Here is a 57671-nt window from a genome sequence, read left to right as displayed (position 1 = left end):
CAGAATGCCGGGCTGATCAGCAGCCAGCCGTTCGACACCGCCTTCATGGGCACCTCGCTTGCGATCCATTTCCGCCAGAGCGACATCGATCGCGCGCTTCGTGTCCGCTCGCTCAAGCTGGCGATGACCGGCTCCAACTCGCGTCAGCAGGCCTTCGTGCTGGAGCAGGCGATCGACCGCGGCGCAAGGCGCGTGATCTGGGAAATGGACGATTTCATCTTCATCGATGCCGCTGATATCGAGACCGACCCTTATTTGTCCGTCGATCTTTATCGCCGAACCGCCAAGGGCATCGCCTCCTATCTGTTCAGCGCGGCGATGGCGAAGGAATCGGTGTTCGCGCTGCTGCGGTCCGTCCCGCTGCTGCGGGAGCCGCTGACCCGGGCGTCGCCTTATCTGCCGGTCAAGTTTGCGTTGTCAGACGTCGACGACATCTACGCCCTGCCGCGGGATTTCGACGTCGCGCGCGACTACAACGCAAAGAAGACGCTCGCCGCCTTTGCCTACATTACCAGCCCCGTACGCAGCCGCTTCCTCGGCGAAGGCTACAGCTACGAAGCCATGGTCCGGCATTTCGAGCAGGACGCCGTCGGCCTGATCGCGCGCCACCCCGACGTGACCTTCGACATCTACCTCCCGCCCTATTCGATCCTGCAATTCGTCGCGATTCGCGATGCCTCGCCCGAAACGCTGAAGGTCGTCACCGATCTCACGGCGCACATTGCGCGGCGATTGACGCAACTACCCAACGTCCGCCTGCACGATTTCCGCGCGATCAAGGCCGTCACGCACGATCTTAACAATTACAGCGACGTCATCCACCATTCGCCGGTGATCGATGCGAAGGTGCTGAGATGGCTTGCGAGCGGGGAGCACCGCGTCGACCCGAAAGCGCCGCTCGCGTCGCTGAATGAGCTGAAGGCGCAGGTGGAGGCGTATCGGGTGGAGCGCTGATCTTCCCCTCTCCCCTTGCGGGAGAGGGTGGCTCGCCGCATAGCGGCGAGACGGGTGAGGGGTTCTCTCCGCGAGTCCTGGCAGTCGGGAATCGCGGATAGAACCCCTCATCCGGCGCTTCGCGCCACCTTCTCCCACAAGGGGAGAAGGAAGAGGCGCGCGCGACTTACACCGCCACCTCTTCCCCGAGATACGCGACCGCCGCCTCCAGCCCGCCCTTGCCGTGCGGGATCTTCAGCGCGTTCAGCCCGACCTCAATCACCCCGAGCGTGCCGAGCAGCATCGGCGCATTGACATGGCCCATATGGGCGATGCGGAAGGCTTGGCCGGAGAGATCGCCGATGCCGGTGCCGAGCACAACGCCGCACTTGTCCTTGCAATAGCGTTGCAGCACCGCCGGATCGTGGCCGTTGCTCATCGTCACCGTGGTCACGGTGTTGGAGCGCTCGCTGGCTTCGGCCACGTTGAAGCCGAGCACCTGGCCTTCCGACCAGACCGAGACCGCGCGGCGGGCGGCTTCGCCGAGCAGGCTGTGGCGGCGGAAGGCGTTCTCCAGGCCTTCCTCGTGCAGCATGTCGATCGCTTTGCGCAACGCGAACAGCAGATGCACCGGCGCGGTGCCGGCATATTTGCGATAATTCTCGGTGCCCTCGCGCTCGCTCCAGCTCCAATAGGGCGTCGACATGTTGGCCTTCTTGTGCACCTCGAGCGCGCGCGCATTGGCGGCGACGAAGCCAAGGCCGGGCGGCGTCATCAGCCCCTTCTGCGAGCCGGACATCGCGACGTCGATACCCCATTTGTCCATCTCGAACGGCATGCAGCCGAGCGAGGCGACGGTATCGACCATGTAGAGCGCGGGATGGCCGCTCGCCTTGATCGCCTTGCCGATCGCCTCGATGTCGTTCTGCACGCCGGAGGCCGTGTCGACCTGGACCACGACGACGGCCTTGATGCTGTGCTCCTTGTCGCGGCGCAGGCGTTCCTCGACCTCGTGCGGCCGCACCGCGCGGCGCCAATCGCCCTTGAGCACCTCGACCTCGGCGCCCATCAGCGCCGCCGCGTTGCCCCAGCCGATCGCAAAACGTCCGCTCTCGAGCACCAGCACCTTGTCGCCGCGCGACAGCACGTTGCTCAGCGCCGCTTCCCAGGCCCCGTGACCGTTGGCGATGTAGATGTAGGACTTGCCCTTGGTCGCGAACAGCTTGGAGATGTCGCTGAGCAGGCTCTCGGTGAGATCCAGCATCTCCTGGGAGTAGATGTCGATCGCCGGACGGTGCATCGCCCGCAGCACCTCGTCGGGCATCGTGGTGGGCCCGGGGATGGCCAGAAACTCCCGGCCCGCGCGAACGGTCATTGCTGTCGGTCCTTATTGCCTGAGAACAGGATGGTGGGTCGCTGAATCATGCTTTTACGTGCCGGCGCGTCCCGAGAAAAGCGCGCAAAATGCAGGGCTGGGTTATCGCTTCGTCTCCCGGCAACCGGCCGCTTCGGCCTCCTCGACCGAGCAGAACCAGCGGGTGCCCTTGCTGATCTTCATCCTGATCTGCGTGTACCAGCGGCTGGTCGGCTGGTGAAAGATGCACTCCCCGGAGCTGTTGACGTTGCCCTTGATGGTGCAGTCCGGCGACGGCGCGACCGGCCCCGAGGCCGAAGCGAGCAGCACCGCGTGCGCGCCGTCAGGCGGCTTGGTCGCGCCGAGGATCGCGGTCTTCTTGTTGCGGACGCGCCAGTCCCACGGCGCGATGAAGGCGCCCTGCCACATCCCTGCCTTGGCCTCCCGCGCGGCCTTTTCATCGGCTTCATAGTCGCGGGACATGTGGGCGTAGGCCAGCGCCCAGCCGTTGCGCACCAGCCATTTCTGGATGTCCTCGCCGCCGACCTCGCAGCGCGCCACGGTGCGGCCGCGCCGGTCGACCGATCTCGGGCGGCAGACCCAAGTCTTGCCCTCGGTGTATCTGGCCAGCTCATCGCGGGCCGCGACGCCGCAAGTCCAGCGCTCGGACTTGGTGTTGAGGCAGAGCTGGTCGATTGCAGGCGCGTCGATGCCGCCGAGCCGGATCCGCGTGGTGCCGATCACCACCGCATCGCCAGCGCGGACCTTTGCCGTGCCGGTGATCTCGGCGGCATCCGCCAGCGAAGGGATGGCGAACAAAGACAGCGCAATCAGGACCTTTCGCAACATGCCCGTCCAGTTGTGATGAAAATCTCGATAGACGGCGCAATTGTGGTCGGCTTTTGGCCGCGCGGCCAGCGCATGCCGAACAGATAGGCTTTCAACTTCCTGTCATTTTGCGACGGTCTCGTAGGGTGGGTTAGCCGAAGGCGTAACCCACCACTGTTCGTATCCGCGGAGGTCAGATGGTGGATTACGCTTCGCTAATCCACCCTACGAGACCCCTCACCCTCGCGCCATCGCCCGCTTCGCCACCGCCAGCCCCATCAGCACGAACGCCGAGGTCACCTCCGGGCCACCGACCAGGATCCGCGTCGGCGTCTTCATCTTGTTCCATTCATAGGCGCGGAACGGGCCGCGGCGGCCGCCTTCACCGAGCCCGGCGACGATCACGTTCAGCGCCGGCGCGAAGGCGCGCGGGTCGGCGCCGAGATGGCCGAGCGCGATCAGTGCCAGTGCGGCGTCGAACACGTTCATCTCGGCCGCCATCAGCTCGCCCTTGACGTAGGACAGCACGCGGTGGCGGATGAAATCGAAATCGCCGGCGGGATCGATCGCGGCCTGCGCCGCCAGCGGCAGCGCCAGGAAGGCGGCATAGCAGCGGCCGAAATAGGCGCTGTAGAGCTCCGGCAGATAATAGATGTGCGAGCGCGGATTGGCGAAGGCGCCGCCGGCGGCCAGCCGCTTCTGAAAGCCGATGATCCGGTGCAATGTTGCAAGCCGCGACGGCGTCTCCAGCACCTTCCAGCGCTCAAGGTTGCGGAAGCTTACCTCGAGAATGTCGAGATTGAGCGTCGGATCGAGATCGTTGCCGTAAGGGCGCTCGCCCTTGAGATTGTCGATCCAGGTCGCAACCCCGCCCTCATAGTCGATATTGTCGTTGAGCGGCACGGTCACGCGCGGTTCGTTGACGCCGGCGCGCACCTGATAGCCCGCATAGAAGTCCAGGAGCGGCTGGTCGATGATCGCGTCGGTACAGCCGGCCTGCGTCGCCGCGGAGATCGAGCAGGCCGTGGTGTCGCAATCCGGCACGTAGATGCCGAAACCGAGGTCCTGCTTGATCTGCGCGAAGTAACGGGAGAAGCGCGGATGCGGCGCCGGCGCCAGTGCGGTGACGACGTTGAAGCGCGCGCCGCCCAAGCCCTCGACCTCCTCGCGACTGATGTTGACGCAGAAATCGACCATGTCGGCGATCGCGCGCTCCGCCGCGACCTTGTCGGCCGGCGAGGCGAGCCCGGTCTCGACGAAGCCGAGCAGGGCCTCGATGAAGAACGCGTCGTAATAGGCCGAGCGGTGGCGGATCTGCACCGGCTCCCACATCGGCTCGGCAATGCCTTTCCAGGGCGGATTGACCACGGCGCGCGCGGGCGAGCGCGCGATGAAGACGCGGGCGAGGTTGAACAGCAGCGAGGAATTCTTGTAGCCGCGCGCGTTGAGGCCCGTGAGCGCCATGATCAGCTCGCGGCCGCGGACATCAGGATCGCCGATCAGGTTGAAGGCGGCGTAGGTCGCCAGGAAGCCGTTGCGGCGGTACGAGCCGAGCAGATGCTGCGCGCAATCGCGGATCACGCCGTCGATCTCAGCGCTCTGCGGCATGGTGGCGGTGAACGGCACCGGCGGCGGCTTGGGGTGGTCGAGCGCGATGCTGTCGACGAGACCGGCGATCGGCTGCCCGACCGCCGCCCAGTCGGGCTCGGCCTCGTCGCGGGCCTGGGCGAGGGCCGCGCGCAGCCGCGTCAGCATCCCCTCGTCGCGCAGCTCGGGCAGGCCGGCGCGGCGGAGCAGGATCCGCAGCGCGGGATTGCCGAGGGCGGTCCTGTAGAATTTGGCGAGATGCGGATCGCCGCTGGCCGTATCCGACAATACGGGATCGCAGACGTCGTAAAGCGAGGGGCCGTCCTTCCGCGCCGTCAGCGCCCGGCAGGCGGCGCCGGCAAAATAATGAAAGCTCATGAAATACCTGGTCGCGGGGGCCTTGGTCGGGGACATCAGGCACGCTGCCATCTGCGCGCCACCCCCTGCAAGTCGTTGAAAAAGCTACCCGGATTCGCGGGAAAAACAAATGTGATGGAAGTCACGGAAAAGCCGGCACGAAGGCTGCATGATCGCTCTCCGGAAGGCTACGGGGAAGCCGTAAAGGCGGCAATTTGGATCGGAGAATTATCAAGTATATTCAGACGCTTAGTTCAAATTTTGAGCAATCTATTGCCCCAGGGCCTATATCCGGTTAAGGGTTTGTTTGGTGCGGCGCCGCAAATTGCGCGCAATTCGGGGTCACATCCCCGGCCAATCCCTCAAACCTAAAGCCGCTATCGCGCTACTCAAACAGTGTGCGCGCGCTTGGTAGGTCTTTGGCACAGGAAACGAAGCGAGATGAATCTAAAGCAGCTCGACCTTTCCAGACGTACGATCGCCCTCGCCGCGGCCCTCATCGGCACGGTGTCGCTGGTGATCGGCGCCCATGCTGCTCTCAACATGCGTGCGATCGATGCCGCCAAGGCGGTCTCGACCGATCAGATCACCGGTTCGATCGGCCAGAGCTCGCGCCTGGCGCTCGTCATCGGCAATGGACATTACCCCGACGCCAGCGCGCCGCTGACGCAGTCGATCAACGACGCCCGTGCGCTGTCCTCGTCCCTGCGCAAGAACGGCTTCGACGTCGACATGGTGGAAGATGCGACCCGCGACGACATGGTCCGCGCCGTGAGCCGCCTGAAGTCGCGGATCACCCGCGACAGCGTCGTCATGCTGTTCTTCGGCGGCTACGGCGTGCAGGCCGGCCGCGAGAGCTACATGCTGCCGGTCGATGCCGTGATCTGGAAGGAAAAGGACGTCCGCCGCCAAGGCGTGTCGATCGAGGGCGTGCTCGAGATGATGAAGGAGCAGGGCGCCAAGGCCAAGCTCGTCGTGGTCGACGCCTCCCGCCGCAATCCCTACGAGCGCCGCTTCCGCTCCTACAGCCACGGTCTCGCGCCGATCAGCGCGTCCGACAATGCGCTCATCCTCACCTCCGCCTCGCCCGGCAAGGTCGTCGACGACGGGAAGGGCGAGCACAGCGTGCTGGTCAGCGAGTTCCTCAACAACCTCAGCAAGCCCGGCAGCGCCGAGAGCGTCTTCAACAAGACCCGCCTCGCCATCTCCCGCGCCAGCGAAGGCGACCAGGTCCCGACCGTATCGTCGTCGCTGCTCGAAGACGTCCGTTTCGGCGAAGCCGGCGGTTAGTTCGCGGCTCTTGTAGGGTGGATTAGCCGAAGGCGCAATCCACCGCTTCTCTCGCGTCAGCTTGGAGAGCAAAGAGGTGGGTTACGCCTTCGGCTAACCCACCCTACGACGTTGCTCCTACTTCGCCGCTTCCGCGCTCGCCATCACGGGACGCACCGGATCGCCTTCGCGCAGCAAGGCACCGGCGCGGGCGACGACGACGTCGCCCTCGCTGAGGCCGTCGCGGACCTCGATATTGCCGCCGGACATCAAGCCGACCTCGACACGCTTGGTCTCGACGCGGTTGCGGCGGATCACCTGCACCACGGTGCCGGCGGACGAATATTGCACGGCAGTCAGCGGCACCGCCACGTTGCAGCTCTGCCCGGTCTTGATCAGCGCGCGCCCGCTCCCATTCAGCAGCAGCCGCTTCTGCGAGGAGATGCCGATGTAGACCATGCCCTGCTGGATGTTCGGCTCGACGGTCGGTCCGATGCGGCGCACCTTGCCGCTGATGTCGCCGCCACCTGGGATCCGCACGGTGGCCTGCTGATTGACCGCGAGCTTGCGCACATCGGTGGTGGCCACGAGGCCGACGAGGTCGTACTCGCTGCGCGCCACGATCGTGAACAGCGCCTCGCCCTTGGCCGAGGCGAAGTTGCCGATCTGCGCGGTCGAGGTCGCGATCACCCCCGCCACGGGCGCGGTGACCTGAAGCGTGCCGCCTTCGGGCAGCGCCAGCCGGGCCAGCACCTGGCCGGCGGTGGTGGTGTCGCCGGCTTCCGCCAGCACGTCCGTGACCTTCAGGCCGGGCCGCTCGGGCCGCACCGAGGTTTCCTCACGCGCGATGATCGTGCCGGTGGCTTCGACGACGTCGGAGAAGCAGGATTTCGCGACCTTCAGCACCGTGACCGCCGGCCCCTTCGGCGCGTCGTCATCGGCGGCGCCGGCCGGATGGGGGCTGAGGACGAGCAGGCCGGCGACGGCTGCGGGGCACAGGTTTCGAACAACGGCGCGGGGCAAATGACGCATCGGAAATTCCAATTGGGTAAATTCCACTTGGGCTATGCCTCCAATCGATAGCAGATGGCCGCCGCCCGCACTACGGCCGCGTCGTCCCGAATCAGGACGCCGTGCCGCCGCCGGCAGTCGCGGCAAGCAAGTCTTTGACAAGCAAGTCTTTGATGAGTCGCGGGATTGGAGAACAGGTTCGCTCCGAAGAGCTCGAGTCGCGCGCGGCGGGCGTCAGCGGCGCCGCTCACCCACCGGCTTGCCGCTGGCCCGCTCGATCAGATGCAGCCGCGTGCAGGCCGGACACGACACCGACACGTGCGTGCGATCGCTCGGCTCGTCGGTAAGCCGATGCTGCACGTTCAGGCCCGTCTGGGGGCATTTGAAGACAATCTGCCGGTCCATGACCGAGATATGGCGCCAAGCCGGGCCTCGCGAAATTACGGATGTTTACGTAGGTCGGCGATGGCTCCTCACGGCAGTTTCAGGAACTCGACCCAGTTCGGTTTCTTGCCGGTGGGGTAGGATTTCAGCTTGGTCAGCGCGCCGCTGCCCTGGTCGATGGCATGAACCGTCATGCTGTCGGAGAGCTCGCCGACCGCGGCGAGATAGCGGCCGCTTGGATCGACCTGAAAGCCGCGCGGTTGCTTCTCGGTCGGCACGCTGCCGATCGTGGTCAGCTTGCCGCTCGAGCCATCGACCCTGTAGGCGGTGAGCGTGCTGGTGGTGCGCTCGGAAGCGTAGAGGAAGCGGCCGTCCGGCGTGATGTGGATGTCGGCCGCCCAAGGTTTTCCCGAAAACCCTTCCGGCAGCGCGGTGGTGCGCTGGATCTCGTCCCACGCGCCGCTCCTGGCTTCATAAGTGAAGGCCGCGACATCGCCGTTCAGCTCGTGGAGGAGATAGACGAACTTGCCGCCGGGATGAAACACGAAGTGCCGCGGCCCCGATTTCTCCGGCACCTTGCGCCCCGGCGGGTCGTTCGGCGTCAGCGTGCCGGTCGTGGCATCGAATGCGAAGGCCAGCACCTGATCGGAGCCGAGATTGGTCGCAAATGCGAAGCGGTTGTCGGGCGAAGGCAGGAAGGCGTGCGCGTTCAGCCCGGTCGGGATCACCTGCTTGGGCTCGCCGGCAACCCCGTTGCCAAGCAGCGGATTCAGCGCGACCTTGTTGCCGCCATAGGAGGCGCTGAACAGGTACTTGCCGCTGCGGTCGATGGCGATATGGGCCATGCTGTCCGCGAGCGGTCCGTTGCCGAGATGGCTGAGCTCGCCCGTCCTGGGATCGATCGCAAAGCTCACCGCGAGAGTGGGCTGCGAGCGGATTCCGGCAATCAGCGTACGGTGGTCGGGCGTGATCGCGAGCGGTGTCGAGGAGCCCGGCTTTTCGACGCCCTTGAAGGCGGCCGTCTGCACGAGCGTCATCTCGCCGCTCTCGCTCATCTTGAACACGCTGATGTCGTTGCTGTCGGCATTGCCGACATAGGCGAAGGTTTCGGCCATACCGGCACGGACTCCAGAAATGAGGGTAAGCGAAGCGAACAGGGCGGCGGCGATCGCAGCGCGTGGCGCGCGCGATGCGATGCGTCGGATCGGTCTCGACATCGGTCTCGACATAGACCTCGGCATGGGCTCCTCCTGAAAGCTGGCTCGCGGTATTATCGTTTTTGCCGCGAGCATAGCGGGCGGAGCGACGCCGCACCAAAATCCAATGGGGATCGATCGATGCCGAAATCGCATCGGTCGCGGGATGCCGGGTCAGCGCGCCGCTGCGGTTCGGGAGGGCAGACGCAACCCGGACGGCTGGTCCGGCGGCCCGAGCATGGTCCACACGGTGATCGCGACCAGGGCGGAGGTCATGAGGGTCCAGAGGATGAGTCGTTTTCGCATCAGGCCAATCCATCGGTGCAAGCCGCGAGGCCAAGGGCCGCGTCAGCGATCCTGCACTGCAAAGAGCGGCGGTTCTATGAGGCCGTTCACAGGGCGAAAACGGCCGATGCTGTCGCGAACCAATGCGCTGCGAACGCATTGAACCGACATGTCCCGCGCAAACGATCTCGAAGGCAAGCCCGACATGGGCGGCAAGCATGGCGGTCAAGCCGGCCAGCCCAAGCTTCCGCCGCGCCCGCACGAGGGCGAGCGCGATGCGGATGTCGTGGCAAAGCGCCACACCGGCCAAACCGATCGGGCGGCGCCGCCGACCAAACCAAAATAGTTCCTTGCCGCCGCCCTCGCGGCAGGCCCCGCGCCGGGAACGGCGGCATCGCTCTGCCGTTAGCTCGGGGCGCGAGAGAGGGAAAAGGGAGGCTGGCTCGTGTTTTGGATCTGTTGGAACACCGCCTGGTCGCTGATCATCAGCGGCATCATGGTCGCCACCATCGTCAGCCACCCCGACGCCGAATTCGCCGAAGTGCGGGCGGCCCGACAATCGATGTGAGCTTCTCTTACCTTGCCGAGCCCGTTCCGGATCACGTCATGCTGCCGGGCATGAAGCAGCGGATCTTGGGGCGGCCGTTGACGTAATAGGGCCAGACCATGGTGCGCCCGTCGTCGAGCGCCGTGCCGTCGGCGTCGGCACAACAGGGGTGAGGCCCGACTGTCGAAGCGCCGCTCGCGGACGCTTTGACCGCACTCGGCGCCGCCAAGTCTCAACCAGCGGTTGGCGGGCCTTGGAACGCTCTGGGCTTCGATGCGTTCAAGCTGATTGCGTAGGCGCCCGCCTGCGGCACGTCGGGGCTAAGTATGTCGAATGTCGAGGAATTTCCGCTCTCTGCCCGCAAGCTGACCGAATTCGAGGCCCTGGTGGCGGCGGCTCCTGCAGCGCTCGAGGCCATTCCGGGCGCGGTCTATGTCTGCGATAGTGAAGGCTGCATCGTGACCTACAACGGCGAAGCCGCGGAATTGTGGGGCAGAACTCCGGAGCTTGGTTCCGTCGAAAAGTTCTGCGGGTCGCATCGTCTCTACAGGATGGACGGCACCCTGCTTCCGCATTCCGAGTGCCCCATGGCCACGGCGGTCCGGCTCGGCCTCCCCGCGCGTAACACGGAGGTCATGATCGAACGGCCGGACGGCTCCCGGATCACTGCACTCGTGAACATCCGTCCCCTGCGCGATCATGCCGGCCGCATCCAGGGCGCAATCAATTGCTTTCAGGACGTTTCAGATCGCAAGAAGATCGAGGAAGAGGTTCGTGCAAAGACCAAGGATCTCGAGGACTTCTTCCAGAACAGTGCGGTCGGGCTCCATATCGTGGGTGGCGACGGCATCATTCGCAGGGCCAATCAGGCCGAGCTCGATCTGCTGGGCTACAGCGCCGAAGAGTATATCGGTCACCATGTGGCCGAATTTCACGCGGACGCCCCCGTCATCGGCGACATTCTCCACCGACTGTCCTGCGGCGAAAGGCTGGACCGTTATCCTGCCCGCCTGCGCGCGAAGGACGGCTCGATCAAGCACGTACTGATCACCTCCAACAGTCGTGTCGAGGACGGCAAGTTCGTCAGCACGCGCTGCTTTACAACTGACGTCACCGGGCTGCGCGTGGCCGAGCTAGCGCGCGAGGCGAGCGAGACTCGCCTCGCTGCAACCTACCAAGCGGCCAAGGTCGGCATCGCCGAGGCCGATGAACATGGGCGGCTGCTCCGGGTCAACGATTATCTGAGCGAGATCACCGGGAGATCCCGTGAGGAGCTGCTGGGGATGAGCTTTTCCGACTACACTCATCCCGACGATTGCGCCGCGGACCTTGCGCTCTACGAGCAGCAGGTGCGTGGCGACCTCCCCAGCTATACCTACCGCAAGCGCGTCCTTCGCCCCGACGGCAGCGTGCGTCATCTCGAGATTTTCAGCTCGTCGGTCAGGGACAGCGCGGGACGCTTCCGTTACGGCGTTCGCGTCAGTCACGACGTCACGGAAGCGAAGCGATTGCAGGATCGGATCCGCGAGAGCGAGCAGCATATGCGCGATCTGCTCGAGGCGCTGCCCGCCGCGCTCTACACCACCGACGCAAAAGGCCGCATCACCTTCTACAACAAGACCGCCGTCGAGATGGCCGGGCGCACGCCGCTGCCCGGCGACGAATGGTGCGTGACCTGGAAGCTCTATTGGCCCGACGGCACGCCTCTGCCGCACGACCAATGTCCGATGGCGATCGCGCTCCGGGAGGGTCGGCCCGTGCGTGGAGTGGAGGCTGTCGCGGAGCGACCGGACGGCACGCGCGTGCCGTTCATTCCCTATCCGACGCCGCTATTCGATTCGGGGGGCAGGCTGATCGGTGCAGTCAACATGCTGGTCGACATCACCGAACGCAAGCGCGCGGAAATGGCGCAAACCCTCCTGATTGATGAGCTCAATCATCGCGTCAAGAATACCCTGGCGATGGTGCAATCGCTCGCCGGCCAGACCGCGCGCCATACCAGCAGTCTGGACGACTTCAATCGAACCTTCGAGGGCCGGTTGCTGGCGCTCTCTCGTGCGCATGATCTCTTGACCGAGCGCAAGTGGCAGGACGCTCCGCTCCAGCGGCTCGTCGAGGACATCACGGCGGCTGTTGCGGAGGATGGCCGGATCAGGATGGAAGGTCCACCCGTCGCGCTCAATGCGCGCTCGGCGCTCAGCTTTACGATGGTTCTCAACGAGCTCCTGACCAACGCGACGAAGTACGGTGCCTTGTCGGCGCCGGATGGGACGCTCTTGATGCGATGGAGCCTGCGGAATGCCGGGCACGGCACCATTCTCGATTATGAATGGGTGGAATCCGGCGGCCCGAAAGTCACGCCGCCCATGCGCCGCGGCTTCGGCACGCGGCTGATGGAGCGCTGTGTCGAGGCGGACCTCGGCGGCGAGTTCGATCTCGCCTTCGAACCGGGCGGCGTGCGCTGTCGCATGTCGATGCCGGTCACGGGCACTGTCGGATCGAATTGATTCGCGCGATCCATGGCTGATCTCTGGATGACAGCATATCGAGCTCGCTTGCGAGCGCGATGGCTTCTTTCACGTCCGGCGTGACGAGCCCTTCACGGAGCCTGCCGACAACAGGCACAAGCAGGTCCACCGCCTGCTCAAGCCTGTCGGAATCTCGCCAGAGGCGGGCCAGGCTGACGGCTGTCCGCAGCTCCCACGAGCGGGCATTCTGTCCGCGCGCGACTTCCAGCGACTGCACGAACAATTCCTCGGAGTCGGCCGCTGGTCCGGCATGGGCCCGGATGAACTCCCCTTGCAGGCGGTAGATCTCCGCCAGATAGAAGTGATCGCCCGTCCTCTTCGCGACCGTCAAGGCACCATCGAGCGCGCGCAAGGCCGCTTCCGACAGACCGGCCCTCGCATAGCCTTGCGCGAGGAGGCATCTGAACCAGCAACTGGCAAGCCAGGAATTCTGCGCCTCATAACCCTCGACGCCCGTGCGCATTTCGCTCAGACCTGCATCCATGTCCCCGAGCTCAGTCAGCGCCCATCCATGCAGAATGGTGGCCTGTTGCTTCCAATGCAGAAAGCCGTGTTGCGATGAAATGGTCATCGCGCGGCTGGCATAATCTCTGGTGCCCGTGACGTCGCGCAGATGCTGACAAAGGTACGCGCCAAACACTTGCGCGAATGCCAGCGTAAAAGGATGGCGCATTTGCTCGGCATCGGAAATCGCCTGCTCGCTGTGCTGCCGCGCGGTGTCGGGCTGCCCCAGGAACCATAGCAGGTATCCGAGGTACGACATCGACATGACGCCTGGATTGAGGAGCCTTTCCGCCGAACCGCGATGCAGAACCGGATCATCGAGTTCGATGGAGCGACGAAGATGATGTTGCGCCGCCAGAAACCGCCCGCGGTAAAGCATGGTCGCCGCGATCGACCTGTGGGCCTCCACGAGGTACAGGGTCTGCTTCGACAGCAACTCGCTCGGACGTTCCCGTTTGGCGAATTTCAGGAGTGCGGCACTCAGACCGTGCGCCTTGGTCAGGTCAGCCCGAATGAAGTGGTGCATCCAAAGGCCTCTTATCGCCGCTAGCACCTTGTCTTCATCATCGAGCTGCCGTCCGAGCTCGAGGCCTCGGGCAAAATTGTCTTCCACCTCCTGTGTGCCGTAACCTTTGGCAGCGATCAGCGCGTTACCCAGCGCAATGCGAAGCTCCAGCTCCATTTCATCGCGGTCGGGCATCTCGGGACTGCCGAGGACGACCGCTAGGCCACGGCGCAGGTGGCCGATCGCTTCCAAATAGGCTCCCAACCTTGCGGCGTGCCTGCCGGCCTTGATCCAGGAAGCTGCAGCCGGCTGGCTTTGATCGGATTCGGTCAGATGATAGGCGAGAAGCTCCGGCTCGCGCTCGGTCTTTTCCGGATAGTTCTGAGCCAGCACCGACGCGATCCGCGCGTGGAGCCGTCTCCTCTCGCTGCGCAACAGGCTCGCATGCGCTGCATCCTGGATCATCACGTGCTTGAACGAGTAGAGCGCATCCGGCGGATGGCCCAGCCGGACGATCAGCCCTGCCTCCTCCAGGCGATCGAGCGCCGCCTCGATCTGGTCGGCTGGTACGGAGGCGACAGCGTTCAGCATCTCGTAGGAGAACTGCCGGCCGATGGTGGCTCCGATCTGTGCGACCCGCTTGAACGGGCCCAGCCGATCCAGACGCGCCATCAGCGAATCCATCAGAGTCGCCGGGATTGCCAGCGGTCGCCACGAACCGGAGAGCACATAATTTCCCCGTTCCTCGGTCAGAAGGTCGCTTTCGAGAACGGCTTTGGTCAGCTCCTCGACGAACAGCGGCACGCCATCGGTCTTGACGATGATGTCCTCGACGACTTCCTTCGGCATTTTGCGGCTGCCGGCAACCCGCTCGACCAAGGTCGTCCGCTGCTGCCGGCTCAGCCTGTTCAGCACCAGCGTCGTGATGTGAGAGTGAGCGCTCCAGCTCGGCTTGAATTCGGAACGGCAAGTGATGACGACGAGAATGGGCGTGTACTGGACCCGCTCCACCAGCAGATCGATGACCTCCCGGGATGTCGGATCGATCCAATGGGCGTCCTCGAAGGCGATCACCAGCGGCTGATCGTGCGCGAGGCCCAGGAGATGATTGATGAGGGCGGAGACGATGGCGTCCTTTTGCTGCTGCGGCGACAGATCGAGCGGAGGATAGCGACCTCCGGTCGGGATCGACAGCAGCGCCGCAAAGAGCGGCGTCATCTGCTCGATGTCGCCATGCGCGGCCGCAACGGTCCGCTCGAGACTCGACAGAGACGAGGCCGAAGCATCGTCGCGGTCGAGGCCCAGGGCAAATTTGAGCTGCTCGATGAAGGGATGGAACGCCGTCGAGCTGTAGTAGGGCGAACACTGGAACGAGACATGCCCGTGCCGATCCCCCGCAATCCGCACGAAGATTTCCTGGACGATGCGCGACTTGCCAATGCCCGGCTCCCCGAACAGCACCACGACTTGGCCGTCGCCCGCCTTGGCCTGCTCCCAGCGGCAGAGCAGAACCGTGATCTCGTCGTCGCGATTGACGAGTGGCGTCAGCCGGGAGCCGATGGCTGCGGCAAAGCGGGTCTCCACGCGCGACGGCCGTACCACATGCCACGCCTGTGTTCTTCCGGCTATGCCCTTGAGTGCATGGACCCCGAGATTGCGATAGTCGAACTTTCCCTTCAACAGCGACTGCGTCGACGACGAGATGACCACCCCGTTCGGCGGCGCCAGGCCCTGCAATCGCGCCGCCAGATTGACGGTCTCGCCGACCGCGGAATCGCGCTCCTCGGTCCCCTGGCCGACCAAGTCGCCCACGACCACCAGTCCCGTCGCGATGCCGATCCGGACGGCGGGCGCTTGGTTGAGCGCACTCAGCGGCTCGATCGCAGGCGCGGTCGACAATGTCCGCACGATCTCGAGACCAGCCCGCACCGCTCGCTCGGCATCGTCCTCATGCGCCTTCGGGTAGCCGAAATAGACCAGGATGCCGTCGCCGACGAAGCGGGCGGCAAATCCTTCATAGTGTTTGACCACACCCACGCAGGTTTCGCGAAAGCTCGCGATCATGTCACGCACGTCCTCGGGATCGAACTGTGCGGAGAGCGCGGTGGAATCGACCATGTCGCAGAACATCGTGGTGAGCTGGCGACGTTCCGCAACGATTGCCGTAGCGGGCAATGTGTGGCCCGCGGCTGGCGCGGCCATTCCGGAAAGGGACGCCGTTGCACGCTGAAGCCGCTTGCGGTCTCCGAGCGGCAGTCCAATCTGTGCCAGATCCGGTTCGGTCAGGTGGGGCAGGATGTCGAGATCGATGCGATGGCGGACGAAGAGGTCCGTGTATTGGCTGAGCCCAACGCTTTCAAGCCAGTGTCTCAGACGCTCCGTCCCCGTCCTCGACTCATCATTCGGCATGCGGAAATCCCTGGTTCAAATTGCGCTGAGCGGCTCCAAAATGCCTGTGGTTTGCGCTTGGATGGGGACTCGATGCGACTCTTCGTTGCGGCGGCCAATGGAGGCAAACCATCGGTATTTTGAACGTTTCTTGCCCGCGTCTCGAAAATGAGGCGGATCGGCGGCTCACCATTTCGACGAGCCAGGTGCGCAGAATTCAATGAATTGATAGCTGTCGGTCGCTGATTGTCAAATCGCCGCACGACCTCGAACCAAACACTCAGCGGCGCCGCTTTCCTCGCAGCGGACATCCGGGCCAGACGTGGCGTCGCCGGCTAGGCCGCGACCGCCTGCGCCGCCAGCAGCTGCTTCAGCTTCGTCGCCGGTACCGCCGGGCTGAACAGCCAGCCCTGCATCTGGCTGCAGCCGAGCTGGCGCAGCACCTCGGCTTGCGCTTCGGTCTCGACGCCTTCGGCGGTGGTCGCCATATGGCGCGCGGCGGCCATGCGCACCACGGCCTGCACGATCGGCGAGGAGTCCTCGGACTGACCGATGTCGCTGATGAAGCTGCGGTCGATCTTGATCTTGTCGAACGGGAAGCGGTGCAGATAGCTGAGCGACGAATAGCCGGTGCCGAAATCGTCGAGCGCGATGCGCACGCCGAGCTCGCGCAGCTGCTGCAGGATCGCCAGCGCCTCCTCGTCGTCGCGGATCAGCACCGTCTCGGTGATCTCGAGCTCGAGCCGGCCCGGCGCGAGCCCGGACTCCGCGAGGGCGGCGGCGACCTTGAGCGCCAGCGTGCGCGAGCGGAACTGGACCGGCGACACGTTGACCGCGATGTGAATCCGTCCCGGCCACGAGGCAGCCTCGACGCAGGCCTGCTTCAGCACCCATTCGCCGATCTCGCCGATCAGGCCGGTGTCTTCGGCGACCGGGATGAACTCCGCCGGCGAAACCATGCCGCGCTCGGGATGGCGCCAGCGCAGCAACGCCTCGCAGCCGGTGACGACATTGGCGGTGAGGTCGACCAGCGGCTGGTAGTGCACCTCGAACTCGCCGCGTGCGAGCGCCTGGCGCAGATCGAGCTCGAGCTGGCGGCGCTGCCGCGCCTTGGCGTCGTATTCGGGCACGAACAGGCGGAAGGTGCGGCGGCCTTCCGACTTCGCCGCATACATCGCCAGATCGGCGCGCTTGAGCAGATCGTCGAGATTGTCGCCGTGATCGGGCGCGACGGCGATGCCGATGCTGGCATCGGTCGGAACCTCGTGCCCCCTGCAATCCACCGGTGCGCGCAACGCCTTGAGGATGGTTTCCGCCAGTGCCGTCAGCTCGGCCGGATCGGAGGTGCCGGCCTTGACGATGGCGAATTCGTCGCCGCCCAGCCGCGCGACCATGTCGTTGCCGCTGACGCAGGCGCGCAGGCGGTTCGCCACCTGGCGCAGCAGTTCGTCGCCGACCTCGTGTCCGAGCGAATCGTTGACGCCCTTGAACTCGTCGACGTCGATATAGAGGATCGCGAACGGCTTGCCTTGCGCGAGCTCGGCGACGCGGCGTTCCAGATGTCCGCGCAGCAGCACGCGGTTGGGCAGGTCGGTGAGGGCGTCGTAATGCGCCAGATGGGCGATGCGCTCGTCGGCGCGGATACGCTCGGTGACGTCGTCATGGGTGGCGAGCCAGCCGCCGGCAGCGGCCGGCTGGTTCTTGATCTCGATCAGGCGGCCGTCGGCGGTTTCGACGATCGCGCTCTTGGTGCGGCCGACATTGCTCAGGATGTCGTCGCAATAGGCATCGATGTCGCCCTCGAACGAGCCGGTGTCCCGGCGGTGCCGGATCACGTCGCGGAAGTGGACGCCGGGCTTCACCACGGCGACCGAGAGCCCATACATCTCGATGTAGCGGCGGTTGCAGACGATCAGCCGCTCGTCCTGATCGAACATCAACAGGCCTTGCGTCATCGTGTTCATCGCGGTGTCGAGCCGCTGCTTCTCGAGCGACAGGCGGTGCGTCACCTGGCGGAAGATCAGAAACAGCGTGAGCACCAACAGGCCGATCGACAGCGCGGCAATGGTGACGAAGAATTTCGTCTGTGTGCGCCAGGTCGCCAGCGTCGCATCGAGCGACTTGGTCGCGACCACGACCAGCGGCTCGCCGGTGAGCAGGCGCGAGGCGACGATGCGGTCCTTGCCGTCGATCGGGCTTGCGAGCTGGGTGGTGACGAAGGTGCGCTCGAACACCGCCATTTGCTCCGGCGTACCGGTGCGGAAGTTCTGCCCGATCATCGCTTCGACGTGTGGAATGCGGGCGAGCAGCTGGCCGTTCTGGTGGTGCATCGCGATCGAGGAATCCTCGCCGAGCCCGGTCGAGGCGAAGAAGGATTCGAGCTGCTCGGGCGTGATCGCGCGCGAGACCAGCCCGAGGAATTCGCCGTGCGGGCCGGAGATGCGCCGCGCGAACACGATCGCCGGTCCGTTGCCGAGCCGGCCGGGCACGACCTCCACTTCCTCTTGCGCAGCCGGATCGTCCTTGAGACGGTTGAAATAGCCGCGATCGGCGATCGAGATATCGGCGACCGGCCATTGCCGCGACGAGTTGATCAGCACGCCCCTGGAATCGAACACATTGGCGCCGGCGACGTCGGACCAGCCGCTGGCTTTCGCGCGCAGCACCTCATGCACGGCGAGCGTGCCCATCTCGCTGCGGAAGATTTCGGCGGACTGGATGCCGTGGCTCTCGAGCTCGGCGATGATGCTCTTCTGCAGCACCGCAAAGTCCTCGAACTGCCGGTCGAAATGCCGGGCGAGCATGCGGACGGCGTTTTCAAGGCTGTCGCGACCGCTCTCGATGGCATTCTGCCGGAAACGGTCGACCGTGAGCGCGGTGCCGATGGCGGTCGCAAGCATCAGCACGAAGCCGCCGGCGATCAGCCACGTCAGCGGCGCTCCGCGCCAACGGCGGAGCAACGCGCGCGTTCGCGCGGTCCATCGGATCGATGCGCCCATCCAGCCCTCCCGTGGGATGCAAGATGCAGCAAAACCGACAAGACCGGTTACCATTGACGGTTAGGAAAATATGAATCGGAATGGAATCAGAGGGTTGGTTCCATCGTACAGGAGACCGCGGCGAGACCGCAGGACCTTCAGCGCCTGATTTTCCACTTCAAGGCTTCCGCGTTGCCCTTGGCGAACATCTTCGGCACATCGAATTTGCCGGTCTCGAGATCATAGCGGCATTTCCAATCCGCAAGGCCCTTCACCGCGACGTTCTTCGGATGCTTGTCCGTCTCGCCCGACAGCGAGATCAGGAGATAGCGGTTGTTGGTCCAGTCGACGCCGAGCCAGCGATACGCATCTTCGGTGCCCTTCACCAGATTCGCCGTGATGTGATAGTCGAGCTTCATGCTCTTGGTGTCGGGCCGGCTGCGGAAGTAGGCCCAGGCCAGATCGCCGAGCGACGTCTTGGTCGCGTTGACGAAGCTGCCGTTCTCGAAATGATAGAGGAAGAGGTCCTGCTCGCCCGAGCCGGTCTTCTGCATCCGCACCAGCCATTGCGAGTCGGCCGTGAAACGGAAGCCGGCCGGATAGCCTTGCTCGGGCTTCAACTCGCGCATCTCCCCGCCGCGTCGCGCCCAGACCTGCCACTTGATGTCGAAATCCTCGCCCTCCTTCATATACTGCTCGAGCCTGGTGGCGCCGTCGGGCGAGGTGAAGGCGAGATCGGCATCGTCGGAAAGCGTGAAGCCGGGCGGCGGGCCGGAGGCGGCCAAAGCGGGTGCAGCGGCCAGCGTCAGAGCAACCGCTAGGGATCCCGCGGCACGGGAGAATACGGTCACGGGAGGAATTCCCTTGAAGAATGCCGCCAGGCGGCCTTGATACTTGGACACCCGCGTGGTCGCGCCGGTTCATCCCGCGCGCCTGGACGGAAGCATAATCCTATCGACAGTCTTGCTGCGGCAGCCAAATCGGCGCACCTTGCCGGCCTCGGCTGATTTGCCACCCAAGGTCCTTTTCAAATGATCACCGCCTCCAAGGCCTTCATTGCCTTCTGTCTGCTCGCGCTGGTCGGCACCGCGCTGGTGATCGGCCCGACTGAGCTGCGCCGCCTGCTGCCTGATGGGACGAAGGTCACCGTCGCCGCCAAGCCGGAGGCCAAGGTCGAACCCCAGGTCGGAGCCAAGGTCGAGCCCAAGCTTGAAGCCAAGGTCGAGCCCAAGGTGGAGTTCAAGCCTGAGTCCAAGCCTGAATCCAAGCCAGAGCTGAAGCCGGAACAGCCGAAGCTCGTCGACAGCGCGCCGCCTGCACCCGAGCCGAAGGCGGGCGCGCTGGCCGAGACCCAGAAGCAGGTGGCCGCGCTCGGTGACCTCGTGCCGGTCAAGCCGCCGGCGCCGGCTGCAGATGCCGGCCCCCGTTTCGACGTCGCCCGCATCGACGATCACGGCGAGGCGGCGGTGATTGCCGGCCGCGCCACGCCGGGTGCGCGGGTCGAGCTGCTGCGCGACGGCAAGCCGCTCGACAGCGTGGTCGCCGACGCCTCGGGCCAATTCGTGATGACCCCGCCGCAGCTGCCGGCCGGCTCATATGACCTGACGCTCCGCGCCAGGGCGCCGGACGGCACGGTCACCGAATCCGGCCGGACCATGCCGGTCACAATCGCCGCGGCGGCGCCGCCGCCCGTGCGCATGCCGCCGGTTGCGAAGCAGGAGGCCAAGCCGGCCGAGAAGCCCGACGACAAATCGGATGTCGTCGCCGCGCTGCCGTCGGCCTCGCCGCGGCTGGCGTCGGTGCCCGACAGGCAAGCGGCCCGGCCGAAACTGATCGGAGCACCGAAACCCAAGGCCTTCGCGCAGGCGCCGAGGGCCACCGTGGTTGCATCGGCCTCGCCGGCGGAGGCGCTCACCGCCGCGCCGGCCGAGGCCGGCGGCAGCCGGATCATCGCCCGCGGCGACAGCCTGTGGGCGCTCAGCCGGCTCGCTTACGGCGACGGTTCCCGCTACGCCGTGATCTTCAACGCCAACCGCGACAAGATCCAAAACCCCAATCTAATCTATCCCGGCCAGACCTTCGTGATGCCGCAAAAGGCGGAGTGACACGGCACAGCCGGCGCGTTGCGACGCATTGTCCTGTGTCTCTCTGGAACATTCGGTTCCCTCGCGCGTCTTCGTGATGCGACGCATTGCGCACTTGGCGCGGGAGGGAGGGCCAAGACGTGGCCGAACAAGACGTGGCCAAACCAGTCGTCAGGTCAAAAATCCTCTCGGGGCGCATGGGACTGGCGCTGGCTGGCGCGGTCCTGGTGGTTGCAACAGTGCTGCTGCCTGACAGAGCCGAGGCGCAGTTCGGCTTGCGCGGCGGTCCGGTCGGGGTTGCGCGCTTCGCCGTCGGCCACGTGATCGGCCTGTCGCGCCTGCGCCATTCCCGCATGGCGGTGCGCGGCGGCCGCTACCGGTCAGCTGCGCTGAGGTCGCAGGACCCGCGCGGGGCCGACCGCAGCCAGCTGTCGAACCCTTACGTGATGCGTGCGGCCCTCACGGCGCAGGCTGCGCTGGCGGGCTGGCAAGGCGGCCGCCGCCCGCAGGGCTGGTGGCGTCATCCCGATGGCAGCTATGGCTGGGTCGGCCCGGTGTTCTGGCCGTTCGCCCATGACGATCTCACCAATGCGATCGTCTTCGGCGACACCACCAGCCTCTCGCTCTACGGCTACGGCGATATCTATGCCGCGCTGTTCACGCCCTATGCCGCCACCGAGCTTGCCGCCTACACCGTGCCGCAAGGCCGTCGCGCGCGAAAAGTCCCGACCGCGGAGACGCTGTGCGAGGCCAGCGACACCGGCGGCCTGCCGGTCGAGCGCATCGCGAGCGCCGTTGCACCGAACGAAGCTCAGCGCACCGCGCTCGACGAGCTCTCATCCGCCTGGAATGCCGCGCGCGACACCATCCGCACGGCCTGCCCGGCGCAAACCCCTGCGAATGCGGCGGAGCGCCTCGGCCTGATGCGCGAGCGTGTCGAGGCCATGATCAAGGCCATCGACACCATGGAAGCGCCGTTGTCGAAATTCGTCGGCCTGCTCAATGACGACCAGAAAGCCCGGCTCAACGCCTTAGCCAATGAGCGTCGCGCCGCGCTGGCGTCCTACCAGTCCAAAAACGCTGACAAGAACGCGGGCAAGGACGCATCCAAGGACGCACAGGCGGCCAAGGCCTGCCAGGCGGACTACGATCCTATTTCCGACGAGAACGCGCAGCGCCAATACGAGCAACTGCTCCAGCAGCAATGGCCCGCCGCCGAAATCGCGGCCACGCTCCACCTCGACGAGGTCGCCCGCGCCCGCTTCGAGGTGCTGCAGGACACCACGCTCCGCACCATGCAGACGCTCAGCGCCTGTCCGACAGAACCCGCTGCAACGGCGCAGGCCCGCCTCGCCGCCGTGAAGGCGCGGCTGCAGACCATGCTGCAAGCCGTCGGCGCCATCGCCGACGCGCTCGACGATTTCCAGGCCGATCTCAGCGACGAGCAAAAGGCCGGATTCGAGGCGATCGGGCCAAAGCGAGGGGCGTGAGGGGACGCCAGCTTGGAATGCCATCATATCTCCCTATGATATGCAGATAGGGATGCACATCACGGAGGGTGCTGGTGCTGGTTTCCAAATGGGGCAACAGCCTCGCAGTGCGCCTGCCCAAAGCGCTAGTTGATGAACTCGGCCTCAAGGAGGGCGACGAAATCGATATCGTGGCCACTCGCAAAGGCGCGATCGAAATCGAGACCAAGGCGGAGCAGCGTCCGCGTGCGATCAAGAACATGGAGGCGCGCAATTGGGCGGCCTTGCCCGCCGGCTACAAATTCGATCGGGACGAGGCGAACGAGCGGTGATCGCGTTCTTTGACAGCGGTGATTCTGGGACCTTCAGCGCGGCCGCAGCATCGGCGGGCTCACCATCGTCAATCCGTTCCTCGGCATGGCTCCGTGAACGCTCGCATCATCGCAAAGTCCGGATCCTTGCGCGGCTTCCATGATCACCCGCACGCCCAGTCGAACTTCATGTCCTTGAAGTCGAGCTGCGCGTTGCCGCCGCCGAAATTGTAGCCGCCGAAATATTCCTCGAACTCGATATAGAACGGGCTCATCTCCGGCACGGCCTGGCAGGGCCGCATGGTGCCGCCGAGGTGGTTGTGGGCGTGATCCTTGGCCCAGTCGTGCAGGCGGAAATTGTCGCGGCCCGGCTTGCCGCCGACATAGTAGTAATATGGCTGATAGCCGGTCGGCGGATTTTCGCGCACGTGCTCATCCTGCGGGCCCTTGCCGGCGTTGGGATCATCAGCGCGCGGCGACAGCGCGATCGCGCGCGTCTCGCTGAGATCGGCACGCGGCGGGGCTGCAAACATCTTCTTGGCGTAGCTAGGTGCGGCCTCGAAGAAGGCGCTGGCACCGCCGACATCGAGCCAGCGCGGCCGCTCCACCGTTGCCAGCGCAAGCGGCGCCGGCGGCGCGGCGAACGCGCCGTCATATTCGGCCTTCGTCAAGAGCAGCGCGGCATAGGCGTAGTCGAGAATGTCGGTCATGCGCGACAGCCGCGGATGCGACGGCCGCGCCAGCACCGCCTCGCGAATCTCGGGATCGTCGGGCGCGCCGCCGTCATTGTGATCGGGCGCCGTGGCGAAGAACGACAACGCGACGATGTCCGCGCCATGCACCCGGTAATCCTCCGGCAGCTTTAGCGTGAAGCCGTGCATCAAGGGATAGCCGGTGACGGGATCGAGCGGCCATTGCTCGGATGCAATGCCCGGCGGCAGCCCAAACACCCAGCCCTGATCACGCGCGCGATCCGCGGGCCGGTCCAGCATCTGCAAATCATAGGCACGCGAAGGCAGGGCAAGCGTCACGAATCGTCTCCCACGAAGTCCGCCTCGCCGTTGAGGCGATGGTTGGTCGCGGGGAGGAGGGATGTGGTTCGTGAGAGGGAGCTGGGATGCTGCCAATCTGCCGGTGTTTTGCCCGACGTGTCAAATTGCGCGGCACGCGGCCGAGGCCTGCCGTAAGTCATTGATCCCAAAGCCCCTGCCTACTGTGCATGGGGTTGTTTTCGCAGTTTTGTTTGCGGCTACCCCCTCCGCCGCACCGCCGTGGCATCCACCACGTTCTCGACCTCCTCGCGCCAAGACAAAATCTCCATCGCCAGCACGGGGTGATTGAAGCCCTTGAGCTGGAGATCGTCGAGGGCGCGGGCTTCGACGAAAGGCTCGACCATGCCGTAGACGCGGCGGCTGACCACGATCTGGTTGGGCTTGGCTTCGCTGCAGAGGCGGGAGGCGAGGTTGGTGACGCTGCCGATCGCGGCATATTCCAGCCGCTGCTCGAAGCCGACCTGGCCGAGCGTGGCATAGCCGAGCGCGACGCCGATGCCGAAGCCGAGGCTATGACCGCGGTTGCGCCAGCGCTCGGTGAGGGGGCCGATCGTGTCGCGCATCTCCACTGCCATCTTCACCGCGCGCTTGGTGTGGTCCTCGAACTGGATCGGGGCGTTGAACAGGATCATCACGCCGTCGCCGGCATATTTGTCGAGCGTGCCCTCGTACTTGAAGATCAGCTGGCCGAGCGCGGCGTGATATTCGCGCAGCACGTTCATCGCCTCTTCCGGCTCGGTCGCTTCCGTGAACGCGGTGAAGCCGCGCAGGTCGCAGAACACCACCGTGACCTCGCGGCGTTGGCTGGTGAGCAACCCCTCGGGGCTGTCGGAGGAGGCGATCAGCTGCGCCACCTGCGGCGCCAGGAAACGCTCGAGCTTGCGGATGCGCTCGATCTCGCCGAGCTGGGTCCTGACTCGCTCCTCCAGCGACTTGTTCCAGTCCTTGAGCTGCTCGGTCTGCTCGCGGAGCTTGTCGGCTTGCGCGCGCACGGTCGTGTTCGCCGCCTCCAGCGCGTGGCTCTTGTGGTCGACCTCGGTGAACAGCTGCGCATTGCGCATCGCCAGCACGGCCTGGTTGGCGAAGGTGCGCATCAGGCCGATGATGCTGGGCGCGAACGCCCCGGTGGCGCGGCGCAGTACCACGAGCGAGCCGAGCGTGCCCTGCTGGTCGATCAGCGGCACCACCAGCACCGAGTTGAAGCCGGCCGCGAGCGCGGCCTCGCGCAGCGGCTGCTCGGCGGCATCGCCAAGCTCGGCCAGCGCGATCGGCGCGCCGCTGTCGGCGGCATCGCTCAGGATGTTGCCGCCTTGCGCGATGGTGACGTGCGCGCCCTCAGCGGATTTGTCGATGCCGTTGGCCTCGACCAGGTTGAAGCGGCGCGCTTCGGCGTCGAAGCCGTAGATCAGCACCGCGTCGGCACGGGTGATCTCGATGGCGCGGGCGGCGATGGTTGCAAGCACCGCGTTGAGATCGAGCGAGGAGGCCACCGCGCGGCCGACCTCCTCCAGCACCTTGAGCTCGTGGATCGACTGCGCGAGATCGCGGGTGCGCTCCTCGACCTTGCTCTCCAGGTTCGAATAGGTCTCCTGGATCTGGTCGGCCATGCGGTTGAACTGCCCGGCGAGGTCTTCCAGCTCGTCGGAGGTGTGCACGTCGATGCGGTGGCTGAAATCGCCTTCGCCGAGCTTATGCGCACCGTCGCGCAGCGCCGTGATCGGGATGATCATGCGGCGGGCGAGCAGCGTGCCGGCGAGGATCGCGACCATCAGGCCCATGCCGATCAGAAGCGCGATGCGCACCAGCTGGTCGCGGATCGGCATCAGGGCCTGCGTGGTCGGCTGCTCGAACAGCACGCTCCAGCCGAGCTTCGGCACGATGCTCGCGGCGCTCATCACCGCATGGCCGTTGAAGTCGGTGCCCGACGTCTCGGCTTCGTGGCCGGGCGCGATCGCGGCCGCCACCTGCGGCAGTTTGGAGAGGTCCTTGCCGATCTCGGGCCCTTTCGATGACGTCGCCAGCACCCGGCCGCGCGGATCGACGACATAGGCGAAGGCGGCCTTGCCGACTTGCGCGTCGGACAGGAAGTCGGAGAGGAAACCGAGGTCGATCTCGGCCACGGTGACGCCGGCATTGAAGCCGGAATGCGCCACCGAGATCGACATCAACGGCGTCCGGTCGGCGAACCAGGCCGGCGCGTAGGTGACGCCGCGGGCGACGGCGTCGGTGAAGCGCACGTCGCGGGAGAGGTCGGCATTGCCGCCGGTCGTGGTCGATTGCCTGGAGACGCGCAGCACCTCGCGGCCGTCGCCGTTGAGCTGGAACAGCTGGTTGACGACGGAAACCTGATGCAGCAGCGATGCATAGTCGGCGCGGCGCTTCTCCAGCGTGTCCTGGCTCGCGCGCGTCACCCAGCTGATCTGGCGGTCGAGCTCCGAAATCGCCTGCTCGATGCGCCGGGCGGCCGCCTGCGCCTTGTCCTCCAGGCCGTCGGTCAGCTGTGTCCGCGTCGCGCGGTAGGAGATCCAGGTCTCCATCGCCCCGTTGACGGCAAGGACGAACACGACGAGGCCGACGAGGGAGACGACGTATTTGGCGAACAGGCCCTCGCGCAGAGATCGTGTCTTGTCGTTCGCTCCTGCCATCCCGATCCTCTCGCGCCGCCACTGACGCTGCGCGCTATGGGCCGTACAGGCCCTTCCAAGCCGTTCTAGCACAATTTGGACCGAAGGGCCGTCGCGCGGCCGGGGACCGGCCGGTGTGGTTACCCCCTGTGGCCTCCTGGGCAGGTGGACGGGCGGCGATGGTCGCAGCCCGATCTGTTCGAAGGAGGGAGCTTAGCGGTTGAAGAGCTGCCGCAGCACGTCGTTCATTGGCTGACTGTCCTGCTGCGCGGCCGGCGGATCCTCCAGGGCGGGGGCCGCAGGGGAGGCCTGCGGCGCCGGCGTCGAGGGCGTTGCCGGCAGGCTGCGGTTGCGCCCGGTGCCGGTGCCAGTGCCGCTCCCCGCGCCGCTGGAGAGACCCTGCTGGATCAGATTGCCGATCGCCTCCCCGAGCGGGCCGCCAAGCAGATTGTTCTGCCCCGGTTGCTGGCCTTGCGGATTGGCATTGCCGCCCGGCGCGACGGTGCCACCAAGGCCGAGGCTGCCCAGGATGTTGCCGAGCCCGGCGCCGTCGGGGCCGAACAGGCCCTTGCCCATCTCGCGCAGCTTGGCATAGGCGGCGTCGGGATTGTCCAGCATGCCGGCCATGTCGGGATAGATCCGCGGCTGCGACCAGGAGCCCTGGATCATCACGGGAATGCCGAAGCCGACCGGCTCGGAGGTGCGGCCCTGGCCTTCGGTCGTCATCACGAGCTTCGGCTCGACGCGAAAGCCCATCATCTTGGTGTCGAGCGCGATGGTGCCGGCGCCGGTGACGCGCACCAGCGGCCCGATCAGGTTGAGATCGGTCGTCACCGCCTGACCCTTGTCGATGCGGAAGGAGGCCGAGAGCTGCGACAGATCCGTGCTCTGCTCCTGGCTCGGGTCCTGGTTTCCGTTCTGGTTTCCATTCTGGTTTCCTTGCCAGCCGGAGAGCGTGCTCGTCGTCAGCGAGCGGATCATCTGCGCGACATTGATGCCGCGGATCGCGCCGTCCTGGAAATTGACGAAGGCCGTCCCTTGCATGTTCGCCATCAGCGCGCGCTGGCTGTTGCCGGCGCTGCGCAGGGCGAGCTTGGCCTGCAGCTTGCCGTCGATGCGATCGAACTCGGCAAGGCTCTGGAGCAGCGGCAGCGCGCGCACGCCGACGAGGTCGGAATGCATCGCAAAGCTCGGCGCGCCGGTCGTCGCGTCCAGGATCACCTCGCCCGAGACCTGGCCGCCATAGGCGCCGAGATTGGCCGTGCCGGCCTTCAGCACGCCGCCGGCGAGCTTGGCGTCGAGCGCCAGCGGCGCAATGCGCGCATCGCCGATCACGGCCTCGTTGGCGGAGATCCGCACTTGCGCATCGACATAGTTGAGCCCGGCCACGTCGATCGGCGCGTTGCTCCAGGGCTGCCCGGACACGCTTTCCGGCGATTTCGCCAGCGGCATGGCGAGCCGCTGGAAGTCGAGATCGACCTTGACCAGCGGCTTGCTCGCGATGTCGACGGAAGCCCAGCCATTGAAGGCGCCATCGCCGAGCCTGCCGTTCACGCCGTTGATCATCACGACATTGCCGCTCAGCCGCATCTCGGCCTGGCCGGTGAGCTGGGACTTCAGCACGCTGGGCATGTCGATGGCGAAATCCACATGAAACGCCGGCCGTTCGGCCGGCGAGGCCGCCTTGATGTCGAACTTGGTCGGGTGATCGCCGACGCGCGCGGTGCCGGTGATGTTGACCTTGCGGTCGCGGTCCAGGGTCGCGTCGGCGTTGATGGCGCTGATGCGGCCCTCGACACGGTCGCGCAGGCGCGAGAATGCCACCTCGCCGTCGGTGATCTTGATGCGGTCGATGGTGGCGCCTTTGGTGTCGAGCGCGAGCGGCTTCGCAGGCGCGGCCGCATTCGGCAGGCGTTCGCGCAGCAGCGGCTGGTAGAGCACGGGACGGGTGACGACGAGCTCGCTGATCTCGGGCCTGCCGGACCACACGCTCGCGAGCGACATGTCGGCCTGCACGCGATCGATCGTCAGGCGCGTGATGCCGCTGCGGTCCTTGGGGTCGGCCAGCGTGAGGTCGTTCAGCGTGACGTTCAGCGTCGGCCATAGGCTGATCTTGGTGGTGCCGTCGATCGACAGCCGATAGCCGGTCGCACTCTCGAGGCGCGAGGCGATCGTCGAGGTCAGGAAGCCCGAGGGGATCCCGACCACGAGCAGAAGTGCGATCACGACGATGACGGCGGCCAAAGCCCCGCCGACGAATTTCAATGCTCTCATGTCGACTTTCCAGCAACGGACAATCCGCGTCGAACCCGGCCGATCACCCGTCCTTTGCGCCCGGAGTTTATCCCCGGACGGGAAGCGGCTCCAAGCGCGTAAAAATAGTCAGGGGGTGCTGCAAAGTTATGTGACTTATGACACACTTCTCCGGCGCTGTTTTACGCGATCCTGAGGTTGATGGTTTCAAGCGATTTGCCAAGACGATTTGCCAAGAGACGATGACCAGGACGTTCACAAGGACATTGACATGAGCAAGCAGGCCGAATTTGCGGTCATCCTGAAGATGAACCCGATGTTCGCCGATCTTGGCGCAGACGAGCTCCAGCGGCTGTCTAATCTCTGCCACACCCAGCATTTGGCCAGCGGCGAGGTGCTGTTCCAGAAGGGCGATCCCGGCAATGCGCTGTTCGGCGTGCGCCGCGGCCAGGTCCGCATCGAGACCGGCGCCGCCGACGGCAGCCGGCTGACGCTGAACTTCATGGGGCCGGGCGACCTGTTCGGCGAGGTCGCGGTGCTGGACGGCCAGAACCGGACGGCGGACGCGACCGCGGGCGAGGCCAGCGAATTGTTCGTGCTGCGGCGCGAAGACTTCCTCGGCTTCCTCGAGCGCGAGCCCAAGGTCGCGATCAAGATCATCGCGCTGCTGTGCCAGCGCATCCGCTGGCAGAGCGAGCGCATGGAAGAATCCATGCTGCAGCCGCTGCCGGTGCGGCTGGCGCGGCGGCTCTGCGCGCTCGCCGCCGATTTCGGTTCCGAGGTCCATATCTCGCAGGAGCAGCTCGGCGTCTTCGTCGGCGCCGCCCGCGAAAGCGTCAACCGCCAGCTCCAGGCCTGGCGCAAGGAAGCGATCCTCGATCTCCAGCGCGGCCGGATCCTGCTGCGGAACATGACCAAGCTGACCGCGATCGCGCGGAACGAGTAGGGCGAGCAGTTTCACTCTTGCTCGGCGGGTGGAGACAGATCGACGGCTAGATCCTCGGCGAGGAACGCCGCGTATCGCAGTGCCTCATCGATGTCCTCGCGCTCGAGATACCGATATTCATTGAGGATCGATTCGCGCGTCTCGCCGGCCGCCAGCAGGCCGAGCAGCCGCGCAACCGGAAAACGCAGCCCGCGAATGCAAGCTTTGCCAGTGCAGACGGCAGGGTCCATCGTGATGCGCGAAGGCCATGCCATAGGCTAGCGGACGCAAACGACTTGCGCCACCGTGGGCTTCCAAGCTGGCGTGGACCCTACTCCGCCGCGGGCCGTGCGACGCTCGTCACCGCCGGCCTGGCTTCCGCCTCCGCAGCCCCATGATGGTCCGTCTCCGCATCCTCGCTGTGCACGATCAGCCGCTTGGCGAAGCGCCAGATCAGGGCGCCGAAATCGTCCATCACCATGAACATCGCGGGCACGAACACCAGCGACAGGAGGGTCGAGAAGATCAGGCCGCCGATCACCGCGAGCGCCATCGGCGAGCGGAATTCGCCGCCGGCGCCGACGGCCAGGGCGCTCGGCATCATGCCCGCGGCCATCGCGATCGTGGTCATCACGATCGGACGGGCGCGCTTCATGCCGGCGTCGATCATGGCCTCCTCGCGCGGCGTGCCGGCCTTGATGGACTCGATGGCGAATTCCACCAGCATGATCGCGTTCTTGGTGACGATGCCCATCAGCATCAGGATGCCGATCCACACCGGCGTGGTGAGCTGCTTGCCGGTGACGAGCAGGGCCGCGATCGCGCCGCCGATCGAGAGCGGCAGCGAGAACAGGATGGTGATCGGCTGCAGGAAGGTGCCGAACAGCAGCACCAGCACCGCATAGACCATCATCAGCCCCGCCGTGATGGCGGTCGCGAAACCCTCGGACAATTCGTTCAGGCTTTCGGCATCGCCCGAGGGCGAGACCTTCACGCCCTTCGGCAGGGTCTTCATGACCGGCAGGTCGTAGATCTTCTTGGTGGCATCGCCGAGCGCGGCGGAGCCGACGAGGTCGGCGGCAACGGTCGCCTGCCGTTCGCGATCGTAGCGGCCGATGCTGGTCGGACCCTGGTCGAGCTTGACGTCGGCGATGACCGAAAGCGGCACGCCGCCCTTCTCGCCGCGCTCGCCGAGCGGCACGCGGAGCTGCTCCAGCGTCTTCAGATCGCCGCGGGCGGCGTCCTCGAGCTGCACGCGGATCGGCACCAGGCGGTCGCCGACGTCGAACTTGGCGAGTGCCGGTCCGACGTCGCCGATGGTGGCGACACGGATGGTCTGCGACAGGCTTTCGGTGGAGACGCCGAGCCGTGCGGCGAGATCGGCGCGCGGCTCGATGCGCAGTTCGGGGCGCTCCAGCGAAGTTTCGGAGATGACGTTGGCGATGGTGGGAATGCGCTTCATCTGCGTCGCAAGCTCGCTCGCGACGTTGTTGACGATGTTGGGGTCGACGCCGGTCACCACCAGCGAGATCGCGCGCAGGCCGTTCTCGTCCAGGAACCAGAAGCGGATATCGGGAACGTTCTCCAGCTCCTGGCTGATGGAGAATTCGAGCTCGCGCTGGGTGATGTCGCGGCTGTCCTTGGGCGTGTAATTGATGATCAGGGCGGCGCGGCGCACCTCCTGGGTGCCCGGCGGGACGCGGCCGCCGTCGACGAAGATGCTCTTGACCTCGGGCCGCTTGCGCAGGCGCGCGACGATGTCCTCGGTGACCTTCTCGGTGTAGGCGAGCTGGGTGCCCGGCGGCAGCTCGAGCGCAAGCAGCGAGCGCGCGCTGTCCTGGGCCGGCAGGAAGCCCTGCGGCAGCAGCGTGATGCTCCAGATCGAGGCGGCGAAGACGCCGAGGCCGATCAGCACCGTGACGAAATAGTGCTTCACCGACCAGGCCACGATGCGGTGATAGGAGCGCAGGATGAGGCCGGGCGGCGGCTCCTCGTGCGTGCTGTGCTTGAGGAAATAGGCGGCCAGCACCGGCGTGACGAAGCGCGCGGCGAGCAGCGAGAAGAACACCTGCACCGAGACGGTGATGCCGAACTGCTTGAAGAACTGTCCGGCAATGCCCGACATGAAGCTCGCAGGCGCGAAGATGGCGATGATGGTCAGCGAGATCGCGATGACGGCGAGGCCGATCTCGTCGGCGGCCTCGAGCGCGGCCCGGTAGGGCGACTTGCCCATGTTCATGTGCCGGACGATGTTCTCGATCTCGACGATGGCATCGTCGACAAGAATGCCGGTCGAGAGCGTGATGGCGAGGAAGCTGACGAGGTTCAGCGAGAAGCCGAGCAGGTCCATCGCCCAGAACGCCGGGAAGATCGACAGCGGCAGCGAGATCGCGGCGATGATGGTGGCGCGCAGGTCGCGCAGGAACAAGAGCACGATGATCACGGCGAGGATCGCGCCTTCGAACAGGGTCGAGATCGCCGCGTGGTAATTGCCGTTGGTGTATTCGACCGAGGTGTCGATCACCTTCAGGTCGACGTCGGGATAGGCGGCTTTCAGCGCATCGATGCGCTTCTGCACGGCCTCGGCCACCTTCACGTCGCTGGCGCCCTTGGAGCGCTTGATGCCGAGCGCGACCACCGGCTCGCCGTTGAAGCGGGCGAAGGTTCGGCGGTCGGCGATGGTGTCGGTGACGGTGCCGAGATCGTCGAGCCGGACCTCGCCGCCGCCGAACAGCGGGATCATGGTGCCGGCGAGATCGCCAAGCGTCTTGGCGCCGGCGAGCGTGCGGATCGCCTGATCGTTCTTGCCGATCTCGGCGCGGCCGCCGGCGACGTCGACATTGGTGCCGCGCAGGCTCTGGCTGACATTGACCGCGGTCAGGCCCATCGCCTGCAGGCGATCGGGATCCAGCGAGACCAGGATCTCGCGCTCGACGCCGCCGATGCGCTCGACCTGGGCGACGCCGCGCACGCCCTGCAGCGCGCGCTTGACCACGTCGTCGACGAAATAGGAGAGCTGCTCCGGCGTCTTGCCGGGCGAGATCGCTGCATAAGTCACGATCGGCAGGCCGATGACGTCGACGCGCTGGATCAGCGGCTCGGTGACGTTCTGCGGCAGGTTGGAGCGCACGCGCGTCACCGCGTCCTTGACGTCGTTGAGCGCGCGATCGGTGTTGGTCTCGAGCGCGAACTGGATCGTGGTGACCGACAGGCCATCGGTGATCGACGAGGTGATGTGCCTGACGCCCTCGACGCCGGAGACCGCGTCTTCAACCGTCTTGGTGACCTGGGATTCCAGTTCGGCCGGTGCGGCGCCGAACTGCGACACCGCCACCGAGATCACGGGGATGTCGGCCGAGGGCAGCCGTGTGATCGCAAGCTTGGTGAAGGACACCCAACCCAGCACCAGCAGGATGATGGAGAAGACGACCGACGGCAGCGGATTACGGATCGACCATGCCGAGATATTGAGAGCCATCAGCGTACCCGCGTGCGATCGAGTTCATCGGCGAACATGGTCTTGATCTGGTCGCCGTCATGGAGCGAAGAGCCGGCGTCGGCCACGACGATTTCGCCGACCTGCAGCCCTTCCAGGATTTCCGTCGCGCTGTCGGACGACAATCCGACCCGCACCTTGCGTGTCTCGACGACATTGCCCTTGACGACCTGCACCGTGAGGTGATCGATCGCGGTCTTCGGGATCGAGACGCCGCAGCTTCGCTTGGCGTCGATCGAGGCGCGAGCGAACACGCCGACCTTGAGCGAGGGGTTGTTGGCGACGCTGATGCGGACCCGCCCGAGTTGCGTGGCGCGGTCGATCTCGGGTGCAACCAGCCGGACCCGCCCGATCAGGTCGGGCGCATCGTCGCGGCTGATCCGCACGGTGGCGCCGGAGGTGAGCTTGGACATGTGCACCGCCGGAACCTGGGCGTCGAGCTCGATCTCGTTGTTGACGGCGATGCGGAACATCGGACCGGCCTGCGGCGAGGCCGGCGCGCCGACGATGGTGCGGACTTCGGTGACAAGGCCCGGCGCGGGGGCTTTCAGCGAGATCGGGCCTTGCGGGCCGGGCCGCTGCGGCTGGCCCGGAATCTGCGGCGGCGCGGTCAGGCGCGCTAGCTCCTGATTGTCGGCGACGATCGTGCCCTCGGTGACCAGGAGGTCGGTGACCCTGGAGCCTTCCTGATCGGCAACGACCACCGCCTCGCGGCGCGGTACGAAGAAGCCGGTCACCCGCACCAGATCGGAGAAGCAGGCATTGGTTGACTTCGTCACGATGACGAGCGCCTCGCTTTGCGTCTCCTTCGGCTCGGGACGCTTGCGATGCTCGAACAGATAATAGCCGATGCCGAGCGCGGCGACGAACAGCACGGTTCCGGCCGGCTTGAGGTATTCAGTCAAATTCATCGCCGGATCATCCTGACCTGGCTCACGGCCATCCGCGCGAGGCCCAAACGGAGCGCTTTTCTGACATGAAGCGGCGTCCCGCAAGGCTGCGGGACGCGCTTTGGAAACGAGACCTTACACGACATCACGACTTGTCACTGGCAATGGATTCGTCGTGCTCACTTCGATGCGGTGGTCTTGTTTTCCATGTTGACGACCTGCACGCGCCGGTTGGCCTCCGCCAGCGGCTGGTTCGGGTCCTTGAGCTTGCTCTTGCCGTAGCCGACGGTGACGAGATCGGTCGCGGAGATGCTGTACTTCTCGACCAGGTAGCGCTTGATCGAATCGGCGCGACGCTCCGAGAGGTCCTGGTTGTAGGCTTCGCCGCCGGCGGCGTCGGTATGACCGGCGACCACGAAGGTCGAGCCCTTCAGGTCCGGGCTGGTCAAGGCGCGGCCGAGCGCCTGCACCGAGGGCAGCGACTTGGCGCTGATATTGGCGGAGTTGTAGTCGAACGTGATCTCGAGATCGATGTTCGGCTTGTCCTTGGCGGCCAAGGCGATTTCCTCGCGCTCGGTCGACGACAGCGAACGCGTCGAGCGGCCGCGCACCGACTGGATCAGCTTGGAGTCGGTCGCGCTCGGTGCAGGGGCGGTCTGCGGACCGATCGAGAGGCCGCGCGTCAAGGGCTTCTTCGGCGCCGGCGCCAGCGCGCGGACGATCTCGTCCTCGGTGACGTTCTTGCTGTTGCCGTCATCGCCCGCATATGCAGCCGAGGTCGGCAGTGACAGCGCGGCGCCGACGGTGATGATGGACAGAATCGCGGTAAGCCAATTTGCAGCCGATCTCATTCCCAGTCCCTCCTGCGCAGCCAGCTCACGTGCTCTCAAAATTCAAGCAACACGCCCCCGAAAAGGCCTGTTGCGGCATCCGCCCATTGGTCTTCCCAGGGCTGTTCAAGGTTCGAGCCTTGGACGGGGGCCGAACTCAAAAAAATACTAGCGCACTCCGTAGCTTGCGAATTCCTGAACGATGTTCGGATCCATCGCCTTGGCATTGGCGATGTCCAGCGCCCCCTCCTGGGCCGAGCCGTTGCGTTGCTTGGCAAGGCCGCGTCCGTAGAGCGAGGACGTCAGGCGCGGGTTGATCTTCAGGGCCGCGTCGAAATCGGCGATCGCATTCTTCACCGCGCCTGACTTCAGATTGACGAGCCCGCGGCTGTCCAGTGCATCGACGAAGTTCGGCCGCAGCCGCAGCGCCTCGTTGCAATCCTTCAGCGCGGCCTGGAGGTCGCCGACCACGGTGCGGGTCCAGCAGCGGTTGTTGAGGGCCTCGACGTCCTTCGAATTGATCCGGAGGGTGTCGTCGAAATCCTTGATGGCGAGGCTGTAGGCGCCCTTGCTGGCATAAACCTGGCCGCGGCGGTACAGCGCGTTCACGTCGTCAGGGTTGGCGGCAATCTTGGCAGTCAGGCTCTTGATCGTGGGATCGTCAGCCAGGGCGGCAGCGCTCGGCCCACCGTCCGTGCTCGGCGCAGGAACGGGATCAACCGGCTTCACCGGCGGTGGCGGTGGGGGCAGGGCGGCCTCGATCTGCGGCCTCGGCGTGGGAGCAGGCGCGGGCGCCGGTGCCGGCGCCGCGACTGGAGCCGCAGGTGGCGGAGGCGCAGGAGCGGGAGCTGCAGCCGCGCTGTCGGCCGGCTTCGGCGGCGGCGGTGGTGTCGGCGGTGCGGGAGGGGCGGGCGGCGGGTTGTTGGCGACGACGGCCGGCGCGGCGGGAGGCGCGGGCGCCGGCGTTGCCGGACGCGATCCGCCGGCGCCCGGAATGAACGAGAAATCTTCGGCCAATGACGAGGAAATCCACGGCACCTGCTCGCCGCGCGAGGCGCGGGTGACGCCCATCTTGGTGCGGTTCAGCGTCTCCTCGGCCATCAGGTCGGGAACGCGGATTTCCTTCAGCAGCTCCTGGACGAACAGGCTGCGGTCGCCGCCGGCGTCCGAAACCACCGAGGCCAGCGCCGCCGAGTACATCACCAGCGTGCCGTTCGGTGCGATCACCGGGGTCAGGCCCGCTGAGAAGCTGCGGAACCGGCGCTCGAACGGGTTGCGCCTGGACGCATCGACCAGCGCGATCTTGACGCCGGCGCCGCGGGTGTTGAGCTCGCCGAGGACCGTCTCGAGGCTGAAACCATCGCGGCGCACGTCGGACTCGGTCCAGATCTGCGCATCCACCGGCAGCAGGTAGCTCTGGCGCGCGGACTGGATGCCGAAACCTGAGAAGAACACCAGCGCGACCGAGCCCGGCTTGATCTTGCCGTAGAGCTTGTCGAAGGCGCGGCGCATGGCGTCGCCGGTCAGATTCTCGCCGAGTTCGACCGAAAAGCCGTCGCGCTTGAGCTCGTCGGCGACGGCGCGCGCATCGTTGATCGGTTCCTTCAGCGGGGCATCCGCATCCGGATATTTGGCGTTGCCGATGACCAGCGCAAAACGGTCGCCGGCCGCAAGCGAGGGGGCCGTCGGGACGAGCGAGATCAGCAAGGGCAGAAGAAAAAAGAAGCGAATTTTCATAATCAGCGCGGTCCAGCCAAAAGGCGCCGTTCCAGCTTGCGCCGCGGCGACCTTAACTTACGCTTACCTCATTATCAAACCGGGGACGGAGGGCGTCAACCGCTTGGAGATTCGACCTTATCCCGATGATGGACCGCAGCGGATGGGCATGCCGCGAGAGGAATGGATGGGGTTATCATGACGGTCCTCGGTACCTCGATGCTGTCCGGCGGACCTTAGCGCAGCCAGGGCGGGTGAAGACGTGATCGATCTCACATTGCAGCCGCGCCTCCGGGTTTGACCTTTCCTGCCGGTGGTGGCTTGGTGTGCGCGATCGTCCAAGATCCAACTCTAAAAAAAGCGAGCCCCATGGGAAACGTCTACGAGATCTACGCCCTGCGCTATGCGACGATGTCGCCGCGCACCCCCCACATGAACTTCCTCGTGCCCGACCCGCATGACAGCGCGGCGCAGGACCTCGATTATTTCGTCTGGCTGATTCGAGGGCACGGCCGCGACATTCTGGTCGATACCGGCTTCAACGCCGAGGAGGCGAGCGCGCGGGCGCGCAAGCTCACGCTCAATCCTGTCGATGCGCTGGAGCGTTTCGGCGTTTCGGCGTCAGCCATTCGTGACGTCATCGTGACGCATCTGCACTACGACCATGCCGGCAATCTCGACCGCTTTCCCAACGCGCGCTTCCATCTGCAGGAGCGCGAGATGGCCTACGCGACCGGGCGCTGCATGTGCAACGGCCTGCTGCGCCATCCGTTCTCGGTCGAGCATGTGACGCTGATGGTGCGCCACGTCTATGGCGAGCGCGTCACCTTCTATTCCGGCGATGGCGAGGTTGCTCCCGGCGTGACCGTGCACCGCGTCGGCGGCCATTCCGACGGCTTGCAGGTGGTGAAGGTCGAGACCGCGCGCGGCGCCGTGGTGCTGGCCTCCGATGCCGCGCATTATTACGCCAATCTGCAGCGCAAGAGCCCGTTCCCGATCGTTTATAATGTCGGCGACATGGCGCAAGGCTGGGACACGATCGAGCGCCTCGCCGGCCATCCCGACAGGTTCATCCCCGGCCACGATCCGATCGTGACCGAGATCTATCCGCGCGCCAGCGATGAGGTCGATGCCTGGGCGCTGCATCTGCCGCCGACGCGGTCGTTTGCGGGATGACGATATCGTCACTTTGGAGACAAATGTGGTCACCCGCCCTTCCCGGCCTCACGCCGACCCCGCGCCGTCGCGGCCGTGCCTGACCCGGTCCGTCCCTCGTGGTGACGGCGGCGAAGTCGGTTTCGGCAAGTGAGGGTAGCGACTTTCGTCGCTCGGGACGATGTAAAGCATCGACCCGGGATGCGCGATCGTGCACGCCGATTGACGTATTCATCCGTCATTTCTAGGTTGTGCCTGACATTCACAACGGTGTTCGGCGTGCTTTCAAAACTCAAAAACCTTGCTGCCAACGCCATGAAAGGCGCCAGCGGGCATTTCTCGAAAGCTTCCAGGGCAATTGCCGACCTGGCCGCCAGTCTCGCCGGGCGCGCCGCGGCCGCCGCTGATCTAGGCCGCATTCTCGATATCATCGAAATGGTCCCTGGCGTCAGTTTCGAGAAGCCACAGCCTAATGCCGATTATCTCGGTACGCTGCTGGTCGCGGTGCAGATGGGCGAGCTTACGCTGGCCGTGCACTACCGCCAGCAAACCGAAGCTGGCGTCGTGCGCCTGCATCCCGTCACAACGGCTGAGGCCAATGCACTGACCGGTTCGGACGACAAATTTTCCTCGATGATCCTGGTCGACGGTGAGAACGACAAGCCTGCCATCCAGATGCTGATGAACAGCGAGCATCTGGCAGAAAATTATCGGTACGTCACCGCCGACACTCTGGTCAACGCATTGGCTTTCCCGATCGAGAATGTCAAAGGCGGTTTCATCATTGCCAGGCCGTTTCGTGCAATCGCGCGACCGATCGCAGGTTGGCTGCTCAACATCATTTTCGACCAGGGTGAGAAACTACATCGCCGTTTCCGCGGCAACCGCGCCGAACATCGACCCCCATCACCGTCGCTATCAGCGAAGGAGGAAGCCGGCGCGGCGAGTGTCTCGATCACGCCGGAAGACTGTGACGTCCAGGCTCGGGTCTCCGATCGAGCCATCGACGAAGAGCCGCGGAATGATGGCGTGAAGTGATTGAACAGCGTTGAGGGCCGCGCGCTCTGTGGTCTCGTTTAGACGCCACACGCTTCAGCCCTTGAGCGCAGCCCGTTTGCCAGCCAGCACCCTAATACGCCTGCTTCGCATCCGCCTCTTCGCTGGTCTGGATCAGATCGAGGCTCTGCTCGATCTTGCCGAGCAGGGCCGAGAGCTGCTTGCGCTCCTGCGCCGAGAGGCAGGCGAGGATCTCGTCCTCTCGCCGCAGCAATTGCGGGAACAGCTCCTCGTAGAGTTCGTCGGATGGGTTGAGACGGGAGGCGGGCGCGATGTCAACGAGCACCGGCAGGATCCCCGCAAGCAACGATATCGTGGGGAGATTTTCGAGCCGCTAGCTCCGGAGGAGAGAATACCGCCAGGTATCCTCCGCCCCCTGCGAGCTTATATGTGGCGATCTCGCGATAGTCGACGGCGGTCAACTCGCACCGCAAGAGCTCAATTGGCGTGCCATGCTTCGACGTCGGAAGCTCAAGATCGACAATTCCGACCCGCGCACCTTGCTTCAAGGCGGACGCAAGATTGTAGAGAAAGGCATAGGGTTGGGCTATCTCGTGATACATATGCACAAGGATTGCGGCGTCCAGCGAGGAAGCGGGCAGACGCGGGTCGTGTGGTTCGCCGAGCGCGAATTGCACGTTTGTCAACTTCAGAAGTTTTGTTCGCCTGGCGAGTTCGACGAGATAGTCCCGCGTGACGTCCTGGGCAACGACAGAGCCGGCGGATCCGACGAGGTGCGAGAGCCTGACCGTGTGATAGCCACTGCCTGCTCCAATGTCGCCGACAGTCATCCCTGGTTTCAGTTCAAGAGCGCGTGCGATTTGACCGGCCTCATTCAGGGCGTCGCGGCGCTCTTCGGCGGAGCGGCGCGGGCTGACGATCCGTGCGACAGGACGCTGCGGTGAGGGAAACTCGTTTGCCGCGACTCCAGGGGGAGCCAGATAACCTATGTCAGCGGCGTATGCGCGAGTTGCGGCAAACGCCACAAGGAGCATCGCTATATACCTCGCTGCCGTCACGGTCCTACCAAGTTTTCTCAACCGGGCTCCCAAAAGCTGACGTCTGCGCCTTATGGGGGGCGCCCTAATACGCCTGCTTCGCATCCGCCTCTTCGCTGGTCTGGATCAGATCGAGGCTCTGCTCGATCTTGCCGAGCAGGGCCGAGAGCTGCTTGCGCTCCTGCGCCGAGAGGCAGGCGAGGATCTCGTCCTCTCGCCGCAGCAATTGCGGGAACAGCTCCTCGTAGAGCGCGCGGCCCTTTTTCGTCAGTTGCAGGCGGAATTCGCGGCGGTCGGCTTCGTTCTCGACCCGCTCGATCAGGCCGTCGCTGAGCAGCGCCGTCACTGCGCGGCTGATGGTGGATTTGTGCGTGCGGGTGCATTGCGAAATGTATTGCGCGCTGCAGGCATCATTGCGGAAGCCGAGCGTGGCGATGACGCGCCAGGCCGGAATGTCGAGGCCGTTGCGTTCCTGATACTCGACCGACAGCGCGGAACTGACCTCCGCTGCGAGCCGGTTGAGGCGGAACGGCACGAACTTGAACAGATCGAGCCGCAGCTTTGGCCGCGCCGACGCCTCGTCGGCCGCGCGCGCTTTGAGCGCGATGTCGCTGGATGTCCTCGCCAAGGAGAGCGCCTCCGAATTCCAGTTGACGGCCGGCCGGCTCCGGTCCAAAATAGTTGCACGTGAGACTATCTAACAGATCGATCCTGTCCTGACCAGAGCCGAGGTTCGTGTATGGCGCCGGCCAATACCCCTCACGCCAAAACCCTGAACGCCAAGACCGCTCAAGCCAAGACCCAGTTCGGCTACCGCCGTCACCCCGATCAGGACCGCCCCGGCTCGAGCCCCGCGGCGCATCCGGTCGTGATCGTCGGCGCGGGCCCGGTCGGGTTGTCGCTGGCGATCGATCTTGCCCAGCGCGGCCAGCGCGTCGTGCTGCTCGATGACGCCGACCGCATCGGCGAGGGCTCGCGCGCGATCTGCTTCTCGAAACGCTCGCTGGAATATTGGGACCGGCTCGGCGTCGGCGACCGCATGGTCGAGAAGGGCGTGGTGTGGAGTGTGGGGCGGATCTTCCATGGCGAGTCGCAGCTCTACCAGTTCAATCTCCTGCCCGAAGACGGTCACAAGCGGCCGGCCTTCATCAATCTCCAGCAATATTACGCCGAGGCCTATCTGGTTGATCGCATCAACGAGCTGCCAGAGATCGACCTGCGCTGGCGCAACAAGGTGACAGCGCTCGAGCAGCGCAACGAATCCGCGCTGCTGACGATCGAGACGCCCGAGGGCGCCTACCGCCTGAATGCGCGCTATGTCGTCGCCTGCGACGGCGCGCGCTCCTCGCTGCGGCAGATGGTCGGGGCGGAATTCGCCGGCCAGGTCTTCGAGGATCAGTTCCTGATCGCCGACGTCAAGATGACCGCGGAATTTCCGACCGAGCGCTGGTTCTGGTTCGATCCGCCGTTCCATGCCGGGCGTTCGGCGCTGCTGCACCGGCAGCCCGACGATGTCTGGCGCATCGATCTCCAGCTCAATCGCTATGCCGATCCGGTCCTCGAGAAGAAGCCGGAAAACGTGCGGCCGCGGATCGCGCGCATGCTCGGCCATGACAAGTTCGAGTTCGAGTGGATTTCGCTCTACAAATTCCAGTGCCGGCGGATGGACCGCTTCATCCATGGCCGCGTCATTTTTGCCGGCGATTCCGCGCACCAGGTCTCGCCCTTCGGTGCGCGTGGCGCGAACTCGGGACTCGAAGACGCGGAGAATCTGTCTTGGAAGCTCGACCGCGTGCTGCGCGGCAAATCGCCTGCGAGCCTGCTGGAGAGCTACCATCTCGAGCGCAGCATGGCGGCCGACGAGAACATCCGCGAATCCACCCGCTCGACCGACTTCATGGCACCGAACTCGCATCAGGAGGCGCGGTTGCGCAAGGCGGTGCTGTCGCTGGCCAAGGAGACCGAATTCGGCAAGCGCATGGTCAATGGCGGTCGGCTGTCGGTGCCGTGCAGCTACGATACGCCGCTGTCCTCGCTTGACGCGGATACGTGGCGCGGTGGACCCCCGCCCGGCGGTTCGATGCTCGACGCGCCCGCCGCAACGTCCGCCGGCGAGCCGATCTATCTGACGGATGCCTTCCGCAAGGGTGGAACGGATTTCACTTTGCTGTCGTTCAGCAATGGCGCGCCGATCGATGCGCCTGCCGGCATCAAGGGCATCCGCATTGGCGCCGACGGTGAATTTACCGATCCCTCGGGCCTAGTCGCAAAGCGCTACGGCGCCGTGCCGGGTGCCGCCTATCTGCTGAGGCCCGACGGTTATGTCGCGGCGCGCTTCCGTCATCCGACGCGTTCGGCGATCGCGGCGGCGCTGGCGCGAGCCGAAGGTTTGTATTGAGGTTCCGCATGCCGCTCTCCACCAGTTCGAACTTCGCACGCCCCGACGATGCCTTCCGCGCCATCGTCGAGGCGCATCGCGGCCTGACCGAGGAGCAGAGCGCCGATTTCGACGCGGCGCTGGTTCTGATCCTCGCCAACCATATCGGCGACATCGACGTGCTGCGCGAGGCGATCGGACTGGCCAGGCGCCGCATGATCGACGGTCAGCAGCAACAACAGCAGCAACAATAACCTGGTAAGGACGAATTGATGGCGAAAAACTTCGCATCCACCGGCGATCTCGCCGAGAAGAAGATCACCTTCTCCGAGATCGGCACCGATCTCTATGCCTTCACCGCCGAGGGCGATCCCAACACCGGCGTGATCGTCGGCGACGATGGCTGCCTCGTGTTCGACGCGCAGGCGACGCCGGCCATGGCGAACAAGGTGATCGAGCGGGTCCGCACGGTGACCGACAAGCCGATCAAATATGTCGTGCTGTCGCATTATCACGCCGTGCGCGTGCTGGGCGCCTCCGCCTATCACGCCCAAGGTATCGTCGCCTCGCAGGAGACTCATCGGCTGATTGCGGAGCGCGGCCAGCAGGATTGGGATTCCGAGTACGGCCGCTTTCCGCGCCTGTTCCAGGATGCGCAGAGCATTCCCGGCCTGACCTGGCCGACGCTGACCTTCGAAGGCGAGATGACGATCTATCTCGGCAAGCGCGAGGTGCGCCTGATGCAGCTCGGCGCCGGCCACACCTCGGGCGACATCGTCGGCTGGGTGCCGGATGCGGAGGTGATGTTCTCGGGCGACCTCATCGAGTATCACTCGGCCTGCTATTGCGGCGATGCGCATTTGCGAGAATGGCCGATGACGCTGAACGAGATCCGCAACTTCAATCCGAAGGCGATCGCGCCGGGCCGCGGCGATGCGCTGAAGGGCACCGCCACGGTGCGCGAGGCCATCGCGATGACGCGCGACTTCGTCACCTCGCTCTATGGCGCGGCCGAAATCTCGGTCGCCAGGGGCCGCAGCTTAAAGGAATCGATGGCGGCGACGCGCGAGGTGATGGATCCGAAATTCTCGAGCTTTGCCATTTACGAGCACTGCCTGCCGTTCAACGTCTCGCGCGCCTACGACGAAGCATCCGGTATCGACGACCCCGTGATCTGGACCGACAAGCGCGACCAGGAAATGTGGGCCGCTTTGCAAGGAGGAGGATAGTCATGAACATCAATACCTCGCCTGATCAGATCATCCGCAGCTCGGCCCAGGTGACGCCGGGCTACATGTCCGGCTTCGGCAACTCTTTCGAGACCGAGGCGCTGCCGGGCGCGCTGCCGATCGGGCGCAACTCGCCGCAGCGCTGCGCCTACGGACTCTATGCCGAGCAGCTCTCGGGCTCGCCCTTCACCGCGCCGCGCGGCAGCAATGAGCGCTCCTGGCTCTACCGCATCCGCCCCTCAGTGAAGCATTCCGGCCGCTTCGAGAAGGTCGACGCCGGGCTGTGGCGTTCGGCGCCGTGCCATGAATACGACCTGCCGATCGCGCAGCTGCGCTGGGATCCGACGCCGCTGCCGAAGGAGGAGGTCACCTTCATTCAGGGCGTGCAGACCATGACGACGGCGGGGGATGTGAATACGCAGGCCGGCATGGCCGCGCATGTCTACCTCATCACCAAGTCGATGGTGGATCAGCATTTCTACGATGCCGACGGCGAGCTGATGTTCGTGCTGCAGCAGGGCAATCTGCGCCTTGTCACCGAGTTCGGCCGTATCGATGCCGAGCCTGGCGAGATCGTGGTGATCCCGCGCGGCGTCAAGTTCCGCGTCGAGATTCCGAACGGCCCGGCGCGCGGCTATCTCTGCGAAAATTATGGCGGCGCCTTCACGCTGCCGGAGCGCGGGCCGATTGGCGCCAATTGCCTCGCCAATGCGCGTGACTTCCTGACGCCGGTGGCAAACTACGAGGACAAGGACACGCCGACCGAGCTCTACGTGAAATGGGGCGGCTCGCTGTTCAAGACCACGTTGCCGCATTCGCCGATCGACGTCGTGGCCTGGCACGGCAATTACGCGCCGTACAAGTATGATCTGCGTACCTTCTCTCCCGTCGGCGCGATCGGCTTCGACCATCCCGATCCCTCGATCTTCACGGTGTTGACCTCGCCGTCGGAGACGGCGGGCACCGCGAATATCGACTTCGTGATCTTCCCGGAGCGCTGGATGGTCGCGGAAAATACCTTCCGGCCGCCCTGGTATCACATGAACATCATGAGCGAGTTCATGGGCCTGATCTACGGCGTCTACGACGCCAAGCCGCAGGGCTTCGTCCCCGGCGGCATCTCGCTGCACAATTGCATGCTGCCGCACGGCCCCGACCGCGACGCCTTCGAGCACGCCAGCAACGGCGAATTGAAGCCGGTGAAGCTGACCGGCACCATGGCCTTCATGTTCGAGACCCGCTACCCGCAGCGCGTCACCGCGCATGCGGCGAACGCCGCCACGCTCCAGGCCGATTACGCGGATTGTTGGAAGGGGTTGGAGAAGCGGTTCGATCCGGGCAAGCCGTAGTTACTTGGTCATTCCGGGATGCGCCGAAGGCGCAGGCCCGGAATCCATAACCACGATTGTGAATATGGATTCCGGGCTCGCGCTCCGCGCGCCCCGGAATGACGGCGGAGAAACTGTGAATAAACATTCGGCAGGAACCAATGCCCCACCCCAACGACCCCAGCCTCCGCTCCTTCATCGCCGTCGATCCGGCCTCGGACTTCCCGATCCAAAATCTGCCCTATGGCGTGTTCTCGACCAAGGATGGCCGTGCCCCGCGCCTCGGCGTAGCGATCGGCGACTACGTGCTCGATCTCTGGGAGCTCGAGCAAGATGGCCTGATCAGTGCGGGCGATCCGGGCACATTTGCAGGAGGACTGAACGCCCTGATGCATCTGGGTCCAAAGGTTTGGTCGAAAACCCGCGCGCGCATCAGCGAGCTCTTGCGGCACGACAATCCGGAGCTTCGCGATAACGAGCAGTTGCGCTCGCGCGCTTTCGTTCTCATGCGCGACGCGAAGCTCCACCTGCCCTTCGCCGTCTCCGGCTACACCGATTTCTATTCCTCCAAGGAGCACGCCACCAATGTCGGCGTGATGTTCCGCGGCAAGGACAATGCGCTGCAGCCGAACTGGCTGCACATGCCGATCGCCTATAACGGCCGCGCCTCCACAGTGGTCGTCTCCGGCACCAGGGTGAAGCGGCCGCGCGGGCAGCTGAAGCCGCCGAATGTGGAGCTGCCGAGCTTTGCGCCGTGCAAGCGGCTCGATTTCGAGCTGGAGATGGGTGTCGTGATCGGCCAGCCGTCGCCGATGGGCGGGATGATCACCGAGAGCCAGGCCGAGGAGATGATCTTTGGCTTCGTGCTGCTCAACGACTGGAGCGCGCGCGACATCCAGCAATGGGAGTATGTGCCGCTCGGTCCGTTCCTGGCCAAGGCGTTTGCGACCTCGATCAGCCCCTGGGTGGTGACGCGCGAGGCGCTGGAGCCGTTCCGCCTGAACGGGCCCGAGCAGCAGCCGGTCCCGCTCGATTATCTCAAGCAGACCAAGCCGCAGAATTACGATGTCGCGCTCGACGTCTCCTTGCACGCCGCCGGCGCCAATGCGCCCGCCAGCATCAGCCGCACCAACTTCAAATACATGTATTGGTCCTCGGTGCAGCAATTGATGCACCACGCCTCCTCGGGCTGCGCCATGAATGTCGGCGATCTCTTAGGGAGCGGCACCATCTCCGGCCCGGAGAAGAACCAGCGCGGCAGCCTGCTCGAGATCAGCTGGAACGGCACCGAGCCCGTCGAGCTGCCCGGCGGCGCCAGGCGCTCGTTCCTGGAGGACGGCGACAGCCTCGTCATGCGCGGCTGGTGCCAGGGCAACGGCTATCGCGTCGGGTTCGGCGAGGTCGAAGGAACGATATTGGCGGCGGATTAGCCGAAGACGCGGCCACAACCTCCGTCATTGCGAGCGAAGCGAAGCAATCCAGGAATCCCTCCGCGGAGACAGTCTGGATTGCTTCGCTGCGCTCGCAATGACGTGGAGAAAGCCTACCGGCTCTCCGGCGGCACGTCGCGCACCCGCGCGCAATGCGCCGCGACATCCTCCAGGCTGTACTTCAGATGCACCCGCTTGTCGGACGGCGCCTGCCTGGCCGTGCACACGCCCGGCCGCCATTCCTGCGCCGGCCTGATCGGCCGCGGGGCGAAGCCGCCGCCGCAATTCGGGCAGACATTGAACAGCTTGGTCTCGACGCAGTCCGCGCAGAACGTGCATTCATAGGAGCAGATCCGCGCATTGGTCGCGTCGGGCGGCAGGTCGCAATCGCAATATTCGCAGTTCGGTCGCAGCTGGAGCGCCATGTTGAATCTCCGCAACTGGAGCTGCGATCATCGCAGATCGCGTTGCCAGCGCGAATGCCATAGTTCCCTCGATTTCAGCCGGGCTTGATCTCCTTCAGCGGCAGCTTCGAGCTCTCCTTCAGCCTATCAAGCACGATCGAGGAGCGCACATGCGCCACGCTCTGGTGCGGCATCAGCACGTCATTGACGAGGTTGGACAGGCCCTTGAGATCGCGCAGCACGGCCTTGAGCACATAGTCGGCATCGCCCGTCAGCGAATACGCCTCCTGGATCTCATCGATCCGGTTCACCAGCGCGCGAAAACGCTTGGAATTGTCCGGCGAGTGGGTCGCCAGTCCCACCTGGATGAAGGCGATCACGCCGAAGCCGAGCGCCTCGCTGGAGAGGTCGGCGTGGTAGCCCGCGATCACCTTCTCCTCCTCCAGCCGCATCCGCCGCCGCGAGCATTGCGAGGCTGACAGGCCCGCGAGCTCGGCGAGCTCCTGGTTGGTGAGGCGGCCATCGTCCTGGAGCGCGCCGAGAATCCTGAGGTCGAAGGCGTCAACAGAAATCATGCGTCTTTCATCCGTTTCATGCGCGGATCGTGCATAGAATAGCCAAAGCCCGTCTCGTTTGCACGCTCATTGCATGGCCCATGAAGGATAGTTCCTGGCAGCAGCCATTTGGGAGAACACCATGGGTCCGTTTCCGCACGATGCACCGCCGGCCACGATCACTGCCGACAACCCGATGGGCACCGACGGCTTCGAGTTCGTCGAATACGCGCATCCCAATCCGCAAGACTTGCACGCGCTGTTCAAGCTGATGGGCTATGCGCCCGTCGCGCGCCACAGAACCAAGAAGATCACGGTCTATCGCCAGGGCGACATCAACTATCTCGTCAACGAGGAGCCCGGCACGCACGGCTATGAGTTCGTCGCCGCGCACGGCCCTTGTGCGCCGTCCATGGCCTTTCGCGTCGTCGATGCCAAGGCGGCCTATGACCGCGCGATTGCGCTCGGCGCCGAGCCGGCCGATGTGTCATCGGCGCAGAAGACGCTCGACGTGCCCGCGATCAAGGGCATCGGCGGCAGTCTGCTTTATCTCGTCGATCGCTATGGTGCCCAAGGCTCGGCCTACGATGCCGAGTTCGAATGGCTGGGCGCGCGCGATCCCAAGCCGCATGGCGCCGGCCTGTTCTATCTCGACCATCTCACCCACAACGTCCATCGCGGCCGCATGAATGTCTGGGCCGGCTTCTACGAGAAGCTGTTCAACTTCCGCCAGATCCGCTTCTTCGACATCGAGGGCCGCGCCTCCGGCCTGTTCTCGCGCGCGCTGACCAGCCCCGACGGCAAGATTCGCATTCCGATCAACGAGGACGCCGGCGAGTCCGGCCAGATCGAGGAATATCTGCAGACCTATCGCGGCGAGGGCATCCAGCACATCGCCTGCGGCTGCCGCGATATCTATCGCACCATCGAAGGTTTGCGCGAGGCCGGCCTGCCGTTCATGCCGTCGCCGCCCGACACTTATTTCGAGAAGATCGATACGCGCCTGCCCAAGCACGGAGAGGATGTCGCCCGGCTCAAGAAGAACGGCATCCTGATCGACGGCGAGGGCGTGGTCGATGGCGGCCAGACCAAGGTGCTGCTGCAGATCTTCTCGGCCAACGCAATCGGCCCGATCTTCTTCGAGTTCATTCAGCGCAAGGGCGACGACGGTTTTGGCGAGGGCAATTTCAAGGCCCTGTTCGAATCGATCGAGGAGGACCAGATCCGGCGCGGCGTGTTGAAGGTGGGGGACGCGGCGTAGGCTGCGGCCGTCACGCACACTGCTGTAGGGTGGGCAAAGCGAAGCGTGCCCACGTCCTGCCCAATTGATGCGAAGACGTGGGCACGGCGCTTCGCGCCTTTGCCCACCCTACGCGACCTTTGCTGGCGCTAGATCTACCGCTGCCAGGCCTTCATCACCGCGCCGATCCCCGCCGCCTCCGGCTCGCGTGCCGCTGACGGCGTGCGCGAGAACCGTGGCGCGGGCGCCGGCTGCTTCACGCCGTGCCGCTCGATGAAGACGTTGCGGGCGACCATGTGCGGATGCTGTGTCGCCTCCGACATGGTCAGCACCGGCGCGAAGCAAATGTCAGTGCCTTCCATGATCTTGCACCAGTCCTCGCGCGTCTTGCTCTTGAACACGGCCTTCAGCTTCTCCTTCAGCGCTGGCCAGGCCTTGCGGTCCATCTGCGCGTCGAAATCGGCGTCGGTGAGGCCGGCGTGCTCGCGCAGCAGCGCGTAGAATTGCGGCTCGATCGAGCCGATCGAGACGAAGTGCCCGCAGGCGCATTCGTAGACGCCGTAGAAATGCGCGCCGCCGTCGAGGAAGTTCTGGTTGCGCTCCTCGGTCCAGCGTCCCATCGTGGTCATGTCGAAGAAGAACGACATCAGCGAGGCCGCGCCGTCGCACATCGCCGCGTCCACCACCTGGCCTTTGCCCGACTTCTGCGCTTCCAGAAGTGCTGCGAGCACGCCGACGACGAGATAGAGTGCACCGCCGCCGAAATCGCCGACCAAATTGAGGGGCGGCACCGGCGCTTCCTCAGTGCCGATCGCGGCGAGCGCGCCGGTGATGGAGATGTAATTGATGTCGTGGCCGGCGGCGTTGGCGAGCGGGCCTTCCTGGCCCCAACCGGTCATGCGGCCATAGACCAGCTTCGGGTTGCGTGCGAGCACGACGTCCGGTCCGAGGCCGAGCCGCTCCATCACACCGGGGCGAAAACCCTCGACCAGCGCGTCCGCGCTCGCGAGCAGATCCAATACTTGCGCGATCGCCGCCTTGTCCTTGAGGTCGAGCTCGATCACCTTGCGGCCGCGCCCGGCCACCGACTTCATGCTCTTCTTCGCGCCGACGCGGTCGAGCGTGACGACGTCGGCGCCCATGTCGGCCAGCATCATGCAGGCGAACGGACCGGGCCCGATGCCGGCGAATTCGACGATGCGGAAGCCCGAGAGCGGGCCGGAAGCGCGGACGGAGGAGGTGGGGGCGGGTTTGTCGAGCACGTTGTTGTTTCCTCGGGTCGCGGACGGATGCCGGCGATCGGCAATCGCCTCTGACGTTTCTTCTGTTGAGCGAGTTAATCGGCCGATTAACTTTTCTCGCCTTCACGCCAGCGAGGCAAGCGGTTTTGATGCCGCATGGCTAAAATAAAACGGCGCGCACCGAAGTGCGCGCCGCGGAAAATTTGCGTGGAGACGCTACAGCATGATCCGGAAAAGTGCGTAGCGGTTTTCCGAAAGGATCATGCTGGAACAATAACCTAAAGCGCGATGACGATTCATCCTAATCGCATCGCGCTTTAGCCGAACTGTCAGCGCGCGGCGGCGACCGCGCGTTGTGCCATCACCTTGATCAGATTGGCGCGATACTCCGCCGTGCCGTGGATGTCGGCCAGCAATCCGTTCGCCGAGATGCTGACGTTGTCGATCGCGGACGCCGACCAGTTCGCCTTCAGCGCCGCCTCGATCGCGCCCACCCGCATCACGCCGGTTTGCGAGGCGCCGGTGGCGGCGACCCGAACCTCGCCCGACTTGGCCTGCGCCACGAACACGCCGGTCAGCGCGAAGCGCGAGGCCGGATGCCGCATCTTCTCGTAGCCCGCCTTTGCCGGCACCGGGAATGACACGGCGGTGATGATCTCGCCGTCTTCGAGCGCCGTCGTGAACAGGCCCTGGAAGAAATCATCCGCCGCAATCGACCGCTTGTTGGTCTTCACGGTGGCGCCGAGCGCGAGCAGCGCCGCCGGGAAATCCGCAGCCGGATCGTTGTTGGCGATCGAGCCGCCGATCGTGCCGCGATAACGCACGGCGGGGTCGCCGAGCACCGAGGTGAGATAGGCGATCGCGGGGATCGCCTGCTTCACGTCGGCATTCGTCATGATGTCGTAATAGGTCGTCGCGGCCTTGATGGTCAGCGTGTCGCCCGACAGCTCGACACCCTGCAGCTCCTTGATCCTGCCGAGGTCGATGACGTCGGAGGGACCTGCGAGGCGCTGCTTCATGACTGGCAGCAGCGTCTGGCCGCCGGCGAGGAACTTCGACTCGCTGCCTTTGGCGAACAGGCTGGCGGCCTCGTCGACCGAGGAGGCGCGATGATAGGTGGTCTGGTACATCTTCGGTCCTCCCTTAAGCCGCGTGGATCGTGCGCCACACCCGGTCCGGGGTTGCGGGCATTTCCAAATTGTTCTTGCCGATCGCATCCGTGATCGCGTTGATCACGGCCGCCGATGCGCCGATCGCGCCGGCCTCACCGCAACCCTTGATGCCCAAGGGATTGCCCGGGCACAGCGTCGTGGTGTGGGACAGGTTGAATGACGGCACGTCGTCGGCGCGCGGCATGGCGTAATCCATGAACGAGGCCGTGACCGGCTGGCCGTTGGCGTCGTAGATGGCATGCTCGAGCAACGCCTGCCCGATGCCCTGCACGAGGCCGCCATGGACCTGGCCTTCGACGATCATCGGGTTGATCAGCCGGCCGAAATCGTCGGCCGCGACGAAGTTCACGAAGGAGGTCTTGCCGGTGCCGGGATCGACCTCGAGCTCGCAGATATAGGCGCCGGCCGGGAAGGTGAAGTTGGTCGGGTCGTAGAAGGCGCTCTCCTTCAGGCCCGGCTCCATCCCGTCAGGCAGATTGTGCGCCGTATAGGCCGCGAGCGCGACCATCGGCAGGGCGATCGCCTTGTCGGTGCCTGTCACCTTGAACTCGCCGTTCTCGATGACGATGTCGGCCTCCGACGCCTCCAGCGCATGCGCGGCGATCTTCTTGGCCTTGGATTCCATCTTCTCCATCGCCTTCAGGATCGCGGTGAGGCCGACGGCCGCCGAGCGCGAGCCGTAGGTGCCCATGCCGAACTGCACCTTGTCGGTGTCGCCATGGACGATCGAGACCTGGCTGATCGGAACGCCCAGGCGCTCCGCGACGAGCTGGCAGAAGGTGGTCTCGTGACCCTGGCCGTGGCTGTGCGAGCCGGTGAGGATCTCGATGGTGCCGACCGGGTTGACGCGCACCTCGGCCGATTCCCAAAGGCCGACGCCGGCGCCCAGGCTGCCGACCGCCTTCGACGGCGCGATGCCGCAGGCCTCGATGTAGCAGGACACGCCGATGCCGCGCAGCTTGCCGTCCGCCTTTGCCTTGGCCTTGCGGGCAGGGAAGCCGGCATAATCGATCGCTTTCATCGCCGCATCGAGGGAAGCGTTGAAGTCGCCGGTGTCGTAGGCCATGATCACAGGCGTCTGGTGCGGGAACTGGGTGATGAAGTTGGTCCGCCGCAACTGGGCCGGATCGACGTTCAGCTGCCGCGCCGCCGTTTCCATCAACCGCTCGATCAGATAGCTCGCCTCCGGCCGGCCCGCGCCGCGATAGGCGTCGACCGGCGTGGTGTTGGTGTAGACCCCGATCACCTCGGCATGGATCGCTGGGATGTTGTACTGGCCCGACAGCAGCGTCGCGTAGAGATAGGTCGGCACCGAGGACGAGAACAGCGACATGTAGGCGCCGAAATTGGCGTAGGTCTTCACCTTGAGGCCGATGATCTTGTTGTTGGCGTCGAAGGCCATCTCGGCATGGGTGATGTGATCGCGGCCATGCGCGTCGGTGAGGAAGGCTTCGGTGCGGTCGCCGGTCCACTTGACGGGACGGCCGACTTTCTTCGAGGCCCACAGCGCCACCATCTCCTCGGGATAGATGAAGATCTTGGAGCCGAAGCCGCCGCCGACGTCGGGCGCGATCACGCGCAGCTTGTGCTCGGGGGCGATGTTGTAGAACGCCGAGAGCACGAGACGGGCGACGTGCGGGTTCTGCGACGTCGTGTAGAGCGTGAAATGCTCCTCCGCGGTGTCGTAATCGGCGATCGCCGCGCGCGGCTCCATCGCATTCGGCGCGAGGCGGTTGTTGGTGACGTCGAGCTTCACCACATTGGCGGCTTTCGAGAAGGCGGCATTCACCGCGCCCTCGTCGCCAATCACCCAATCATAGACCTGGTTGCCGGGCGCCTCGGGATGAAGCTGCGGCGCGCCGGGCTTGATGGCGGCGTGCATGTCGGCGACCGCGGGGAGCTCCTCGTAGTCGACCACGACGGCTTCCGCTGCGTCGCGCGCGAGATTCTTGCTTTCGGCGATCACGACGGCAATTGCCTGTCCGACGAAGCGCACCGTCCCCGGCGCCATCGCCGGCCATGCGCCCATCTTCATCGGGCTGCCGTCCTTCGAGGTGATGGCCCAGCCGCAGATCAGGTTGCCCACCTTGTCGTCGACCAGCTCCTGTCCGGTGAGCACCGCGACCACGCCCGGCATCTTCAGCGCTGCGGACGAGTCGATCTTCTTGACCTTGGCGTGCGCGTGCGGGCTGCGGATGAAATAGGCATGGGTCATGCCCGTCAACTTGATGTCGTCGACGTAACGGCCCTTACCGGTAATGAAACGCTTGTCTTCCTTGCGCACGACGCGTGCGCCGATGCCTTCAACACCCATGTCTGGTCCTCCCGACCGGAAATTTCCTTGATCGCGCCGTCCATCGACGGCTGCGACGGTTGTTCTTGTTTCGAGGCGCGCCGCTTACTCGGCCGCCTGCGAGACCTTCATGCGGCCGGCGGCGTCCAGCACCGCCTTGACGATGTTGTGATAGCCGGTGCAGCGACAGATATTGCCTTCGAGCTCGGTGCGGACGGTCGCCTCGTCGAGCTGTCCACCATGGCGGTGCACGATGTCGATCGCCGACATGATCATGCCCGGCGTGCAATAGCCGCACTGCAGGCCGTGATTGTCGCGGAAGGCGGCCTGCATCGGGTGCAGTTCGTCGCCCTTGGCGATGCCCTCGATCGTGGTGACGCTGGCGCCGTCGGCCTGCCCCGCCAGCATGGTGCAGGATTTCACCGCGCGGCCGTCCATGTGCACGACGCAGGCGCCGCACTGGCTGGTGTCGCAGCCGACATGGGTCCCGGTCAGGTTGAGGTGATCGCGCAGGAGCTGGACCAGCAGCGTGCGGTCCTCGACATCGACAGCAACGGCCTTGCCGTTGACCGTCAGTTTGACTGTAGACACTTGAAGTCCTCCCAAAGTTATTTTGATTGGTTCTAATTAGAGACAGCGCAAACGAAACTTTGCAACTGGGTTTTTGCTGACCGCGGTCATGGAAGGGTCATCGTGATGACGGTCGCCGATCTGCGATTCGGCCACGACGTCTCGTGCCGCCGCCATCACGTGCTGCGACATTATGGGAGACACACGGAAAGTCGCAGCTAGCATCTGCGATGGCGTGCTCGCTGCCGCCGCAATAGGCGCGTGAGCCGGTCGCGCGTGCCGTGGTCATCTCGCCGCTTGCCCTGGACCTAGGCCCGGTCGTGCGTCGTTCCTCCCTTTAATGCCGTGCTCGTTGCGCGAATAGGAGCATGCGCCCCCGCCTTTGTAATCGCGATCTTGGTAGTAGGACGAGACGACTTAAGCCATTGATTTTGCTTACGGCAATGCAGCGAAATCATGCCCCGGGGCGAGGCCGGCGGGCCAATCGCCGGGCCATGCGCGCCTAGTACTTCCTGGCGATTGAACGCAGCCGCCCGTGCCCCTAGTCGAGCCGTACAGGCAACGGCAACAAGGGTGGAAGCGATGCAGATGAACGACAGTCAGCGGATCCCGGCGTCGAAGGACACGGTGTGGGCTGCGCTCAACGATCCCGAAATTCTCAGGCGCTGCATTCCCGGCTGCCAATCGCTCGAGATGGCGTCGCCGACCGAGATGACGGCGACCGTGGTGCTGAAGGTCGGTCCGGTGAAGGCGACGTTCAGCGGCAAGGTGACGCTGACCGATATCGATGCGCCCAACGGCTATCGCATCGTCGGCGAAGGCGCCGGCGGCGTCGCCGGCTTTGCCAAGGGCGGCGCGAAGGTCAGGCTGGAAGAAGAAGCCCCTGGTGTCACCATCCTGCACTACGAGGCCGATGCGCAGATCGGCGGCAAGCTCGCACAGCTCGGCTCGCGATTGATCGACTCGACGTCGCGAAAACTCGCCGCGAGCTTCTTCGAAAATCTCGCCGGCGTGGTAGCGCCATCATCGTGATTGATGCGCGATGCCGCCTTCATTCGAACGCGCATTTCAAGCTGCAAAACAAGGGCAGGACGCAAGGCGCGACAACAAGATGAGCGGCGAAAGCCGCCGATGATTTGCACTACTACCTTCCGCCTATACTAAGCGCGAAACGGCGATGCTGTAATTTCGAACGATGGCTCGCAGGCGAACTGCGCATCACGAGCGCAGTGCGCTCAGGCGCCCAACGAGGCGTGCACAACAACATCGCGGAGGGAATACATGACCTTTGGAACGAAAGGCTTCTTGGCCGGCATCTCCATGATTGCGATGCTCGCCGCCGTTACACCGGGCGTTCGCGCCAACGACTCGGTGCTCAACGCGCAATCCGATTCGAATCAATGGGCCGTTGCCGGCCACGATTACGGCAACACGCGCTTCAGCCCGCTCAAGCAGATCAACACCGAGAACGCCGGGAAGCTGACGCTCGCTTACTCCTTCTCGCTGGCGTCGTTGCGTTCGAACGAATCCTCGCCGATCGTCATCGGCAACACGCTGTACGTTTCGAGCTCGTGGGGTCCGAAATACGTCTATGCGCTCGATGCGGCGACGGGGCAGCGCAAATGGACCTGGGAGCCCGATATTCCCGAGGACGTGCTGCAATACGCCTGCTGCGACGTGAACAGCCGCGGCGTCTCCTACGCCGACGGCAAGATCTTCGTCGGCCGCCTCGACGGCAAGCTGACCGCGCTCGATGCCGCGACCGGCAAGTCGCTGTGGACGGCGAAGGTGGTCGACTACAAGCAGGGCTCGGTCATCACCTCGCCGCCGCTCGTCGTGCGCGACAAGGTCATCACCGGTTTCGGCGGCGGCGAATACGGCGTGCGCGGCGCGCTGCTGGCCTTCGACATCAACACCGGCAAGCAGGTGTGGCAGACCTACACCGTTCCTTCGCCGGACGAGCCCAGCGGCGATTCCTGGAAGGGCGACTCCGCCCAGCATGGCGGCGGCGCGGCCTGGCTGGTCGGCTCCTACGATCCGAAGACCGACACGGTCTATTGGGGCACCAGCAATCCCGCCCCGTGGAACACGGCGGTGCGTTCGACCGGCGACGGCAATTTCGGCAAGCTAACCAACCTCTACACGGCCTCGACGCTCGCGCTCGATCCCAACACCGGCAAGATCAAGTGGCACATCCAGACCACGCCGGCCGACGCCTGGGACTATGACGGCGTCAACGAAGCCGTGCTCGCGGATCTCAAGATCGGCGGCAGCACCGTTCCGACGCTGATGAAGGCCGACCGCAACGGCTTCTTCTTCGTCGCCAACCGTGAGACCGGCAAGGTGCTGTCGGCGGAGAAATACGTGTTCTCCAACTGGGCCAAGAAGTGGGACGTCGCCACGATGCGCGCGGTCGAGGATCCCGACAAGCGTCCGGGGCCGGGCCATCCCGCCAAGGACATCTGCCCGAACCTGATCGGCGGCAAGAACTGGCAGCCGATGTCGTTCAACCCGCAGACCGGCCTGGTCTACATCCCGTCCAACAACGTCTGCATGGACTGGTCGGTCAGCGACGTCACTTACAAGCGCGGCGTGTTCTATCTCGGCGCCGAATTCCCGACCAAGGAAGGCCCCGGCGGCTTCCTCGGCGAGCTCGTCGCCTGGGATCCGGTCGCGCAGAAGAAGGTCTGGTCGATCAAGGAAGACCTGCCCTTCAACGGCGGCACGCTGACCACCGGCGGCGGCCTCGTGTTTGCCGGCAACATCCATGGCGACTTCCGTGCCATCGATGCGAAGTCCGGCAAGGTGCTGTGGAGCAAGAATCTCGGCTCCGGCATCGGCGCAGGTCCGGTGACCTATCAGGTCGACGGCAAGCAATATGTCGCCATCGTCGTCGGCCGCACCGCTGCGCTGCCTGCGTTCCTGGGCGAGGTAGGAAAGAAGATGACGGCCGCAGCCCCCGAGGGCGGCTCGCTCTTCGTGTTCTCCGTCCAGTGACAACTCGCGCGCGTATCCTCGAGGTGACGGGATACGCGCGCGCTTTCTCCGGACTTTAGCTGCGGCATCGGGCGGTGCCTGGTGCCGCCGCGCCTGGCTCAACAAGCTCCGGCGCAACAACGGCAACGCCAAGAGAAACGTCAAGCGAAACGCCAAGGGAGACGAGGATGCGTCCGAATCATTCCGCCACCGGTGCGAGCCGACATCGCGCCATCGCAGGCCTGCTCGCATGTGCCGCCGCGGCGCTGATCGTTCCGGCCTCGCCGCTGCAGGCCGACGAGGCGCAACCGTTCCGTCTCTGCGCCGATCCGACCAACCTTCCATTCTCCAGCGACAGTTCGTCGAAGCCGGGCTTCTATGTCGAGATCGGGCAGGCCCTGGCGCAGGCGCTCGGCCGGCCGATCGCCTATGACTGGTACAAATCCTATTTCGGCAAGCGCACCGTGCGGGTCACGCTGCTCGGCAAGCAATGCGACGCCATGATCGGGCTGCCCAGGTCCGCAGATTTCATGGGCCCGGCCGTGATCTTCTCCGACGCCATCGCCAAAGAGGGCTATGCCCTCGTCGCCACCAAGGAATCTGCGAAGGGCGCGGCGATCGGCGGCATCGAGGGCCTCAAGGGCAAGCGCGTCGCCGTGCAGTTCGCCAGCACGCCGCAAAACCTGCTCGCCAGCCGCGACGACATCCAGAAAGTGACGGTGCTGTCGCCTGAGGAGGGCATGCAGGCGCTCGACCAGGGCCGGGCCGACGTCGCCTTCATCTGGGGCCCGGTCGCCGGCTGGCTGAACAAGACCAGCTACGGCGGCCGCTACCAGATCGAGCTCACCGAGGGCGAGGGCCTGTCATGGGACGCCGCCATCGGCTTTCCCAAGGCCTCGACCGAGTTGCGCGACCGCGTCAATGCCGTGTTGCCGCAGCTTCAGGGCAAGATCGGCGAGCTCGCCGTGAAATACGGTTTGCCGGGCGGCGCGCCGGTTCGCTTTGGCGCAGCGCCGACGCCAGCGCCGCTGACGACGGGCACGGGAAGCGGAGCCGGCGTCGTCCAGGTCGCCAATGTCGTGGCGACCGAGACCAAGGGCGATGCGGTCGCGCCGGGCCTTGAGGCCGTCGGCGCGGGCAAGGAGATCTTCAACGGAACCTGCGCCCACTGCCACGGTCCCGATGCGATCCAGAGCGAGCGCAAGATCGATCTGCGGCTGCTGCGTCACCGCTACGGCGACGAGATGCGCGAGAAATATTTGACCACCGTGCAGGAGGGACGGCCGAACAAGGGCATGCCGGCCTGGAAGGAGGTCTATACCGAGGACCAGGTCAACAGCATCT

Annotated in this window: 47 protein-coding genes and 1 pseudogene (2 of these 48 only partly in view); 20 read left to right on the top strand and 28 right to left on the bottom strand. The window is 65.1% G+C overall.

Going from position 1 to position 57671, the window contains the following annotated elements; translation table 11 throughout:
* Positions 1–954, top strand: partial view of a hypothetical protein gene (locus I6F16_RS32065; RefSeq protein ID WP_225114572.1) — the 3' portion only. It extends 153 nt beyond the left edge of the window; 954 of the gene's 1107 nt are visible here — the last part of the coding sequence; the start codon falls outside the window, past its left edge; it ends in the stop codon at positions 952–954.
* 166 nt (positions 955–1120) lie between these two features.
* Here I6F16_RS32065 and I6F16_RS32060 read toward each other — a convergent pair whose 3' ends face one another.
* From I6F16_RS32060 to I6F16_RS32050, 3 genes are all read right to left on the bottom strand, one after another.
* Positions 1121–2308, bottom strand: coding sequence for an aminotransferase class V-fold PLP-dependent enzyme (locus I6F16_RS32060; protein WP_036015923.1), 1188 nt, complete (start codon positions 2306–2308; stop codon positions 1121–1123).
* 102 nt (positions 2309–2410) lie between these two features.
* Positions 2411–3136 carry a thermonuclease family protein gene (locus I6F16_RS32055; RefSeq protein ID WP_225114571.1) on the bottom strand — a complete coding sequence of 242 codons (726 nt, stop codon included), beginning with the start codon at positions 3134–3136 and terminating at the stop codon, positions 2411–2413.
* A gap of 216 nt (positions 3137–3352) precedes the next feature.
* On the bottom strand, positions 3353–5080 hold the full coding sequence (locus I6F16_RS32050; protein ID WP_225114570.1) for a hypothetical protein: 1728 nt from the start codon (positions 5078–5080) through the stop codon (positions 3353–3355).
* Between the two features lie 420 nt (positions 5081–5500).
* Here I6F16_RS32050 and I6F16_RS32045 point away from each other — a divergent pair, with 420 nt between their 5' ends.
* Positions 5501–6349, top strand: coding sequence for a caspase family protein (locus I6F16_RS32045; RefSeq protein WP_036015927.1), 849 nt, complete (start codon positions 5501–5503; stop codon positions 6347–6349).
* Positions 6350–6466: 117 nt separating this feature from the next.
* Here the strand turns inward: I6F16_RS32045 and I6F16_RS32040 are convergent, their stop codons facing one another.
* From I6F16_RS32040 to I6F16_RS38080, 4 genes are all read right to left on the bottom strand, one after another.
* Positions 6467–7360 carry an HlyD family efflux transporter periplasmic adaptor subunit gene (locus I6F16_RS32040; RefSeq protein ID WP_036015950.1) on the bottom strand — a complete coding sequence of 298 codons (894 nt, stop codon included), beginning with the start codon at positions 7358–7360 and terminating at the stop codon, positions 6467–6469.
* A gap of 213 nt (positions 7361–7573) precedes the next feature.
* Positions 7574–7744, bottom strand: a complete 171-nt coding sequence (locus I6F16_RS32035; RefSeq protein WP_167361671.1) for a hypothetical protein — start codon at positions 7742–7744, stop codon at positions 7574–7576.
* 68 nt (positions 7745–7812) lie between these two features.
* On the bottom strand, positions 7813–8838 hold the full coding sequence (locus tag I6F16_RS32030; RefSeq protein WP_225114569.1) for a lactonase family protein: 1026 nt from the start codon (positions 8836–8838) through the stop codon (positions 7813–7815).
* Between the two features lie 255 nt (positions 8839–9093).
* The gene (locus I6F16_RS38080) at positions 9094–9225 is read right to left on the bottom strand and encodes a hypothetical protein (protein ID WP_260345447.1); all 132 of its coding nucleotides are present in this window, start codon (positions 9223–9225) and stop codon (positions 9094–9096) included.
* A 148-nt stretch (positions 9226–9373) separates the two neighbouring features.
* Between I6F16_RS38080 and I6F16_RS32025 the strand changes: the two genes are divergently transcribed.
* Together I6F16_RS32025 and I6F16_RS38075 are read left to right on the top strand one after the other, a co-directional pair.
* Positions 9374–9550 carry a hypothetical protein gene (locus I6F16_RS32025; protein ID WP_156447317.1) on the top strand — a complete coding sequence of 59 codons (177 nt, stop codon included), beginning with the start codon at positions 9374–9376 and terminating at the stop codon, positions 9548–9550.
* A 99-nt stretch (positions 9551–9649) separates the two neighbouring features.
* On the top strand, positions 9650–9772 hold the full coding sequence (locus tag I6F16_RS38075) for a hypothetical protein (protein WP_260345449.1): 123 nt from the start codon (positions 9650–9652) through the stop codon (positions 9770–9772).
* A gap of 31 nt (positions 9773–9803) precedes the next feature.
* Here the strand turns inward: I6F16_RS38075 and I6F16_RS32020 are convergent, their stop codons facing one another.
* Positions 9804–9980 carry a hypothetical protein gene (locus tag I6F16_RS32020; protein WP_225114568.1) on the bottom strand — a complete coding sequence of 59 codons (177 nt, stop codon included), beginning with the start codon at positions 9978–9980 and terminating at the stop codon, positions 9804–9806.
* Positions 9981–10077: 97 nt separating this feature from the next.
* Here I6F16_RS32020 and I6F16_RS32015 point away from each other — a divergent pair, with 97 nt between their 5' ends.
* Positions 10078–12258, top strand: coding sequence for a PAS domain S-box protein (locus tag I6F16_RS32015; protein WP_225114567.1), 2181 nt, complete (start codon positions 10078–10080; stop codon positions 12256–12258).
* Here the strand turns inward: I6F16_RS32015 and I6F16_RS32010 are convergent.
* From I6F16_RS32010 to I6F16_RS32000, 3 genes are all read right to left on the bottom strand, one after another.
* The gene (locus tag I6F16_RS32010) at positions 12233–15697 is read right to left on the bottom strand and encodes an AAA family ATPase (RefSeq protein WP_225174287.1); all 3465 of its coding nucleotides are present in this window, start codon (positions 15695–15697) and stop codon (positions 12233–12235) included. The genes I6F16_RS32015 and I6F16_RS32010 overlap by 26 nt on opposite strands.
* 314 nt (positions 15698–16011) lie before the next feature.
* Positions 16012–18675, bottom strand: coding sequence for an EAL domain-containing protein (locus I6F16_RS32005; protein ID WP_225114565.1), 2664 nt, complete (start codon positions 18673–18675; stop codon positions 16012–16014).
* Positions 18676–18812: 137 nt separating this feature from the next.
* Complete coding sequence (locus tag I6F16_RS32000; protein WP_225114564.1) at positions 18813–19505, bottom strand: hypothetical protein; 693 nt, start codon at positions 19503–19505, stop codon at positions 18813–18815.
* Between the two features lie 180 nt (positions 19506–19685).
* On the opposite strand from I6F16_RS32000, the gene I6F16_RS31995 reads away from it, so the two are divergent.
* The 3 genes from I6F16_RS31995 (at position 19686) to I6F16_RS31985 (ending at position 22539) form a co-directional block, all read left to right on the top strand.
* Entirely contained in the window at positions 19686–20759 is a 1074-nt protein-coding gene (locus tag I6F16_RS31995; protein WP_225114563.1) for a LysM peptidoglycan-binding domain-containing protein, read from the top strand.
* A 176-nt stretch (positions 20760–20935) separates the two neighbouring features.
* Positions 20936–22228 carry a Spy/CpxP family protein refolding chaperone gene (locus I6F16_RS31990; protein WP_225114579.1) on the top strand — a complete coding sequence of 431 codons (1293 nt, stop codon included), beginning with the start codon at positions 20936–20938 and terminating at the stop codon, positions 22226–22228.
* Positions 22229–22302: 74 nt separating this feature from the next.
* Positions 22303–22539 (top strand): AbrB/MazE/SpoVT family DNA-binding domain-containing protein, encoded by a 237-nt coding sequence (locus tag I6F16_RS31985; protein WP_225114562.1) that lies wholly within the window; start codon positions 22303–22305, stop codon positions 22537–22539.
* Between the two features lie 143 nt (positions 22540–22682).
* Here I6F16_RS31985 and I6F16_RS31980 read toward each other — a convergent pair whose 3' ends face one another.
* The 3 genes from I6F16_RS31980 to I6F16_RS31970 form a co-directional block, all read right to left on the bottom strand.
* The gene (locus tag I6F16_RS31980; protein WP_036015956.1) at positions 22683–23549 is read right to left on the bottom strand and encodes a hypothetical protein; all 867 of its coding nucleotides are present in this window, start codon (positions 23547–23549) and stop codon (positions 22683–22685) included.
* 218 nt (positions 23550–23767) lie between these two features.
* On the bottom strand, positions 23768–26215 hold the full coding sequence (locus I6F16_RS31975; protein ID WP_225114561.1) for an adenylate/guanylate cyclase domain-containing protein: 2448 nt from the start codon (positions 26213–26215) through the stop codon (positions 23768–23770).
* Between the two features lie 192 nt (positions 26216–26407).
* A complete protein-coding gene (locus I6F16_RS31970; protein WP_225114560.1) occupies positions 26408–28468 on the bottom strand; it encodes an AsmA family protein in 2061 nt (686 codons plus the stop codon).
* Positions 28469–28718: 250 nt separating this feature from the next.
* Here I6F16_RS31970 and I6F16_RS31965 point away from each other — a divergent pair, with 250 nt between their 5' ends.
* On the top strand, positions 28719–29393 hold the full coding sequence (locus I6F16_RS31965; RefSeq protein ID WP_036044931.1) for a Crp/Fnr family transcriptional regulator: 675 nt from the start codon (positions 28719–28721) through the stop codon (positions 29391–29393).
* 11 nt (positions 29394–29404) lie between these two features.
* Here the strand turns inward: I6F16_RS31965 and I6F16_RS31960 are convergent, their stop codons facing one another.
* The 5 genes from I6F16_RS31960 to I6F16_RS31940 all read right to left on the bottom strand — a co-directional run bounded on the left by I6F16_RS31960 (position 29405) and on the right by I6F16_RS31940 (position 36325).
* Positions 29405–29623: a DUF433 domain-containing protein gene (locus I6F16_RS31960; protein ID WP_225114559.1), complete on the bottom strand. Its 219-nt coding sequence runs from the start codon at positions 29621–29623 to the stop codon at positions 29405–29407.
* Positions 29624–29703: 80 nt separating this feature from the next.
* Positions 29704–32850 carry an efflux RND transporter permease subunit gene (locus I6F16_RS31955; protein ID WP_109141777.1) on the bottom strand — a complete coding sequence of 1049 codons (3147 nt, stop codon included), beginning with the start codon at positions 32848–32850 and terminating at the stop codon, positions 29704–29706.
* Entirely contained in the window at positions 32850–33779 is a 930-nt protein-coding gene (locus I6F16_RS31950; protein WP_036015974.1) for an efflux RND transporter periplasmic adaptor subunit, read from the bottom strand. The genes I6F16_RS31955 and I6F16_RS31950 overlap by 1 nt, the downstream gene beginning before the upstream one ends.
* 158 nt (positions 33780–33937) lie before the next feature.
* The gene (locus I6F16_RS31945) at positions 33938–34609 is read right to left on the bottom strand and encodes an OmpA family protein (protein ID WP_036015976.1); all 672 of its coding nucleotides are present in this window, start codon (positions 34607–34609) and stop codon (positions 33938–33940) included.
* A gap of 147 nt (positions 34610–34756) precedes the next feature.
* A complete protein-coding gene (locus tag I6F16_RS31940) occupies positions 34757–36325 on the bottom strand; it encodes a caspase family protein (RefSeq protein WP_225174286.1) in 1569 nt (522 codons plus the stop codon).
* A gap of 348 nt (positions 36326–36673) precedes the next feature.
* On the opposite strand from I6F16_RS31940, the gene I6F16_RS31935 reads away from it, so the two are divergent.
* Together I6F16_RS31935 and I6F16_RS31930 are read left to right on the top strand one after the other, a co-directional pair.
* A complete protein-coding gene (locus tag I6F16_RS31935; RefSeq protein ID WP_225113700.1) occupies positions 36674–37480 on the top strand; it encodes an N-acyl homoserine lactonase family protein in 807 nt (268 codons plus the stop codon).
* A 180-nt stretch (positions 37481–37660) separates the two neighbouring features.
* A complete protein-coding gene (locus I6F16_RS31930; RefSeq protein WP_225113701.1) occupies positions 37661–38497 on the top strand; it encodes a hypothetical protein in 837 nt (278 codons plus the stop codon).
* Between the two features lie 91 nt (positions 38498–38588).
* On the opposite strand, the pseudogene I6F16_RS31925 reads toward I6F16_RS31930, so the two are convergent.
* From I6F16_RS31925 to I6F16_RS31915, 3 genes and pseudogenes are all read right to left on the bottom strand, one after another.
* Positions 38589–38753, bottom strand: a pseudogene (locus I6F16_RS31925) (MarR family transcriptional regulator); the annotation flags it as partial.
* Positions 38754–38790: 37 nt separating this feature from the next.
* A complete protein-coding gene (locus I6F16_RS31920) occupies positions 38791–39510 on the bottom strand; it encodes a methyltransferase domain-containing protein (RefSeq protein ID WP_036016344.1) in 720 nt (239 codons plus the stop codon).
* A gap of 88 nt (positions 39511–39598) precedes the next feature.
* Positions 39599–40141 (bottom strand): MarR family transcriptional regulator, encoded by a 543-nt coding sequence (locus I6F16_RS31915; protein WP_225113702.1) that lies wholly within the window; start codon positions 40139–40141, stop codon positions 39599–39601.
* A gap of 111 nt (positions 40142–40252) precedes the next feature.
* Between I6F16_RS31915 and I6F16_RS31910 the strand changes: the two genes are divergently transcribed.
* The 5 genes from I6F16_RS31910 (at position 40253) to fahA (ending at position 45877) form a co-directional block, all read left to right on the top strand.
* Positions 40253–41911 carry an FAD-dependent oxidoreductase gene (locus I6F16_RS31910; RefSeq protein WP_225113703.1) on the top strand — a complete coding sequence of 553 codons (1659 nt, stop codon included), beginning with the start codon at positions 40253–40255 and terminating at the stop codon, positions 41909–41911.
* Between the two features lie 8 nt (positions 41912–41919).
* Positions 41920–42144: a DUF2783 domain-containing protein gene (locus tag I6F16_RS31905; RefSeq protein WP_018646238.1), complete on the top strand. Its 225-nt coding sequence runs from the start codon at positions 41920–41922 to the stop codon at positions 42142–42144.
* 18 nt (positions 42145–42162) lie between these two features.
* The gene (locus tag I6F16_RS31900; protein ID WP_036016109.1) at positions 42163–43119 is read left to right on the top strand and encodes an MBL fold metallo-hydrolase; all 957 of its coding nucleotides are present in this window, start codon (positions 42163–42165) and stop codon (positions 43117–43119) included.
* 2 nt (positions 43120–43121) lie between these two features.
* Positions 43122–44468: a homogentisate 1,2-dioxygenase gene (gene hmgA, locus I6F16_RS31895; RefSeq protein WP_036016113.1), complete on the top strand. Its 1347-nt coding sequence runs from the start codon at positions 43122–43124 to the stop codon at positions 44466–44468.
* A gap of 140 nt (positions 44469–44608) precedes the next feature.
* Positions 44609–45877 (top strand): fumarylacetoacetase, encoded by a 1269-nt coding sequence (gene fahA / locus I6F16_RS31890; RefSeq protein ID WP_225174285.1) that lies wholly within the window; start codon positions 44609–44611, stop codon positions 45875–45877.
* Positions 45878–45990: 113 nt separating this feature from the next.
* On the opposite strand, the gene I6F16_RS31885 is transcribed toward fahA, so the two are convergent.
* Positions 45991–46302 carry a DUF1272 domain-containing protein gene (locus tag I6F16_RS31885; RefSeq protein WP_225113705.1) on the bottom strand — a complete coding sequence of 104 codons (312 nt, stop codon included), beginning with the start codon at positions 46300–46302 and terminating at the stop codon, positions 45991–45993.
* Between the two features lie 74 nt (positions 46303–46376).
* Entirely contained in the window at positions 46377–46856 is a 480-nt protein-coding gene (locus tag I6F16_RS31880; protein WP_036016121.1) for an Lrp/AsnC family transcriptional regulator, read from the bottom strand.
* Between the two features lie 121 nt (positions 46857–46977).
* Here I6F16_RS31880 and hppD point away from each other — a divergent pair, with 121 nt between their 5' ends.
* Complete coding sequence (gene hppD / locus I6F16_RS31875; RefSeq protein WP_225113706.1) at positions 46978–48096, top strand: 4-hydroxyphenylpyruvate dioxygenase; 1119 nt, start codon at positions 46978–46980, stop codon at positions 48094–48096.
* Positions 48097–48230: 134 nt separating this feature from the next.
* Here the strand turns inward: hppD and I6F16_RS31870 are convergent, their stop codons facing one another.
* The 4 genes from I6F16_RS31870 to I6F16_RS31855 all read right to left on the bottom strand — a co-directional run bounded on the left by I6F16_RS31870 (position 48231) and on the right by I6F16_RS31855 (position 53372).
* Positions 48231–49337: a CaiB/BaiF CoA-transferase family protein gene (locus I6F16_RS31870; protein WP_225113707.1), complete on the bottom strand. Its 1107-nt coding sequence runs from the start codon at positions 49335–49337 to the stop codon at positions 48231–48233.
* 308 nt (positions 49338–49645) lie between these two features.
* Positions 49646–50446, bottom strand: a complete 801-nt coding sequence (locus I6F16_RS31865) for a xanthine dehydrogenase family protein subunit M (RefSeq protein ID WP_225113708.1) — start codon at positions 50444–50446, stop codon at positions 49646–49648.
* 13 nt (positions 50447–50459) lie between these two features.
* A complete protein-coding gene (locus I6F16_RS31860) occupies positions 50460–52802 on the bottom strand; it encodes a xanthine dehydrogenase family protein molybdopterin-binding subunit (protein WP_225113709.1) in 2343 nt (780 codons plus the stop codon).
* Between the two features lie 84 nt (positions 52803–52886).
* Positions 52887–53372: a (2Fe-2S)-binding protein gene (locus I6F16_RS31855; RefSeq protein ID WP_036016131.1), complete on the bottom strand. Its 486-nt coding sequence runs from the start codon at positions 53370–53372 to the stop codon at positions 52887–52889.
* 561 nt (positions 53373–53933) lie between these two features.
* Between I6F16_RS31855 and I6F16_RS31850 the strand changes: the two genes are divergently transcribed.
* The 3 genes from I6F16_RS31850 to I6F16_RS31840 form a co-directional block, all read left to right on the top strand.
* The gene (locus I6F16_RS31850; RefSeq protein ID WP_225174284.1) at positions 53934–54383 is read left to right on the top strand and encodes a carbon monoxide dehydrogenase subunit G; all 450 of its coding nucleotides are present in this window, start codon (positions 53934–53936) and stop codon (positions 54381–54383) included.
* A 249-nt stretch (positions 54384–54632) separates the two neighbouring features.
* On the top strand, positions 54633–56348 hold the full coding sequence (locus tag I6F16_RS31845; protein WP_225113711.1) for a PQQ-dependent methanol/ethanol family dehydrogenase: 1716 nt from the start codon (positions 54633–54635) through the stop codon (positions 56346–56348).
* A 167-nt stretch (positions 56349–56515) separates the two neighbouring features.
* Positions 56516–57671: the 5' portion of a transporter substrate-binding domain-containing protein gene (locus I6F16_RS31840; protein WP_225113712.1), read on the top strand. Its footprint extends 41 nt past the window's final position; 1156 of the gene's 1197 nt are visible here — the first part of the coding sequence; the start codon lies at positions 56516–56518; the stop codon falls past the right edge of the window.

Source organism: Bradyrhizobium sp. IC4060 (assembly GCF_020193715.1).
GTDB classification, from domain to species: Bacteria; Pseudomonadota; Alphaproteobacteria; order Rhizobiales; family Xanthobacteraceae; genus Bradyrhizobium; species Bradyrhizobium yuanmingense.
This window is presented reverse-complemented; position numbering and strand designations above follow the sequence as displayed.

What these genes read in the sequence shown, in the direction of transcription:
- I6F16_RS32045 (WP_036015927.1), top strand. Translation starts at nt 5,501, where the DNA reads ATGAATCTAAAGCAGCTCGACCTTTCCAGACGTACGATCGCCCTCGCC.
- I6F16_RS31995 (WP_225114563.1), top strand. Translation starts at nt 19,686, where the DNA reads ATGATCACCGCCTCCAAGGCCTTCATTGCCTTCTGTCTGCTCGCGCTG.
- I6F16_RS31845 (WP_225113711.1), top strand. Translation starts at nt 54,633, where the DNA reads ATGACCTTTGGAACGAAAGGCTTCTTGGCCGGCATCTCCATGATTGCG.
- I6F16_RS31885 (WP_225113705.1), bottom strand. Translation starts at nt 46,302, where the DNA reads ATGGCGCTCCAGCTGCGACCGAACTGCGAATATTGCGATTGCGACCTG.
- I6F16_RS31990 (WP_225114579.1), top strand. Translation starts at nt 20,936, where the DNA reads ATGGGACTGGCGCTGGCTGGCGCGGTCCTGGTGGTTGCAACAGTGCTG.
- I6F16_RS31905 (WP_018646238.1), top strand. Translation starts at nt 41,920, where the DNA reads ATGCCGCTCTCCACCAGTTCGAACTTCGCACGCCCCGACGATGCCTTC.
- I6F16_RS31935 (WP_225113700.1), top strand. Translation starts at nt 36,674, where the DNA reads ATGGGAAACGTCTACGAGATCTACGCCCTGCGCTATGCGACGATGTCG.
- I6F16_RS31975 (WP_225114561.1), bottom strand. Translation starts at nt 26,215, where the DNA reads ATGGCAGGAGCGAACGACAAGACACGATCTCTGCGCGAGGGCCTGTTC.
- I6F16_RS32055 (WP_225114571.1), bottom strand. Translation starts at nt 3,136, where the DNA reads ATGTTGCGAAAGGTCCTGATTGCGCTGTCTTTGTTCGCCATCCCTTCG.
- I6F16_RS32035 (WP_167361671.1), bottom strand. Translation starts at nt 7,744, where the DNA reads ATGGACCGGCAGATTGTCTTCAAATGCCCCCAGACGGGCCTGAACGTG.
- I6F16_RS31920 (WP_036016344.1), bottom strand. Translation starts at nt 39,510, where the DNA reads ATGCTCCTTGTGGCGTTTGCCGCAACTCGCGCATACGCCGCTGACATA.
- I6F16_RS31880 (WP_036016121.1), bottom strand. Translation starts at nt 46,856, where the DNA reads ATGATTTCTGTTGACGCCTTCGACCTCAGGATTCTCGGCGCGCTCCAG.
- I6F16_RS32005 (WP_225114565.1), bottom strand. Translation starts at nt 18,675, where the DNA reads ATGGGCGCATCGATCCGATGGACCGCGCGAACGCGCGCGTTGCTCCGC.
- I6F16_RS31955 (WP_109141777.1), bottom strand. Translation starts at nt 32,850, where the DNA reads ATGGCTCTCAATATCTCGGCATGGTCGATCCGTAATCCGCTGCCGTCG.
- I6F16_RS31865 (WP_225113708.1), bottom strand. Translation starts at nt 50,446, where the DNA reads ATGTACCAGACCACCTATCATCGCGCCTCCTCGGTCGACGAGGCCGCC.
- I6F16_RS32025 (WP_156447317.1), top strand. Translation starts at nt 9,374, where the DNA reads ATGTCCCGCGCAAACGATCTCGAAGGCAAGCCCGACATGGGCGGCAAG.
- hmgA (WP_036016113.1), top strand. Translation starts at nt 43,122, where the DNA reads ATGAACATCAATACCTCGCCTGATCAGATCATCCGCAGCTCGGCCCAG.
- I6F16_RS32050 (WP_225114570.1), bottom strand. Translation starts at nt 5,080, where the DNA reads ATGAGCTTTCATTATTTTGCCGGCGCCGCCTGCCGGGCGCTGACGGCG.
- I6F16_RS31960 (WP_225114559.1), bottom strand. Translation starts at nt 29,623, where the DNA reads ATGGACCCTGCCGTCTGCACTGGCAAAGCTTGCATTCGCGGGCTGCGT.
- I6F16_RS32010 (WP_225174287.1), bottom strand. Translation starts at nt 15,697, where the DNA reads ATGCCGAATGATGAGTCGAGGACGGGGACGGAGCGTCTGAGACACTGG.
- I6F16_RS31900 (WP_036016109.1), top strand. Translation starts at nt 42,163, where the DNA reads ATGGCGAAAAACTTCGCATCCACCGGCGATCTCGCCGAGAAGAAGATC.
- I6F16_RS31950 (WP_036015974.1), bottom strand. Translation starts at nt 33,779, where the DNA reads ATGAATTTGACTGAATACCTCAAGCCGGCCGGAACCGTGCTGTTCGTC.
- I6F16_RS31940 (WP_225174286.1), bottom strand. Translation starts at nt 36,325, where the DNA reads ATGAAAATTCGCTTCTTTTTTCTTCTGCCCTTGCTGATCTCGCTCGTC.
- I6F16_RS31860 (WP_225113709.1), bottom strand. Translation starts at nt 52,802, where the DNA reads ATGGGTGTTGAAGGCATCGGCGCACGCGTCGTGCGCAAGGAAGACAAG.
- I6F16_RS31850 (WP_225174284.1), top strand. Translation starts at nt 53,934, where the DNA reads ATGCAGATGAACGACAGTCAGCGGATCCCGGCGTCGAAGGACACGGTG.
- I6F16_RS38080 (WP_260345447.1), bottom strand. Translation starts at nt 9,225, where the DNA reads ATGCGAAAACGACTCATCCTCTGGACCCTCATGACCTCCGCCCTGGTC.
- I6F16_RS31930 (WP_225113701.1), top strand. Translation starts at nt 37,661, where the DNA reads ATGCGCGATCGTGCACGCCGATTGACGTATTCATCCGTCATTTCTAGG.
- I6F16_RS31910 (WP_225113703.1), top strand. Translation starts at nt 40,253, where the DNA reads ATGGCGCCGGCCAATACCCCTCACGCCAAAACCCTGAACGCCAAGACC.
- hppD (WP_225113706.1), top strand. Translation starts at nt 46,978, where the DNA reads ATGGGTCCGTTTCCGCACGATGCACCGCCGGCCACGATCACTGCCGAC.
- I6F16_RS31945 (WP_036015976.1), bottom strand. Translation starts at nt 34,609, where the DNA reads ATGAGATCGGCTGCAAATTGGCTTACCGCGATTCTGTCCATCATCACC.
- I6F16_RS32030 (WP_225114569.1), bottom strand. Translation starts at nt 8,838, where the DNA reads ATGGCCGAAACCTTCGCCTATGTCGGCAATGCCGACAGCAACGACATC.
- fahA (WP_225174285.1), top strand. Translation starts at nt 44,609, where the DNA reads ATGCCCCACCCCAACGACCCCAGCCTCCGCTCCTTCATCGCCGTCGAT.
- I6F16_RS32060 (WP_036015923.1), bottom strand. Translation starts at nt 2,308, where the DNA reads ATGACCGTTCGCGCGGGCCGGGAGTTTCTGGCCATCCCCGGGCCCACC.
- I6F16_RS32040 (WP_036015950.1), bottom strand. Translation starts at nt 7,360, where the DNA reads ATGCGTCATTTGCCCCGCGCCGTTGTTCGAAACCTGTGCCCCGCAGCC.
- I6F16_RS31965 (WP_036044931.1), top strand. Translation starts at nt 28,719, where the DNA reads ATGAGCAAGCAGGCCGAATTTGCGGTCATCCTGAAGATGAACCCGATG.
- I6F16_RS32015 (WP_225114567.1), top strand. Translation starts at nt 10,078, where the DNA reads ATGTCGAATGTCGAGGAATTTCCGCTCTCTGCCCGCAAGCTGACCGAA.
- I6F16_RS31970 (WP_225114560.1), bottom strand. Translation starts at nt 28,468, where the DNA reads ATGAGAGCATTGAAATTCGTCGGCGGGGCTTTGGCCGCCGTCATCGTC.